General features: G+C 66.0%; 52 protein-coding genes, 1 tRNA gene and 2 pseudogenes (2 of these 55 running past the window's edge). 22 read left to right on the top strand and 33 right to left on the bottom strand.

The window, feature by feature from the left end; translation table 11 throughout:
- Positions 1-772: the 5' portion of a ribulokinase gene (gene araB / locus FDW81_RS02550; RefSeq protein WP_138132547.1), read on the bottom strand. It extends 977 nt beyond the left edge of the window; the window shows 772 of its 1,749 coding nt (coding positions 1-772); its start codon is at positions 770-772; the stop codon falls past the left edge of the window.
- Positions 773-1,012: 240 nt separating this feature from the next.
- On the opposite strand from araB, the gene FDW81_RS02545 reads away from it, so the two are divergent.
- On the top strand, positions 1,013-1,501 hold the full coding sequence (locus FDW81_RS02545; protein ID WP_138132546.1) for a hypothetical protein: 489 nt from the start codon (positions 1,013-1,015) through the stop codon (positions 1,499-1,501).
- A 50-nt stretch (positions 1,502-1,551) separates the two neighbouring features.
- Here the strand turns inward: FDW81_RS02545 and FDW81_RS02540 are convergent.
- The 3 genes and pseudogenes from FDW81_RS02540 to FDW81_RS02530 form a co-directional block, all read right to left on the bottom strand.
- Positions 1,552-1,704, bottom strand: a pseudogene (locus tag FDW81_RS02540) (anti-sigma factor); the annotation flags it as partial.
- A 155-nt stretch (positions 1,705-1,859) separates the two neighbouring features.
- Complete coding sequence (locus tag FDW81_RS02535; protein ID WP_138132545.1) at positions 1,860-2,885, bottom strand: LacI family DNA-binding transcriptional regulator; 1,026 nt, start codon at positions 2,883-2,885, stop codon at positions 1,860-1,862.
- A gap of 87 nt (positions 2,886-2,972) precedes the next feature.
- Positions 2,973-3,045 (bottom strand) — tRNA-Lys (locus FDW81_RS02530).
- 191 nt (positions 3,046-3,236) lie between these two features.
- On the opposite strand from FDW81_RS02530, the gene FDW81_RS02525 reads away from it, so the two are divergent.
- From FDW81_RS02525 to FDW81_RS02510, 4 genes are all read left to right on the top strand, one after another.
- Positions 3,237-3,896 carry a hypothetical protein gene (locus FDW81_RS02525; RefSeq protein ID WP_138132544.1) on the top strand — a complete coding sequence of 220 codons (660 nt, stop codon included), beginning with the start codon at positions 3,237-3,239 and terminating at the stop codon, positions 3,894-3,896.
- Between the two features lie 313 nt (positions 3,897-4,209).
- On the top strand, positions 4,210-4,827 hold the full coding sequence (locus tag FDW81_RS02520; RefSeq protein WP_138132637.1) for a DUF47 domain-containing protein: 618 nt from the start codon (positions 4,210-4,212) through the stop codon (positions 4,825-4,827).
- A gap of 1 nt (position 4,828) precedes the next feature.
- Positions 4,829-5,842: an inorganic phosphate transporter gene (locus FDW81_RS02515; RefSeq protein ID WP_138132543.1), complete on the top strand. Its 1,014-nt coding sequence runs from the start codon at positions 4,829-4,831 to the stop codon at positions 5,840-5,842.
- Positions 5,843-6,025: 183 nt separating this feature from the next.
- A complete protein-coding gene (locus FDW81_RS02510) occupies positions 6,026-6,430 on the top strand; it encodes a hypothetical protein (RefSeq protein ID WP_138132542.1) in 405 nt (134 codons plus the stop codon).
- 233 nt (positions 6,431-6,663) lie between these two features.
- Here FDW81_RS02510 and pstB read toward each other — a convergent pair whose 3' ends face one another.
- The 4 genes from pstB to pstS all read right to left on the bottom strand — a co-directional run bounded on the left by pstB (position 6,664) and on the right by pstS (position 10,803).
- Positions 6,664-7,443, bottom strand: coding sequence for a phosphate ABC transporter ATP-binding protein PstB (gene pstB, locus FDW81_RS02505; RefSeq protein WP_138132541.1), 780 nt, complete (start codon positions 7,441-7,443; stop codon positions 6,664-6,666).
- Positions 7,444-7,526: 83 nt separating this feature from the next.
- Complete coding sequence (gene pstA, locus FDW81_RS02500) at positions 7,527-8,639, bottom strand: phosphate ABC transporter permease PstA (protein WP_138132540.1); 1,113 nt, start codon at positions 8,637-8,639, stop codon at positions 7,527-7,529.
- Positions 8,640-9,572, bottom strand: a complete 933-nt coding sequence (pstC, locus tag FDW81_RS02495) for a phosphate ABC transporter permease subunit PstC (protein ID WP_138132539.1) — start codon at positions 9,570-9,572, stop codon at positions 8,640-8,642.
- Between the two features lie 109 nt (positions 9,573-9,681).
- The gene (pstS, locus tag FDW81_RS02490; RefSeq protein ID WP_138132538.1) at positions 9,682-10,803 is read right to left on the bottom strand and encodes a phosphate ABC transporter substrate-binding protein PstS; all 1,122 of its coding nucleotides are present in this window, start codon (positions 10,801-10,803) and stop codon (positions 9,682-9,684) included.
- A 254-nt stretch (positions 10,804-11,057) separates the two neighbouring features.
- Here pstS and FDW81_RS02485 point away from each other — a divergent pair, with 254 nt between their 5' ends.
- Positions 11,058-12,185, top strand: a complete 1,128-nt coding sequence (locus FDW81_RS02485; RefSeq protein WP_138132537.1) for an aromatic acid exporter family protein — start codon at positions 11,058-11,060, stop codon at positions 12,183-12,185.
- Positions 12,186-12,211: 26 nt separating this feature from the next.
- Here the strand turns inward: FDW81_RS02485 and FDW81_RS02480 are convergent, their stop codons facing one another.
- Positions 12,212-13,273 (bottom strand): Gfo/Idh/MocA family protein, encoded by a 1,062-nt coding sequence (locus FDW81_RS02480; protein WP_240719854.1) that lies wholly within the window; start codon positions 13,271-13,273, stop codon positions 12,212-12,214.
- Between the two features lie 120 nt (positions 13,274-13,393).
- Here FDW81_RS02480 and radA point away from each other — a divergent pair, with 120 nt between their 5' ends.
- Positions 13,394-14,767 carry a DNA repair protein RadA gene (gene radA, locus FDW81_RS02475; RefSeq protein WP_138132535.1) on the top strand — a complete coding sequence of 458 codons (1,374 nt, stop codon included), beginning with the start codon at positions 13,394-13,396 and terminating at the stop codon, positions 14,765-14,767.
- Positions 14,768-14,859: 92 nt separating this feature from the next.
- Here the strand turns inward: radA and FDW81_RS02470 are convergent, their stop codons facing one another.
- A complete protein-coding gene (locus tag FDW81_RS02470) occupies positions 14,860-15,129 on the bottom strand; it encodes a hypothetical protein (protein WP_138132534.1) in 270 nt (89 codons plus the stop codon).
- Between the two features lie 117 nt (positions 15,130-15,246).
- Between FDW81_RS02470 and FDW81_RS02465 the strand changes: the two genes are divergently transcribed.
- On the top strand, positions 15,247-15,723 hold the full coding sequence (locus FDW81_RS02465) for an NUDIX domain-containing protein (RefSeq protein WP_138132533.1): 477 nt from the start codon (positions 15,247-15,249) through the stop codon (positions 15,721-15,723).
- 60 nt (positions 15,724-15,783) lie between these two features.
- Here FDW81_RS02465 and FDW81_RS18585 read toward each other — a convergent pair whose 3' ends face one another.
- The 5 genes from FDW81_RS18585 to FDW81_RS02445 are packed head-to-tail and all read right to left on the bottom strand — an operon-like array spanning position 15,784 to position 19,457.
- Entirely contained in the window at positions 15,784-15,906 is a 123-nt protein-coding gene (locus tag FDW81_RS18585) for a hypothetical protein (protein WP_255467071.1), read from the bottom strand.
- 19 nt (positions 15,907-15,925) lie between these two features.
- On the bottom strand, positions 15,926-16,330 hold the full coding sequence (locus tag FDW81_RS02460) for a universal stress protein (protein WP_138132532.1): 405 nt from the start codon (positions 16,328-16,330) through the stop codon (positions 15,926-15,928).
- Positions 16,327-17,859, bottom strand: a complete 1,533-nt coding sequence (locus tag FDW81_RS02455; protein WP_138132531.1) for a tripartite tricarboxylate transporter permease — start codon at positions 17,857-17,859, stop codon at positions 16,327-16,329. The genes FDW81_RS02460 and FDW81_RS02455 overlap by 4 nt, the downstream gene beginning before the upstream one ends.
- 9 nt (positions 17,860-17,868) lie before the next feature.
- A complete protein-coding gene (locus tag FDW81_RS02450; RefSeq protein ID WP_138132530.1) occupies positions 17,869-18,444 on the bottom strand; it encodes a tripartite tricarboxylate transporter TctB family protein in 576 nt (191 codons plus the stop codon).
- 5 nt (positions 18,445-18,449) lie between these two features.
- Positions 18,450-19,457, bottom strand: coding sequence for a tripartite tricarboxylate transporter substrate binding protein (locus FDW81_RS02445; protein WP_138132529.1), 1,008 nt, complete (start codon positions 19,455-19,457; stop codon positions 18,450-18,452).
- Between the two features lie 139 nt (positions 19,458-19,596).
- On the opposite strand from FDW81_RS02445, the gene FDW81_RS02440 reads away from it, so the two are divergent.
- The 5 genes from FDW81_RS02440 (at position 19,597) to FDW81_RS02420 (ending at position 25,963) form a co-directional block, all read left to right on the top strand.
- Positions 19,597-20,481 carry a LysR family transcriptional regulator gene (locus tag FDW81_RS02440; RefSeq protein ID WP_138132528.1) on the top strand — a complete coding sequence of 295 codons (885 nt, stop codon included), beginning with the start codon at positions 19,597-19,599 and terminating at the stop codon, positions 20,479-20,481.
- 135 nt (positions 20,482-20,616) lie between these two features.
- Positions 20,617-21,531, top strand: a complete 915-nt coding sequence (gene kdgD / locus FDW81_RS02435) for a 5-dehydro-4-deoxyglucarate dehydratase (RefSeq protein WP_138132527.1) — start codon at positions 20,617-20,619, stop codon at positions 21,529-21,531.
- A gap of 38 nt (positions 21,532-21,569) precedes the next feature.
- Positions 21,570-23,183 (top strand): aldehyde dehydrogenase (NADP(+)), encoded by a 1,614-nt coding sequence (locus FDW81_RS02430; RefSeq protein WP_138132526.1) that lies wholly within the window; start codon positions 21,570-21,572, stop codon positions 23,181-23,183.
- The gene (locus tag FDW81_RS02425; protein WP_138132525.1) at positions 23,180-24,508 is read left to right on the top strand and encodes an enolase C-terminal domain-like protein; all 1,329 of its coding nucleotides are present in this window, start codon (positions 23,180-23,182) and stop codon (positions 24,506-24,508) included. The genes FDW81_RS02430 and FDW81_RS02425 overlap by 4 nt, the downstream gene beginning before the upstream one ends.
- Positions 24,509-24,610: 102 nt before the next feature.
- Complete coding sequence (locus FDW81_RS02420) at positions 24,611-25,963, top strand: MFS transporter (RefSeq protein WP_138132524.1); 1,353 nt, start codon at positions 24,611-24,613, stop codon at positions 25,961-25,963.
- 85 nt (positions 25,964-26,048) lie between these two features.
- Here FDW81_RS02420 and FDW81_RS02415 read toward each other — a convergent pair whose 3' ends face one another.
- Together FDW81_RS02415 and FDW81_RS02410 are read right to left on the bottom strand one after the other, a co-directional pair.
- Complete coding sequence (locus FDW81_RS02415; RefSeq protein WP_138132523.1) at positions 26,049-27,278, bottom strand: beta-ketoacyl synthase; 1,230 nt, start codon at positions 27,276-27,278, stop codon at positions 26,049-26,051.
- Positions 27,279-27,284: 6 nt separating this feature from the next.
- Complete coding sequence (locus FDW81_RS02410; protein ID WP_138132522.1) at positions 27,285-28,898, bottom strand: peptide chain release factor 3; 1,614 nt, start codon at positions 28,896-28,898, stop codon at positions 27,285-27,287.
- Positions 28,899-29,157: 259 nt separating this feature from the next.
- Between FDW81_RS02410 and FDW81_RS02405 the strand changes: the two genes are divergently transcribed.
- The 3 genes from FDW81_RS02405 (at position 29,158) to disA (ending at position 31,246) form a co-directional block, all read left to right on the top strand.
- On the top strand, positions 29,158-29,367 hold the full coding sequence (locus FDW81_RS02405; protein ID WP_138132521.1) for a hypothetical protein: 210 nt from the start codon (positions 29,158-29,160) through the stop codon (positions 29,365-29,367).
- A 50-nt stretch (positions 29,368-29,417) separates the two neighbouring features.
- Entirely contained in the window at positions 29,418-29,924 is a 507-nt protein-coding gene (locus tag FDW81_RS02400; RefSeq protein ID WP_138132520.1) for a 2'-5' RNA ligase family protein, read from the top strand.
- A 245-nt stretch (positions 29,925-30,169) separates the two neighbouring features.
- Positions 30,170-31,246 (top strand): DNA integrity scanning diadenylate cyclase DisA, encoded by a 1,077-nt coding sequence (gene disA, locus FDW81_RS02395; RefSeq protein WP_138132519.1) that lies wholly within the window; start codon positions 30,170-30,172, stop codon positions 31,244-31,246.
- A gap of 44 nt (positions 31,247-31,290) precedes the next feature.
- Here disA and FDW81_RS02390 read toward each other — a convergent pair whose 3' ends face one another.
- Positions 31,291-31,998 carry a hypothetical protein gene (locus FDW81_RS02390; protein WP_138132518.1) on the bottom strand — a complete coding sequence of 236 codons (708 nt, stop codon included), beginning with the start codon at positions 31,996-31,998 and terminating at the stop codon, positions 31,291-31,293.
- Between the two features lie 283 nt (positions 31,999-32,281).
- Between FDW81_RS02390 and FDW81_RS02385 the strand changes: the two genes are divergently transcribed.
- Together FDW81_RS02385 and FDW81_RS02380 are read left to right on the top strand one after the other, a co-directional pair.
- Positions 32,282-33,100, top strand: coding sequence for an A/G-specific adenine glycosylase (locus FDW81_RS02385; RefSeq protein ID WP_370278691.1), 819 nt, complete (start codon positions 32,282-32,284; stop codon positions 33,098-33,100).
- A gap of 125 nt (positions 33,101-33,225) precedes the next feature.
- Entirely contained in the window at positions 33,226-33,714 is a 489-nt protein-coding gene (locus FDW81_RS02380; protein WP_138132517.1) for a hypothetical protein, read from the top strand.
- Between the two features lie 14 nt (positions 33,715-33,728).
- On the opposite strand, the gene FDW81_RS18060 is transcribed toward FDW81_RS02380, so the two are convergent.
- The 5 genes from FDW81_RS18060 to FDW81_RS02360 form a co-directional block, all read right to left on the bottom strand.
- Complete coding sequence (locus tag FDW81_RS18060; RefSeq protein WP_171027075.1) at positions 33,729-33,905, bottom strand: hypothetical protein; 177 nt, start codon at positions 33,903-33,905, stop codon at positions 33,729-33,731.
- 81 nt (positions 33,906-33,986) lie between these two features.
- Positions 33,987-34,667, bottom strand: a complete 681-nt coding sequence (gene dhaM / locus FDW81_RS02375) for a dihydroxyacetone kinase phosphoryl donor subunit DhaM (protein WP_138132516.1) — start codon at positions 34,665-34,667, stop codon at positions 33,987-33,989.
- Complete coding sequence (dhaL, locus tag FDW81_RS02370; RefSeq protein ID WP_138132515.1) at positions 34,664-35,293, bottom strand: dihydroxyacetone kinase subunit DhaL; 630 nt, start codon at positions 35,291-35,293, stop codon at positions 34,664-34,666. The genes dhaM and dhaL overlap by 4 nt, the downstream gene beginning before the upstream one ends.
- Complete coding sequence (gene dhaK, locus FDW81_RS02365) at positions 35,293-36,294, bottom strand: dihydroxyacetone kinase subunit DhaK (protein WP_138132514.1); 1,002 nt, start codon at positions 36,292-36,294, stop codon at positions 35,293-35,295. The genes dhaL and dhaK overlap by 1 nt, the downstream gene beginning before the upstream one ends.
- 129 nt (positions 36,295-36,423) lie before the next feature.
- Positions 36,424-36,933 carry an amino-acid N-acetyltransferase gene (locus tag FDW81_RS02360; protein ID WP_138132513.1) on the bottom strand — a complete coding sequence of 170 codons (510 nt, stop codon included), beginning with the start codon at positions 36,931-36,933 and terminating at the stop codon, positions 36,424-36,426.
- 79 nt (positions 36,934-37,012) lie between these two features.
- Between FDW81_RS02360 and FDW81_RS02355 the strand changes: the two are divergent.
- Positions 37,013-38,093: pseudogene (locus tag FDW81_RS02355) on the top strand (amino acid permease); the annotation flags it as partial.
- A 230-nt stretch (positions 38,094-38,323) separates the two neighbouring features.
- On the opposite strand, the gene FDW81_RS02350 reads toward FDW81_RS02355, so the two are convergent.
- The 5 genes from FDW81_RS02350 to lysS form a co-directional block, all read right to left on the bottom strand.
- Positions 38,324-40,468 (bottom strand): prolyl oligopeptidase family serine peptidase, encoded by a 2,145-nt coding sequence (locus FDW81_RS02350; protein ID WP_138132512.1) that lies wholly within the window; start codon positions 40,466-40,468, stop codon positions 38,324-38,326.
- Positions 40,469-40,608: 140 nt separating this feature from the next.
- Positions 40,609-43,101 carry an ATP-dependent Clp protease ATP-binding subunit gene (locus FDW81_RS02345; RefSeq protein ID WP_138132511.1) on the bottom strand — a complete coding sequence of 831 codons (2,493 nt, stop codon included), beginning with the start codon at positions 43,099-43,101 and terminating at the stop codon, positions 40,609-40,611.
- A gap of 367 nt (positions 43,102-43,468) precedes the next feature.
- Positions 43,469-43,801, bottom strand: coding sequence for an Lsr2 family protein (locus FDW81_RS02340; protein ID WP_138132510.1), 333 nt, complete (start codon positions 43,799-43,801; stop codon positions 43,469-43,471).
- Between the two features lie 130 nt (positions 43,802-43,931).
- A complete protein-coding gene (locus FDW81_RS02335; RefSeq protein ID WP_138132509.1) occupies positions 43,932-44,111 on the bottom strand; it encodes a hypothetical protein in 180 nt (59 codons plus the stop codon).
- Between the two features lie 2 nt (positions 44,112-44,113).
- On the bottom strand, positions 44,114-45,646 hold the full coding sequence (gene lysS, locus FDW81_RS02330; RefSeq protein WP_138132508.1) for a lysine--tRNA ligase: 1,533 nt from the start codon (positions 45,644-45,646) through the stop codon (positions 44,114-44,116).
- Between the two features lie 235 nt (positions 45,647-45,881).
- Here lysS and FDW81_RS02325 point away from each other — a divergent pair, with 235 nt between their 5' ends.
- Positions 45,882-46,070 (top strand): hypothetical protein, encoded by a 189-nt coding sequence (locus tag FDW81_RS02325; protein ID WP_240719852.1) that lies wholly within the window; start codon positions 45,882-45,884, stop codon positions 46,068-46,070.
- Between the two features lie 78 nt (positions 46,071-46,148).
- Here the strand turns inward: FDW81_RS02325 and atzF are convergent, their stop codons facing one another.
- The 5 genes from atzF to FDW81_RS02300 all read right to left on the bottom strand — a co-directional run bounded on the left by atzF (position 46,149) and on the right by FDW81_RS02300 (position 54,867).
- Positions 46,149-47,996 carry an allophanate hydrolase gene (gene atzF, locus FDW81_RS02320; RefSeq protein WP_138132507.1) on the bottom strand — a complete coding sequence of 616 codons (1,848 nt, stop codon included), beginning with the start codon at positions 47,994-47,996 and terminating at the stop codon, positions 46,149-46,151.
- Complete coding sequence (uca, locus tag FDW81_RS02315; protein ID WP_138132506.1) at positions 47,993-51,733, bottom strand: urea carboxylase; 3,741 nt, start codon at positions 51,731-51,733, stop codon at positions 47,993-47,995. The genes atzF and uca overlap by 4 nt, the downstream gene beginning before the upstream one ends.
- Positions 51,730-52,407, bottom strand: a complete 678-nt coding sequence (locus FDW81_RS02310) for an urea amidolyase associated protein UAAP2 (protein ID WP_138132505.1) — start codon at positions 52,405-52,407, stop codon at positions 51,730-51,732. The genes uca and FDW81_RS02310 overlap by 4 nt, the downstream gene beginning before the upstream one ends.
- Positions 52,404-53,288 carry an urea amidolyase associated protein UAAP1 gene (locus FDW81_RS02305; RefSeq protein WP_138132504.1) on the bottom strand — a complete coding sequence of 295 codons (885 nt, stop codon included), beginning with the start codon at positions 53,286-53,288 and terminating at the stop codon, positions 52,404-52,406. Before FDW81_RS02305 ends, FDW81_RS02310 begins: the two co-directional genes overlap by 4 nt.
- Before the next feature lie 76 nt (positions 53,289-53,364).
- Positions 53,365-54,867, bottom strand: coding sequence for an amino acid permease (locus FDW81_RS02300; protein WP_138132503.1), 1,503 nt, complete (start codon positions 54,865-54,867; stop codon positions 53,365-53,367).
- Positions 54,868-55,093: 226 nt separating this feature from the next.
- On the opposite strand from FDW81_RS02300, the gene FDW81_RS02295 reads away from it, so the two are divergent.
- Complete coding sequence (locus FDW81_RS02295) at positions 55,094-55,777, top strand: TetR family transcriptional regulator (RefSeq protein ID WP_138132502.1); 684 nt, start codon at positions 55,094-55,096, stop codon at positions 55,775-55,777.
- Positions 55,778-55,855: 78 nt separating this feature from the next.
- Positions 55,856-56,509, top strand: partial view of an alpha/beta fold hydrolase gene (locus FDW81_RS02290; protein ID WP_138132501.1) — the 5' portion only. Its footprint extends 183 nt past the window's final position; 654 of the gene's 837 nt are visible here — the first part of the coding sequence; its start codon is at positions 55,856-55,858; its stop codon lies off the right edge, out of view.

Below are 56,509 nucleotides of genomic sequence, written 5' to 3'. Positions count from 1 at the left end.
CCAGCCGGCCGATGGTGTGGTCCAGCTTGCTGCTGACAAAGTCCTTGAAATCAGGGTTCAGCTCAGCCAGGAAGTCCTCCGACGGGTAGCTCCCGTCCTGGTAAATGCCCTTGTACCCTGCGGTGCAGGCATTCCGGACATACAGGCCGCAGAGCTGCCAGACGATCCAGTCCGCAGCCTCCACCCAGTGGTCCATCTCCGCGTAAGCTTCCGGGTCCTCTTCAAGGAGCTGCAGTCCCTTGGCGAACTCCCATTCGGAGGAGATGAGCCCGCCATACCGGGGAAGCCATTCTTCGCCGCGCTCGGCGGCCAGCTTGTTAATCCGGTCCGCCTGCGGTTGCGCCGCGTGGTGGCGCCACAGCTTCACATACGCGTGAGGGCGGTTCCGGAAGCGGTCCAGCTCGTTCAGCGGCGTGCCGTCGGCCGCGACCGGCACCATGGTGCAGGCGGTGAAGTCAGTGGCAATTCCGACGACGGCAGCCAGGTCGATACCGGCGTCGGCGACGGCGGCGGGCACTGCGTTGCGGAGAACGTCGCGGTAGTCGTTGGGCACCTGAAGGGCCCACTCCCCGGGAAGCCGGAGGATTTTTCCATCAGCCCCACGGCCAGCCACATCCTCAGGCAGGGCATCGGTCACCACCGCGTGGGGATAGTCATAAACTCCGCTGCCGAGTTCCTTGCCGTCGCGTACCCGCACCACCACTGCCCGGCCCGAGAGCGTTCCATAGTCAACACCGATGACAAAGGCATCCGGGGCGTCCACTGCGTCCATAAAACTTCCTCCGTAGCTACCGCGACTGTGCGGTTTGCATATCAGTGTGAGCGCTAACAACAAGGAAGTCAACAGCAGAATTGCGGCACGGGCTGGGAGATCTTGGGGAAGGCTGTGCGGAAAGTCGCTGGCGGAGAAGACGGCGGCCGGAAAGCCGAAGTGGGTGAGCTCGCGGCGTAAGCCTTCGCTAAACGGGTAAGGGCAGGAGAGACTGGGGAAACAGTGACGGAAGGGGGATGCATGGAAGCTGCACGCGAGGCCTTCGCTGACCGTAAAAATACACGGGGCATCCGGAGCCTGTCCCCCGTCTGGCTCGCGGGTCCGGTGTCCGCTGGGCTTGGCCTGGTTGCCCATCTTGCGGCCGGGGGCCGGGCACCGGCGGTCCTTATCGTGGTGGCCCTGGCCGCCCTGCTGGGCATGGGCGCATCGATGCTGGGCAAGCGGCGGCTCCCCGCGTGGGGCGTACTCCTCACCGCAGCGCTGGCACAGCAGTTGCTGCACCTGGCCTTCGCCGCTTTTTCCACCGCCAGCGGTTTCTCCCTGCCCGGGCACGGCCACGGCGAAACGGCACTTCAGGAAGCGTCCACTCAGGCAGGACCGGGTCCGGATGCCCGTTCCCACGACCTGCACCTGATGTTGCACCTTCACGCAGGGGCGGCCCTGGTGGTCATGGTCCTGGTGGCCCAGTGGACGAAGATGGGTTCCCTGCTGAACCGCCCCCGGCACTGACACTGACCGCTCGTCCCGCATGAAACGCCGTGGCCGGGCCGACAGTTGAGCTACGTGTTGAGGGTGCCCCTGGCGATGCTGACGCTTAGGTGGGCAGGATTGCCGTCAATGGGCTCGTCGGAGACGTCAACGATCGGGTACTGCGAAAGCTCCAAACCGGCAGGCAGCTCAAACGTTCCGGCCTCTGAGCTCATGACGCCCATGAGCGATGATCACGCCAGGCATCCGAGATGACGTTCCTGGTGATGCCAACAATCCGGGCGGGCAGCCACGCCACCTCGACTACCGGTGCAGCATCAGAGTTGGATGCAGTTGCGTGGGAATTTCTTCAGGGATTTCTTACGGCCGGACCGCCTGGTTACCCGGGGCCGGCTGCAGGCGGCGCCGTGCTTGCCCGGAGTACCAGTTCCGGCGTGACCACGGTGGAGCTCACGCCGGCGCCGGCCTCGATCTCCTTGAGCATGGTGTCCATACACCGCCGGCCAAGCTCCTCGAAGTCCTGGCGGACGGTGGTCAGCGGCGGGGTGAAGTAGGCCGATTCAGGCTGGTCGTCGAACCCCACGACGGAGACGTCGTCCGGCACCCTGACGCCAGCCTCAGTGAACGCACGCAGCAGGCCGAGGGCCATCTGGTCGTTGCCGACGAAGAGGGCTGTGGCGTGGCGGTCAGCCGCGAGTTTCCGCCCAATGCCGTATCCACTGCCGGCGCTCCAATCGCCTTCGAGCAGGAGGTCGTCAGCCAGGCCTGCACCCCTCAGGGCCTCGCGCCAACCTTCGGCGCGTTCGGATCCGTCAGTCCAGTCCCGCGGGCCCGCCACGTGGCCAATCCGGCGGTGCCCCTGGCTGATGAGGTGTTCGACGGCGAGCCGGGCGCCGCGGCGCTGGTCCACCATGGCCCCGCTGACGTTGCTGTTGCCCAGGGATCCGACCGCCACCACGGGCACTGACAGCTCCATTTCATCGAGGGCGGTCAGGGTGTCCGCATGCGGCACCAGGACGGCGATCCCGTCCACGGCCTGGTCCATGAAGTGGTTGACGGCGTCGGAAATGGCCTCCCGGCTGACCTCGCGGAGGGCCGCGATGCTGACGAAGTAGCCCGCGTCCCGGGCCGCCTGCTCCACGCCCAGGAGGGTGTTCGCGGGGCCGTACTGGGACAGCTCGCTGGCCAGGACGCCGATGGTCTGCGAGCGGCGGGTCACCAGGCTGCGTGCCGCGGTGTTCCGGCGGTACCCCAGCTCGGCGATGGCGGCCTCCACCTTGGCCCGCGTTGCCTTGCTGACATTGGGATGGTTGTTGATCACCCGGGAGACGGTCTGGTGGGAAACCCCTGCCCTGTCCGCCACGTCTTCCAGTCGCGGCATCCGCCCCTTGCTGCTTTTAGCCATGTGCCTATTGTGCCTGCCGGGAAAAAGAAAACGTCCCCGGCACCTGCTGCCAGGATGCCGGGGACGTACCACTCTTCACTTAAAGAGTGGGCCCTGTGGGGCTCGAACCCACGACCCACGGATTAAAAGTCCGATGCTCTACCAACTGAGCTAAAGGCCCCTGCCGCGATGGTTCAGCACCCTGGGGGCTGGCCAACCGCGGCCCATTCCATTTCTGGACATTAATACTCTAACCCATGCTTTCCGGCACGTTCGCACGCAAGCCGTGATCCGCCGTCGGCCGCGGAATCACGCGGACTGTAAGGGAGCGGACGCTCGATTTCCACCTCGGCACAGGAGTAGCGTGGGGGCATGAGTGAGCAAGCAGGATCCAGTCCTTACGGCGGCGCGAACCGGCACCACAAGCCGAAGCCCTTCGCTCCCGTCGACTTCGAGCCGTTTGCCGGCGGCGCTGACCCCGCCCGGGTCTCGGAAGCCGCGCACCTTGCTGCCCAGGCACTGGTCCGCCACGGCCGGGACAGCGACGACCCCGTGGTCACTGAACGCCTGGTGAAGCTCGCCGACGAACAGGGCCTGGAAGCCATCGCCGAGATGTGGGCGGAAAGCCCCGCCCGTTCGCTTCCCGGCGCGTTGTGGCGGCTTTATGCCCTGCGTGCAGCCACCGTCCAGGACCCGGAGCGCATTTCCGTCTACTTCCGCGCGGGCAGGGACACGGCCCAGGTGTCCAACGTCGTTGCAGGTGCGGCGGAGCCCCCGGGCGCCGACGAAATGCGCGCCATGGCCGATGCCATCCTTTCCGGGGCGTTCGACGGCGAGTTCGACGTCGCGCTGGAACGTTCCGCAGCCTTCTGCCGCGTGGTGGCGCTCGGTCAGGCCACCCTCGCCGACGGCGCCGAACACGGCAACGAAGCGCACGCCAGCAAGCTGACCCGGAACTCCCACCAGCTGGTGAAGACTGCAGAGGACCTGGAGCACGCCGCGAACGCGTGGCGCCTGGGCGAACTCGATTGAAGCGGCAACGCTGCCCCGGCACCGCCCCGTCTGTCAAGATTGACTTGGGCCAGCCAAAGTAGAAAACTGAAATCGGTGCCGAGCTGCGAAACCCCCGGGCTTCAACAATCAGCCGCCTAGAGCGGCCTACCGCCGAGAGGCGTATCCGGTTCGGCACCATTTTCATGCCCTTTTTCCGCGGTTTTCCACCACGCAGCGGTGCTGTTTCCAGGCCCGCAGCGCGGGGCCGGTAGAGTTGGGCTCGGTTGTGCGCCAGGTCAACTCGCAGGGCCGCAACCACCGCCCTGTACTTTCCCCGGAGACCGGTAAACACGTGAAGCTGCGCCTTTTTCCCCAGGAGCCCGCCGGGCTGATCCTCCTTTCGCAGCTGGCCCAGCAGATCGTGCTGGCCAGCGCCACCATGGCGGAGATCCTCGGCGTCTCGGCCGAAGACCACGGCAAGCTGGTCGAGGATATGCACAACCACGAGGCGAAGTCCGCGGAACTGCACTTTGCGCTCCTGACGCACATGCGCACCAGCTTCGTTAACCCGCTCCCCCGCGAGGACATGTACGCCCTCTCCCGCTACCTGAACGAGGCGATGGAGAAAATGGACGCCGCGGCGGAACTCGTAGGCCTCTACAAGCTGGAGCGGCTGTCCAAACGCGCAGCCGACCAGCTTGAGATCATCAGCCGGCAGGCGGAGCTGACTGTGGACGCGATGGGCCGGCTCAACAACCTGGACGATCTCGAGGATTACTGGATCGAAATCCTGCGCCTTGCCAAGCGGGCTGAACGGACGCACCGCGTGTGGGTGGCGGACATGATCGCGGACATGAAATGGGCGCAGTATTCCCGCCACCGCGACATCGCCAACCAGCTGGTGGAAGTCACCAAGGACATGCGGCGGATCGCTACCCAGGTGGGCAGCATCATCGTCAAGGAATCCTGAGGTGACGCCTGTCTTCTTCGGCGTAGTGGTCCTGCTGACCGCGGTGTTCGCGTTCGTCAATGGCTTTCGCGACGTCTCCACCTCCGTGGCACTCGCAGTCCGCACCAGGGCACTCACGCCCAGCGTCGCGGTGCTGCTGGCTGCTTTCTTCAACTTTGTTGGTGCTTTGTTGAGCGCGGGCCTTGCCGTGGCCGTCAGCCGGGCATGGATCAGCCTGCCCGCCGGGACGGACGGCCTGAGCATCCTGGTGGCCGGCCTGGCGAGTGCCTGCGCCTGGGGCCTTTTGTTGTGGTGGCGCGGCATTCCTGCCTCCTCCACCCATGCCCTGGTGGGCGGCTTGGCAGGCGCCGGACTTGCCAGCCTCGCGGTGGGCGGCGCCGGCGTCGGAGGCGTGGACCAGTCCCTGCTCTTCCAGGTGGTGCTGCCGCTGGTGCTCTCCCCACTCGTGGCCTACAGCGGTGCCTTCATGCTGGTGTATCCGGCCACGTGGGCGGCCCGCTATACCCAGGCCAACGTGGTCAACCAGCGCTTCCGCCGAAGCCAGGCGGTTGCGGCAGGGGCAGTGGCTTTTGGACACGGGCTGCAGGACGGGCAACGGGTGAGCGCCGTGCTGCTGCTGGCCCTGCTGGCAGCAGGCTATCCCGGCGACGGCGGCATACCCCTCTGGGTGGCCCTGCTGTCGGCCGGGATGATGACAGCGGGAACCATGTTCGGCGGCTGGCGGATTTCGCACACTATTGGCTACAAGATCACCACGGTTGACCCGTTGCGGGGTTCGGTGGCGCAGATCTTCAGCGCAGTCATGCTGTTCGTGGGCGCCATCGGACTTCACTGGCCGCTGTCCACCACTCACACTGTCACCGCAGCGGTGATTGGAGCCGGCGAAAACCAGCACTTCTCGGTAACCAACCGGAAGTTGGTGATCAGGATTGTGGGACTCTGGGCGCTGACGCCGGCAGCCACAGCCGGGCTCGCCTTCGTCCTGGCGCTGGCACTCACCCCGCTCGGCGGCTGACCTTGCTTGCTGACCCTGTACAGGCGACGGCGGGTGCCGTAAATTCGAAGTAGGTCCCGCAGATTCGCGGACTACCAGCGCAGCCGTCGGGACCTGACATCCGCCGCCGGGTGCAGGGCCGCGGATTGCGCCGCTGCAGCATACCGGCGGCATGGATGCACATCGCGGAAAAGAGCAGGCATTATGTCTTCCTCGAATCCCCGGCACTCCCTGCCCCAGCCACGCCAGCTCCGCTGCGAAACCTGCGGCACGGAACACCAGCTGACCCTCCACGCCGTCAGGGCCATGGGCGCCAATGGCGACGTCGTTACTGTCGCCTACACCTGCAACGACTGCGGCCGGTTCCAGGAACACCTGGCCTACGCCGGTGACGTGGCTGCCGCTCTGCACCAGGTGCGCTGGATGGCCCAGGTGATTATGTTCGGGGACGACTACATCCACTGCGGCTACCCGATGGAGGAAGCGGAGTTCGAAATTGAACGGCTGTGCTACCGGAGCAGCAACAGCGGCGGCGGCCTGAATGTGGTCTCGCTGCCCACCAGGGTCCTGCGCTGCCGGTGCGGCTTCCAACTGGAAGTTCCGGAGTAGCTGCGGGCGGAGCCCGCAGCCCGGAAGCTAAACCAGAGCAGGGGCTGGAAGGCTGGAAGACTCCAGGTAAGGCGGGCGCCTCCAGTAGGGCCGTTTCCAATTCCTGGGGCGTCAGGTTCGCGGCCTGGAGCTGTGCTGAACCGTCGTCGCGATCCCATGTCGGGAAACCGTAAGCTGATGGCCCCTGCGGCCGCTTGCTATCTGCGTCAAGGAAAACTCCTTTGGGCTGCTTTTTATCCAAACCGGCCGGAAACGTAATCCTCGGTGGCTTTCTGGGTGGGGTTGCTGAAGATGGTGTGGGTATCGTCCACCTCGATCAGCTTGCCCGGCTTTCCGGTTCCCGCGATGTTGAAGAAAGCGGTCCGGTCCGAGACACGGGCTGCCTGCTGCATGTTGTGGGTCACGATCACCACCGTGTATTGGTCCTTGAGCTCATTGATGAGGTCCTCGATGGCCAGGGTGGAAATGGGGTCCAGCGCGGAGCAGGGCTCGTCCATCAGGATGACCTGCGGCTCCACAGCGATGGCACGGGCGATGCAGAGGCGCTGCTGCTGCCCGCCCGAAAGGCCTGAGCCCGGCTTCTCCAGCCGGTCCTTGACCTCATTCCACAGGTTGGCGCCCTTGAGGGAGCGTTCCACCAGCACGTCCGCTTCGCCCTTGGATATCTTCTTGTTGTTCAGCTTCACGCCGGCCAGCACGTTGTCCCGGATGGACATGGTGGGGAACGGGTTGGGCCGCTGGAACACCATGCCGATCTGCGAGCGGACGGTGACGGGGTCCACGCCGGGTCCGTAGAGGTTGTCGCCGTCGAGCATGACATCGCCCTCCACACGGGCACCGGGGATCACTTCGTGCATGCGGTTCAGGGTGCGCAGGAAAGTCGACTTTCCGCAGCCCGAGGGGCCAATGAACGCTGTGACGGACTTGGCCTCGATGTTGATGGTCACGTCCTCCACGGCGAGGAAATCGCCGTAGTAGACGTTCAGGTCCTTGACGTCGATGCGCTTAGACATGGTGTTCCTTCACTAACTGGGTATCAATTGAAGTCTGGCATCCGGTTCAGGTAACCGGAAGGGGTGTGTGGCCGGGACGGGTGTCAGCGGCCGGTCTTGGGCGCGAAGATCCTGGCAATCAGCCGGGCTCCCAGATTGAGGAGCATCACCAGGATGATCAGCACCAGGGCCGCTCCCCAGGCGCGCTGGGAGGACGGGTCCGGATTCGCCGGCGAGGTGGGGTTAAGGATCTGGGTGTAAATGAACGTCGGGAGCGATGCCATCCAGCCGCTGAAGACGTTCGAGTTGATGCTGGTGGCAAAGCCGGCGGTGACCAGGATGGGGGCCGTCTCGCCGATAACACGGGCGATCGCCAGGGTGACGCCGGACGCGATGCCGGAAATCGCGGTCGGAATGACCACCTTGACGATGGTTCGCCACTTGCGGACGCCCAGAGCGTATGCTGCTTCCCGCAGTTCGTTCGGCACGATCTTCAGCATTTCCTCGCTGGAGCGCACCACCACCGGGATCATCAGGACGGAGAGAGCGACGGCGGCCACGGCGCCGGTCTTGGTGCCGGGGCCAACTACGGCGAAGAAAAAGGCCGCGGCGAAGAGGCCGGCCACGATGGACGGGATGCCGGTCATGACGTCCACAAAGAACGTAATGGCGCGCGCAAGGCGGCCGTCATTACCGTACTCCACCAGGTAAATGGCGGTCAGCAGTCCAACCGGCACGGAAATGACGGTGGCCAGCAGCGTGATCTGGATGGTGCCCAACAGGGCATGATAGATCCCGCCGATGACCGGCGCCCCTTCTTCGGCTGCCCGGTTGTCGTAGACGCCGGTGACGCCGTTCATGGAGGTGCTCAGGAACCCGGGGGCGATCAGGCCCGGGATTCCGTTGACCAGGACCGTCCAGATCACGGAAATGAGCGGCAGCAGCGCGATGAGGAAGGACCCCACCACCAGGCAGGTGGCGAGCTTGTCCTTGGCCTTGCGGGAACCTTCGACGGCGGCGCTCCAGCTCACCAGGCCAATGGCGAAGAGCAGGGCGGAGACAAGGCCCCAACCGAAGGCGTTGAAACCGACGAGCGCCAGGATGGCGGCGCCCACGACCAGTGCTGCGGCGAGGACTGCGTACGGAGCGTACTTGGGCAGCTGGCCCTTGGTCAGGGCAGAGCGCTTGCTGCGCACGGGGGTAAGCGTGGAGGTCATTTAGTTGGCTCCCGAGAATTCTTTGTGCCGGCTGATGATCCAGCGCGCGACCATGTTCACGGCCAGGGTGATGATGAACAGGACCAGGCCGGCCGCAACCAGCGTGCTGACCTTGAGGCCGCTTGCCTCAGGGAAGTTGAGGGCGATCTCCGCCGCGATGGTCTGGTTGCCGGACTGGATCAAACTTGCGGTCAGCGCACCCGAGGACAGCACCAGGGCCACCGCCATCGTCTCGCCGAGGGCGCGGCCCAGGCCCAGCATGACTGCACTGATGATTCCCGGGCGGGCGAACGGCAGGACGGACATCTTGATCATTTCCCAGCGTGTTGCGCCCAGCGCCAGCGCTGCTTCCTCGTGCAGTTTGGGGGTTTGCAGGAAGATTTCGCGCGACAGGGACGTGATGATGGGCAGCACCATGACGGAGAGGACGATGCCTGCCGTGAGGATGGTCTTGCCGGTGGCCGAGGCCGGCCCCTGGAAAATCGGCAGCCAGCCCATGTTAGCCGCAAGCCAGTTGTAGGCCGGGGAAATTTCCTTGGCCAGGAACGCTGCGCCCCAGGCGCCGTAGATCACGGACGGGATGGCGGCGAGCAGGTCGACCACGTAGCCGAGTCCCGCGGCCAGCCGGCGCGGGGCGAAGTGCGAGATGAAGAGGGCAACGCCGATAGCGATTGGCGTTGCGATCACCAGTGCAATGACCGCGGCGATGAGAGTGCCGATCACGATGGGCCAGATGTAGGCGAAGAAGCCTTCTCCGCCCTGGATCTCTGCGGACGGTGCGGTGAGCGCAGGAATGGCCTGGACCACCAGGAAGAGTGCGACGCCGAAGAGGACGGCGAGGATGAGGCAGCCGGCGGCAAGTGCGGCACCGGAGAATATTTTGTCCCCGGCGCGGCCGGCGCCCTGGGTGCTGGTCAGCGTGGTGGCGGTCATTCGACGGCCCTTCGATCGTGGTGGTACTGAGGCTGGAAAGTGCTGCATCCAAAGCCAAGTTCCCCGCACTGCCTTTCGGCAGGCGGGGAACCCGGCTTTGGTGCGGATATTAGGACTTGACCTTGATGGACTCGATGGCTGCCGTGGCCTTCTCGGTCAGGGAGGAGGACAACGGTGCCGACTTCGCGGAATCAGCGGCGGCCTGCTGGCCTTCCTCGGAAACTACGTAGTTCTCGAAGGCCTTGACCAGGTCAACGGTCTCCTGGCTGTCGTAGGCGCTGCACACAACGTGGTAGGAAACGAGCACGATGGGGTAGGCGCCCGAAGCGGCGGTCTTGCGGTCCAGCTTGATGGCGACGTCGTTCTCGGAGCGGCCCTCAACCGGGGAACCCGCTTCCACGGCCTTGGCTGCGGCTTCAGCGGAGATCTTGACGAACTCTTCGCCCACCTTGATGGAGGCGGTGCCCAGCGAACCACCCACGGCGGAGTCGTCAGCGTAGGTGATGGCGCCGGGGGTATCGGTGACGGTCTTGACCACGCCGGAGGTGCCCTTGGCGTTCTCGCCCTGCAGGGCTGCAGGCCACACGCCGGAAGCCTTGTCCGTCCAGACCTCGGGAGCGGCGGCAGCGAGGTATTCAGTGAAGTTGGTGGTGGTGCCGGAATCATCCGAGCGGTTCACGGGGGTGACCTTGAGGTCGGGGAGGCTGACGCCCTCGTTCAGGGCGGCAATCGCGGGATCGTTCCAGTTGGCGATCTCGCCGCGGAAGATCTTGGCGACAGTCGGTGCGTCGAGCTTCAGCTCGGTGACACCGGGCAGGTTGAACGCAACCGCGATCGGGGAGATGTAGACGGGAATGTTGATGGCGCCGTCGGGACCGCAGACAGCCTTGGAGCTCTCGAGCTCTTCGTCCTTGAGGTAGGCGTCGGAACCGGCGAATTGGGCCGAACCGTCAATGATGGCCTTGCGGCCTGCACCGGAACCGTCCGGGGAGTACTGCACGGTGGCGCCCTGGTTGGCGGAGGCGAAGCCTGCCTTCCAGGCGTCCATGGCCGCACCGGTGGAGGAAGCGCCGATGCCGGTGAGGGTGCCGGTGACCTTGGGCCCGGAACCACCCTGGGTGCCTGCGGGAGCGGTGCCCGTGGCGTTGTCTGAACCGCAGGAGGTAAGCGCGAGTGCGCCGGCTGCGATAACAGCGATAGCCGCGTGGCGGCCGAAGCGGAGTGCCTTCACTAGATGTACCCCTTCCAGGGTTATTCAGTTGCGGGTCAGGGACGGAGAACCCTGCTGCGCGATGCGTACGTTTTGTACTTTCATCGAAGGTAGGGGCCCTAGGTAACGGGATGGCCTGCCCAAAGTGAACGGAGGATTAACGACGGCGGGATTTTCGCTGACAAATTCCCGGTCACCATTGCGCAGATCACATGTTCCGCCGTAGTGCACCGGCAAGAAAATAATCGCACGGGGCAGCAAATAGACTGGACGGCATGGCCCCAGCAGCAGGACTCTCAGCAGGCAGGCGGTTCCTCCGCGGCCGCCTCCGCACCGGCCTGATCCGGTCCCGCAACTCCCTGGTTCCCGCCATCCAGATGACCGTCTGCGCCGTGGGCGCCTATGCCTTTGCGGAGTATGTGCTGGGCCATTCCGGTCCCCTGTTCGCTGCCACGTCGTCCTTGATCGCCCTTGGCTTCTCCCGGGAGCCCCGGCTGCGGCGGGTCCTGGAGGTGGGCCTGGGCTGCACCATTGGCATCGCCGTAGGCGACCTCCTCCTGCACTGGCTGGGCGCCGGAATCTGGCAGGCCGCCGTCGTCCTTTTGTTTTCCATCCTGCTGGCCCGCTTCCTGGACAGCGGAAACATCTTCACCACCCAGCTGGCCCTGCAGTCGCTGCTGGTGGTGCTGCTGCCGGCGCCGTCCGGCGGACCGTTCACCCGCAGCATCGACGCCGTCGTGGGCGGCCTGTTTGCCTTGCTGGTGACCATCCTCGCCCCCAAGGACCCGCGCCGCGAGCCCCGCAAGGACGTCCAGAAGCTCCTCCACGAACTGGCTGAAGTGCTGCGTGAATGCGCGGAGGCCCTGGTGGACAGTGATTCGACCAGGGCCTGGCACGCGCTGGTCCGCGGGCGGAACTGCCAGTCCCTGGTGGACGCCATGCGGCACTCACTGCGGGCATCTGGCGAGGTTGCCCGGCTTGCGCCTGCCTACCGCCGCCACCGGGACGAGCTGGACCAGCTGGCACAGTCGCTTGATTTCATCGACCTGGCATTGCGGAACAGCCGCGTCTTTGCGCGGCGCCTCACCAGCGCCATCAACCATGCGGCTTTGTCCGACGAGGCAACGGACAACATTGCGGAGGTGCTGCAGGAGACCGCTGCCGCGATCGACGAGCTGTCCCTCGGCCTGGCGGAAACGCACGACGGCGTCCGCCGCGCCCACCTGCGCACGGCGCGCAACGACCTCAGCGAGATCGCGCTGCGGCTGCATCCCAAGCTGCTGGAGGTGCAGCGGCTCGAGGGCGAGACGGTGGTGATGCTGTTCCGCCCGCTGATGGTGGACCTGCTGGAGGCAACCGGGATGGACGCCAGCGAGGCGCGGGACGTGCTGCCGGCGCTTTAGCCTGGCCTTCCTGCCCGTTGGGGAAGTCAGCCGGCCGGAACCTGGCGGCCGTTCCCGTAGTCGTTCGCGTAGCGCAGCCCCATCTGCTCCCTGGCCTGGTCCAGCAATTGCATCACGCGGACGGTTTCCGCCCAGGGCATCAGCGGGCTCTCCTGCAGGCCTGACCGGATGCAGCGGGCCGTTTCGCGCAGTTCATGGATGAACCCCTCCGTTTCCTCCGGGAATTCCTCGACCCTGACGTTGCCGTCCAAGCCGCAGATTTCGAGCCTGCGCGGGTTGTACAGCGGGGACCCGGTCCTGATCCAGCCTGCGGTGCCGCCGATGGTGGCCATGCCTGGACCGGAAGCTTGCAGCGACGACGTGAGCTGGGCTGCAGCCCCCTCCGGGTATTCAAGGGTGAGCGTGTTCTGAACATCAACGCCGTCCTGGTTGAGATGTCCTTTCGCAGTAAGGCCGGTGGGGAAGCCGAGCGCCGCCACGGCCCAGGTGAGCGGGTAGACCGCCAGGTCCAGGAGGGCGCCGCCACCGGCGGCAGGGTCCCAAAGCCTGTCTGTGGGGTCATATGCGGCCGGAAATCCGAGGTCCGCATGGACCCAGCGGACCGTGCCGATCTCCCCGTTGCCAATCAGTTCGAGGGCACGGCGCGTGGCCGGGAGGAAGCGCGTCCATACCGCTTCCATCAGGAAAAGGCCGCGCGCCTTGGCCAGGTGGACCAGTTCCGTGGCTTCCCTGGCGTTGATGGTGAAGGGCTTTTCACACAGGACGTGCTTTCCGCCTTCAAGTGCCGCCCGGACAACCCCGAAGTGCTGGGCATGGGGAGTGGCGACATAGACCACATCCACGCGCGGATCGGCAAAGAGCTGCCGGTAACCGTCTCCGGCAGGACCATCATGGTAGCTGAGGGCAAAGCCATGCTCCCTGGCGAACTTTTCTGCGGAGGCCCGGCCACGTGAGCTCACCGCATAAAGCTCGGCGCCCTCCAGTTGGGCGAGGTCCCGGGTAACCTTGTGCGCGATCCGGCCTGTTGCCACAACTCCCCAGCGGAGGGTCCGGGCGTCGGCGGCGGGACCGCTCGTTTCTTGCTTCACAGTTGTCGCTCCGTAGTGGGCTGGCGCCGGCAGGGAGTTTCAGTCTAAGGGTGGTGTGGGCAACCGGCCGCGATGGTCGGGGCACGGAGAATGTCGATGCCCGCCACTAGGGTTGAACCCATGGCTACAAAGACTTCACGGGCTTCCAAAGCGCCCGCCTACAAGTGCGCCGAATGCGGCTGGACCACTGTCAAGTGGGTGGGGCGCTGCAGTGAGTGCCAGGCGTGGGGCACCGTTGAGGAAACGGGCACCGCGGTGGCGCGTACGACGGCGGCCACAACGGTGGTGGAGCCGGCCCGCCGGATTGCCGAGGTGGATGCCACCACGGCGGCTTTCCTGCCAACCGGCGTTGACGAGCTGGACAGGGTGCTGGGCGGCGGCCTGGTGCCCGGCGCCGTCATCCTGCTGGCCGGCGAACCGGGCGTGGGGAAGTCCACGCTGCTGCTGGATGTAGCTGCCAAGTTTGCCCGGACGGCCCAGGATGTTTTGTACGTGACAGGCGAGGAGTCTGCGGCGCAGGTGAAGCTGCGCGCCGAGCGGATCGACGCCGTCGCCGAGTCCCTGTACCTTTCCGCGGAGACCGACCTGGGCCAGGCGCTGGGGCAGGTAGAGAAGATCGAGCCCCGGCTCCTGATTGTGGACTCGGTGCAGACCCTCAGCAGCGCCGACGTCGACGGCAGCGCGGGCGGCGTCTCCCAGGTCCGCGAAGTGGCAGCCTCCATCATCGCCGCCGCGAAACGCCGCAATATGACCACGCTGCTGGTCGGCCACGTGACCAAGGACGGGTCCATAGCCGGTCCCCGGCTGCTGGAGCACCTGGTGGATGTGGTGTGCCAGTTTGAGGGAGAGCGGCACTCCCGCCTGCGACTGCTCCGTGCAGTCAAAAACCGCTACGGGCCCACCGACGATGTCGGCTGCTTCGACCTGAACGAGAACGGCATCGAAGGACTCGCTGATCCCAGCGGCTTGTTTGTCAGCCGGACCAAGGATCCCGTCTCCGGCACGTGCATCACTGTCACCATGGAAGGCAGGCGCCCGCTGTTGGCCGAGGTGCAGTCGCTGCTCGCCGAAAGCCCCAACTCCCAGCCGCGCCGGGCCACCAGCGGCCTGGACAGTTCCAGGGTCTCCATGCTGCTGGCGGTGCTGCAGCAGCGCGCCGGGACGCTTCTGCACAAGGACGATTCCTACGTGGCAACGGTGGGCGGGGTGAAGCTCAGCGAACCGGCCACAGACCTTGCCGTGGCGCTGGCGGTCGCCTCGGCCAAGGCCCGCAAACCACTGCCCATCCGTTTGATTGCCTTCGGTGAGGTGGGCCTTGCGGGCGAGGTCCGCCCGGTTCCGGGCATCAACCAGCGCATTCAGGAAGCACACCGCTTGGGGTTCACGCATGCTGTGGTTCCGGCAAGCCATACCGGCCCGGGCCCGGTGCCGGCGGGCTTCTCGGTCCGCGAGGTGGAGCACCTGACTGAGGCGCTTAGTTTGCTGATCGGATAGCGTTGCTGTCTGTTACCTCAAGTTATTGGGCAGACATGAAGACTTCCTGGGGCTGGAGGCCCTGGGTATCTGTCCGAAAACTCCAAAGGGGGTCAGGGGCGCTGGGGAAGCTGGTCCGGATCGTCCCGGTGGGCGTTGAAAAGCCACCCGGAAACGTCGCTGCGCAACACCAGCAGCGGGCCTCCCGTGGCGCTGACGTTCCCGGTGGGAACGTAGTACCCCCGGCCGGAACCGGGCCCGCCCGCGGCACGGTCCAGCGCGTCGGTCAGGTGCCGCGGCAGGTGGCCCTGCGGGCCAAGGCTGTGGAGTTCTTCAAGTTCTTCCGGCGTCAGCCGTCCCATAACTTCGGCAATGTTTGCCATGACGGGTCCCTTCGAGCAAGTGCCTGAAGGAATAACCTAAAGCAGCACCGTGAACTGCAGGTTAACACTGCACGGCGGTTTTGAATCAGATAAAGCCAAGCCAGGACGGAGGAGAGGATGCCGGTCCTCAGCGCGGGAATACTCCTGTACAGGAGGCCAGCCGCGGACGAACTGGAGGTCTGGATCGCGCACATGGGCGGCCCGTTCTGGGCCCGCAAGGACGCCCACGCCTGGTCCCTCCCCAAGGGTGAATACTCAGCGGACGAGGATCCGCTGGCCGCAGCCCTGCGGGAATTTGCCGAGGAGATGGGGACTCCCGCCCCGGACGCCGACTATCAACTGCTTGGCGGATTCCGGCAGCCGTCCGGCAAGATCATCACTGTCTATGCCACGGAGCACGAATTCTGTCCGGAACGCATCATCAGCAACACCTTTCCTCTGAAATGGCCCAAGGGATCTGGCCGGATCCGGCACTATCCGGAAATTGATGACGCCCGCTGGTTCCCTGAGCAGGAAGCCCGGCTCAAGCTGGTGAAGGGCCAACTGCCGGTCCTTGACGCCCTCATGGAACACCTCCGCCAGCGGAACGGGTAAGGCCGGCAACCCCTGAGGGGTCACCGGCCGTACGGTATCTCCGGCATGGACACCAGGTCCCTAGGCTGCTGCACGCGCCTGGGCGAAGCGCACCTCCACATGGTCGTTCTTGGCCAGCTTTGACCAGTTCGGCAGAGGCGCAGGCCCGGGAGCAGTGCGCCGCCGCGGATTGTGTTTGTACATCAGGTCCTTCCTCCCTGGGCTAGAAGTGCGCGCCGTTGGCCTTGACGGCCAGTACCGGGCGGTCCGCCTGCATCAGGATCTGCTGAGCGTGGCTGCCAAGAATGAACTTGCCCACCTGCGTTCGGTGCCGCAGGCCGATGACGATCAGTGATGCGTCCTCCTGCCTGGCAACGTCGAGGAACTCGTCAGCAAGGTCGTGCTGGTAGGGCGGTTGAATCACCCGTGCCGTCACGCCGGCATCAGCCGCCCGCTTTGCGGCTCCCGCCAGGACGTCCTCCGCGGCAACCGATTTGTCCACGAGGGCGCCTTGGCGCGCAGAGTTCACGATGACGAGTTCCTGGTTGCGGAGCTTCGCTTCAGAAATCCCTGCTGCGAGGGCTGCCTCGCCTGCCGGGGTGGGAACGAACCCAACGATGATGCTCATACCTTCTCCTCGATTTTGTTGGTGGCGCCGGCCGGCGCTGCGGTGCCCTTGCGCTTGGCGATCAGGCTGCGGATGCCCGGCAGCACGGCCACCAGGACGAAAACCAGCAGCAGGGTGGCTGAGATGGGACGGGTAAGGAATCCGGTGGGGTCGCCGCCGAACACCAGCAGCGAGCGCCGCAGCGAGTTTTCCAGCAGTTCGCCGAGGACAAAGGCCAGCACAAGCGGCCCGGGCTCGAAGCCGAACTTCTTCATCAGGTAGCCAACCACTCCGAAGACCACCACCAGGGTGACGTCGAACATGCTGTTGTTGATCGTGTAGGCGCCCAGCAAGGTGATCAATGCGGTGATCGGAGCCAGGATCGCAGCCCTGACCCGGAGGATCCGCACGAAGATCCCCACCAGCGGCAGGCTCATTATCAGGAGCAGGATGTTGCCGATGTACATCGAGTTCACCACACCCCAGAAAAGCTCCGGGTTCTGCTCCACGAGCTGTGGTCCGGGCGTGACGCCCTGGATCAGGAGGGCACCGAACATCAAAGCCATGGTGGCGTTGGCGGGGATGCCGAGGGTCAGGAGCGGAATGAACGACGACGTCGCTGCCGCGTTGTTCGCGGTTTCCGGCCCGGCAACGCCCTCTGGCGCGCCCTTGCCGAACCGCTCCGGCTGCTTGGCGCGCTTCTTTTCCATGGCGTAAGAGGCCATGGAGGCAATGGTTGCGCCGCCGCCGGGCAGGATGCCCAGGAAGAACCCAAGGACAGAGCCGCGGCCGACTGCTCCGGAGGCCTGCTTCAGGTCGCCCTTTGAGGGCCAAACATTGGAGACCTTCGACGGCGCTTTGGCGGCGCGGTGGCGTTCCTCCAGGTTGTAGAGGATCTCACCCAGACCAAAGATGCCCATGGCGATCGGAACGAAGTCGATGCCGTCTGCGAGCTGCAGGCTCCCGAAGGTGAAGCGGCTTTCGCCGGTGAACATGTCCCGGCCCACCGTGGCCAGCAGGAGGCCGATGGCCGCGGCGATCAGGGCCTTGGCCTTGGCGCCGCTGCTGATGGTGGCTACGAGCAGGATGCCCAGCAGGGCCAGCGCCGAGTACTCGGGCGGCCCGAAGTCCAGCGCGAAGCTGGCCACGAGGGGTGCAAGGAAGGTCAGCCCGATGATCGCCGCCGTACCGCCCACAAATGAGCCGATGGCGGCCAGGCCCAGGGCTGTTCCTGCCCGGCCTTGCCTGGCCATCTGGTAGCCGTCGAAGACGGTGACAACGGAGGACGCCTCACCGGGAAGACGCAGCAGGACCGAGGTTATGGTGCCGCCGTACTGGGCCCCGTAGAAGATGCCGGCCAGCATGATGATGGCAGTGACAGGCTCCACGCCGTACGTCAGCGGAAGCAGGATGGCGATGGTTGCCGCCGGCCCCAATCCGGGCAGCACACCGATCAGCATGCCGATAACGACGCCGACCAGGCAGTAGAGGAGGTTCGTCGGCTCCAGGACGACTGAAAATCCGTTGATCACAGGATTCAGGAAATCCATGGTGGTCTCCTAGAAGAGGCGGGGGATGGAGGTGCCAAGCGCCAGGACGAAGATCCCGTAGAACGAGGCCACGACGAGCGCGCTGACCAGGAGGGTGGACCGCCAGGTCTCGCCGCCTAGGAACCGCATCCAGATGATGCAGAGGACAAGCGCCGGGATTTCGAATCCGATCATGGGCATCAGCGCCACCATGGCCGCGAGTGTCGCCAGGCCGGTGAGCGGGGCGAACGACATCCGGGTGAACTTTTCCCCATCCCTGTTGCGCCGGCCCAGGATCAGCTGGAAAAGCCCCAGGGCCACCACGGCGCAGCTGATCATGAACGGCCACAGGCCGGGTTGCGGGGCCCCAGGGGTACCGAGACCCATGGCGACCGAAAGTATGAGCGCGCCGGCACCGGCGCCGAGCACCACCAAGGATGAACCCACGTTGGCGAGGGCGCCTGCCGCGGGAGGTTTCTCCGCCTCCCATTGGGCGGCCAACTGCTCCGGGGTCAGGGCTTCGGGCAGGTCATTGCGGGCGTCCCCGCCGGACGGAAAGGCGGAGCTGCCGTCCCGTCCGGCGGACACTGCTGGAGTGGTCTCCATTGCTGCTACTTGTTTCCGCTCAGGCTGATGTTGTACTTCTCCACCAGCTCCTTGTACTTCGCTGCATAGCCCTTCCACTCCGTGACAACTTCCTCGCCCGAGAGTTCCTTGGGGGTCAGCATGTTTTTTTCGTTGAATTCCTTGTAGGCGTCCGTCTTGAACGTCTCCTTGAATGCGGCGAGCAGTTTGTCCTTGACGTCCTGCGGCGTTCCCTTGGGAGCCGCGACCGCACGGTACTGGGCCACCGGAACGTCGTAGCCGGCCTCCTTGGCGGAGGGAACATCGGGCAGGAAGCTGTTGCGCTCTTCCGAGAAGACGAGCAGTGGAGCCACCTTGCCGGCTTCGATCTGGGGCATTGCCTCGCCGAGCTGGATGGTGGCCAGTTCCACCTGGTTGCCCATGACAGCGGTCAGGGCGGGCTTGCCGCTGTCGAACGGGACGTCGGTGCCCTGGACGTTGGCCTGCTTGAAGAGGACAGTCTGCGCCAGCTGGCTGCCGGTGCCGACGCCGGTGGTGCCGAACGTGACGTTGCGGCCGGCGTCTGTGACGTCCTTGAAGCTCTTGAATCCGGAATCCGTGCTGGCAACGAGCACGTAGTCATCCTGCGAGAGTCCTGCGATGACGTCCAGGTCGTCGATGTTGACGGCTTCTTCCGCGCTGACGGCAAGGGGAGTGATGGTGATCAGCGACGCCGTGAGGAGCACGAGCTCCTGGCCGTCCGCGGGCTTGCCGGCCAGTTCCTTGGTGGCGAGGGCGCCGTTGGCACCCGGCTTGTTCACTACCGGGATCGGCGCGCCGAGGGTCTTAGTGGCACCTTCGGCGAGGGCACGTGCGATCAGGTCGGTGCTGCCGCCGGCAGCCTGGCCGACCGTAAGGGTGACCGGACCGGTGGGGTACTTGGACGTGTTGGCGGCGGTGCCGCCGGCAACATTGCCGCCGCAGGCGGTGAGCGCCAGCAGGGTGAAGGCCGACGCCGTTCCGAGGACGGCGCGGCGGGTGGGGAAGTGCTTCATTGGAACTCCTCGTTAATTCTCCGGGCGGGGTCCGGACGTTCTGTGAACCGGGTCACCCCGTTCGCTCTGTCGAGTGTAGGGAGCAGTTATGATGCCTGTCTAAGCCCGAAACTGCATCAAGTGATACCTGGAAGGCATCATGTTCACATTCGACCAATTGGCTGGCTTCATTGCAGTTGCCGAGGAACTGCATTTCGGCCGCGCGGCCGAGCGCCTTAACATGACACAGCCCCCGCTAAGCCGGCAGATCCAGAAGCTGGAAAAAATCATCGGCGCCGAACTCCTGGAGCGGGACAACCGAAAAGTCGAACTCACCAACGCAGGCAAAACCTTCCTTGAGGAGGCCCGCCGGCTCATGGCACTGGCCGAACGCGCCCCGGTCTCCGCCCGCCGGATCGCGTCGGGGCGCTCGGGCGTCCTGCGCATCGGATTCACCGCGGCCAGCGGCTTCAGCATCTTGGGGCCCCTCCTTGAGGAAATCGCCGCCATCATTCCGGACGTGGACGTGGACCTGCAGGAACTGGTCACGGGCGACCAGATCAGCCGGTTGATGACGGGCGAACTGGATCTCGGCCTCGCGCGGCCGCCGTTCGCCCGCGAGACCTTCGACTCCCACCTGCTGTACCAGGAGGCACTGGTCCTCGCCGTCCCGGCCGGGCACCCCCTGACGCATCTGGCACGTGACATCGGACCGGACGATTTTAAGGACGAGCCGCTCATCATGCATTCCCCCATCCAGGCCCGCTACTTCTACGACCTGGTGGTGAGGACCCTGCCCATCCAGCACGCCAACGTGATCCACACGGTGAGCCAGGTGCTGACCATGGTGTCGCTGGTTGCCGCCAAACGCGGGGTTGCCTTCGTGCCGCACTCCGCCACCCTGCTGGGCATCAAAGGGGTGGAGTTCCTGCCCCTCCTGGAGGGAGGCGGCGAGCAGGTGGAACTGCACGCCATCTGGAACCGCAGGATCACCAACCCCGCCCTGGCACGCCTCCTGCGGGACTTCGAGTTCGCGATGGAGTGATCATCTACGTCGTCATGCCGGAAAGGTATCAATGCATTCAAAAGTGCACTTAGACAGGCATAACGTCCTCTGCCTAACCTGAACAGGAACCCACACCAGCCGCCGGCAAAGGCGCTCGAAACAGAGGACAACATCGTGGCAAAGTACACCCCCCAGGAACTGGCAAACACCCTAAAAGACGGCCTGCTGTCGTTCCCGGTGACCTCCTTTGACGCGCAGTTGCAGTTCGATGAAGAGAACTACCGCAAGCACCTCGCATGGCAGGCAAGCTTTCCCGTGGCCGGCCTCTTCGCAGCGGGCGGGACCGGTGAGGGCTTCTCCCTGACCCCGGCCGAGTCCGAGCGCGTCGTCCGGACCGCCGTCGATGAAGTGGGAAGCCAGGTGCCCGTCCTTGCCTCCGCCGGCGGATCCACCGCTCAGGCCATCGAAAACGCCAGGGCCGCCGAGGCTGCAGGGGCCGAGGGCCTCCTCCTGCTGCCGCCCTACCTGACCGAAGCCGACCAGGAGGGGTTGATCGAACATGTCAGCGCCGTTTGCAGCGCCACCTCCCTGGGCGTCATCATCTACAACCGTGCCAACGCCATTTACAGGGACACCACTGTTGCAGCCCTGGCCGAACGCCACGGGAACCTGATCGGATTCAAGGACGGCGTGGGCGACCTCGAGCACGACGCCCGTGTCTACGCCAAGCTGGGCGACCGCCTGTTCTACCTGGGCGGACTGCCCACCGCCGAGACCTTCGCCCTCCCGCTGCTGCAGCTGGGGATGAGCACCTACTCCAGCGCCATGTACAACTTTGTCCCGCAGTTCGCCCTGGACTTCTACCGGGACGTGCGCAACAACGACCGTGCCGCCGTGAACAAGAAGCTCAATGACTTCGTCATCCCCTACCTGGACATCCGTGACCGTGTAAAAGGCTACTCTGTCTCCATCGTCAAGGCCGGCCTGGACGCCGTCGGCCGCTCCGCCGGCCTTGTGCGTCCCCCGCTGCAGAACCTGGCCGAACAGGACTTCGCAGACCTTAAGGCCCTCATCGCCCGCGTTTCCTGACCGTGTCAAGATCCACCCCCACCCAGGAGGAACCCACCGTGACCCTCACCGGACACTCCCTGATCGCCGGACAGACCGTCATCGGCGACGGCAAGACAGCCTTCGGCTACAACCCGGCCACCAATGAACAGCTCGACCCCGCCTACTCACTGATTACCGAGGACCAGCTGAAGACCGCCACCGAAGCAGCAGCGGGCGCCTACCCGTCGTTTTCCACACTCGATCCCGAAACCCACGCCGGCTTCCTCGAAGCCATCGCCGACAACATCGAGGCCATCGGCGAGGAACTGATCGCCCGCGCGGGCCAGGAAACCGGCCTGCCGGCAGCGCGGCTGCAGGGCGAACGCGCCCGCACCACCGGCCAGCTCCGGCTCTTCGCCGGCGTCGTCCGGCAGGGCGACTTCCGCGGCGTCCGCATCGACCCGGCCATCCCGGACCGCACTCCCCTGCCCCGTGCAGACATCCGGCAGCGCCAGATTCCGCTCGGTCCCGTGGCCGTGTTCGGCGCCAGCAACTTCCCGCTGGCCTTCTCGACAGCGGGCGGGGACACAGCATCGGCCCTCGCCGCCGGCTGCCCCGTGGTCTTCAAGGCCCACAACGCCCACCCCGGCACCAGCGAACTGGTCGGCCAGGCCGTCACCAAGGCCGCCAGGGACTTCGGACTGCACCCCGGCGTGTTTTCGCTGATCTACGGGCCGGGTGCCAGCATCGGCCAGGCCCTGGTGGCGGACCCGCACATCAAGGCCGTTGGCTTCACCGGCTCCCAGGCCGCCGGCGTCGCCCTGATGCGCACCGCCGCCGCGCGCCGTGAACCCATTCCGGTCTACGCCGAAATGTCCTCCCTGAACCCCGTCATCGTCTTCGAGGGTGCGCTAAAGGGCTCCGACGAACAGATCGATGCCTTGGCCCAGCAGTACATCACCGCCGTCACCGGAAGCTCCGGGCAGCTCTGCACCTCCCCCGGCCTGCTCTTCGCCCCGGCAGGTGAGGCAGGGGACAAACTCGCTGCCGCCGTCGCAAGCGCTGTTTCGGCCTGCGCCGGGCAGACCATGCTCACCGAAGGGATCGCAGGCTCCTGGAGCCAGGGCGCTCAGAACCTGGGCGCCGCCGCCGGCGTTCACCTGATCGGCCAGGGTACCGAAGGCCCCACAAAGAACGCCCCGGCCCCCACCATCTTCGGCACCCAGGTCCGTGACTTCGTCACCAACCATGTCCTCCATGAAGAGATCTTCGGCGCCGCCTCCCTGGTGATCCGCTACGGCTCAGTGGAAGAACTCCTCGAAGCAGCCACCCGGATCGAAGGCCAGCTCACCGCTTCGCTGCAGCTCACCGAAGAGGACTACCCGACGGCGGCGCCACTGATCCCCGTCCTCGAACAGAAAGTGGGCCGCATCATTGTCAACGGCTGGCCCACCGGCGTCGAAGTAGGCCACGCCATGGTCCACGGCGGACCCTTCCCGGCCACCTCCGACTCCCGCACCACCTCCGTGGGCGCCCTGGCGATCGACCGCTTCCTTCGGCCGGTCGCATACCAGAACATCCCCCAGGAGCTCCTCCCCCAGCCGCTCCAGGACACCAACCCCTGGCACCTCAACCGCCGGATCAACGGTGACGTAGTTCCCGCCGCAGAGAAAGCAGAGGTCAGCGCATGAGCACCCAGCCCACCATCACCGGCATCGAAGTTGTTCCGGTTGCCGGTTACGACAGCATGCTGATGAACCTCAGCGGCGCACACGGCCCGTTCTTCACCCGCAACGTGGTGATCATTACGGACTCCGACGGCCGCACGGGCCTGGGCGAGGTTCCCGGCGGCGAGAAGATCCGCACCACCATCGAGGAGGCCGGCACCCTGATCAGCGGCAAGCCGGTGGCCCGGTACCGCTCTCTCCTGCGTGAGGTTGCGGCCGAGTTCGCGGACCGCGACGCCGGGGGCCGGGGCCTGCAGACCTTCGACCTGCGCACCACCGTGCATGCAGTCACCGCCGTCGAATCCGCCCTGCTGGACCTGCACGGCCAGTACCTCGGTGTCCCTGTGGCCGAACTCCTGGGCGACGGACAGCAGCGGACTTCGGTGCCGATGCTCAGCTACCTCTTCTTCGTTGGCGACCATTCCCGCACGGAACTGCCCTACCTGGTGGAGGACTCCCCCGCTGACCGCTGGGAGAAGCTCCGCCGCGAGGAGGCAATGACTCCGGAGGCCGTCGTCGCGCTGGCCGAGGCGGCGCAGGAGCGGTACGGCTTCAGCGACTTCAAGCTCAAGGGCGGCGTGCTTTCCGGCGACGACGAGGTGGACGTTGTCACGGCCCTCGCCAAGCGCTTCCCGGAGGCCAGGGTCACGCTTGATCCCAACGGCGGCTGGCTCCTGGACGAAGCGATCCGGCTGGGGAAGCGGATGCAGGGCGTGGTGGCCTACGCCGAGGATCCGTGCGGAGCCGAAGGCCGGTTCTCCGGCCGCGAGGTGATGGCCGAGTTCCGCCGGGCCACCGGGCTGAAGACGGCCACCAACATGATCGCCACGGACTGGCGGGAGATGTCGCACGCCATCCGCAGCAACGCCGTCGATATTCCCCTGGCCGATCCGCACTTCTGGACCATGCACGGCTCGGTGCGGGTTGCCCAGATGTGCCACGAGTTCGGCCTCACCTGGGGCTCGCACTCCAACAACCACTTCGACATCTCCCTGGCCATGTTCACCCACACCGGTGCTGCCGCCCCGGGTGAGATCACGGCGCTGGATACGCACTGGATCTGGCAGGACGGCCAGGGCCTGACCAAGGAACCGCTGCAGATCAGGGACGGCGCCATCGAGGTCCCCGCTGCCCCCGGGCTGGGCATTGAACTGGATAGGGATGCTCTGGAGAAGGCGCACCAACTGTACCTGGAGCGCGGCCTGGACGCGCGCGACGACAGCATCGGCATGCAGTACTACATCGAGGGCTGGTCCTTCGATCCGAAGCGGCCCTGCCTGGTCCGCTAGCAAGGCCGCCGTTGGGTAAAGTAGTGGGGTCGCTGTGACCGGCCCCACTACTTTGCCGCGCCCGCAGCCGGCCTGCACTACCTATCCCAAAGGAAACATCCAATGACGTCTGTGGACAACGCTGTCTCGGACGTGGCCTCGGCCACGAAAAAATTCTTCAAGCGCGTGCTGCCCATCATGCTGGTGATGCTGGTCTGCAACCAGCTGAACCGGTCCAACATCGGCTACGCCCAGGATCACCTTCAGGCCGACGTCGGCATCGGCGCCGCTGCCTACGGCTTCGGCGCCGGACTGTTCTTCATCGCCTACGCCATCTTCGAGCTTCCCAGCAACGTGATGATGGAGAAGTACGGCGCCGAAGTGTGGCTGACCAGGATCATGATCAGCTGGGGCACCGTTTCATTCCTGATGGCCTTCGTGCAGAACGAAGCCATGTTCTACGTCCTGCGGTTCCTGCTGGGCGCCGCCGAGGCCGGCTTCTTCCCCGCCGTCATCTTCTACTTCGCCCGCTGGGTTCCGGCGGGCCAGCGTGGCAAGGCCACTGCAATCTTCATCGCCGGCTCTTCCATCGCCGCCGCAGTTTCCGGCCCCATCGCCGGCATGCTCCTCAGCCTCCACGGCGCACTGGGCCTGCGTGGCTGGCAATGGCTTTTCGGGTTCGAAGGCGCACTGTCCGTGGTGGTCGGCTTCGCGGTGTTCTTCGTCCTGGACGCGAAAATCAAGGACGCCAAGTGGCTGTCCCCGGGCGAAAAGAACGCCCTGTCCGGGGCCATCGCCGCTGAGGACGCACAACACATCAAAGCCGACGGCAGCAAGTTCAACCGCTGGAAGATGCTGCTGAACCCACAGATCCTGCTGCTGTGCGGCATCTATTTCTCCGTGCAGCTGTCCATCTACGCCAACACCTTCTGGCTCCCCAGCATCATCAGGCAGATCCCCGGCACCACGGACCTCACCGTCGGTTTTCTCTCCTCCATCCCGTGGATCTGCGCCGTGTTCGCCATGTACTTCGCGGCGAAGCTGCAGGACAAGGCCAGGTCAAAGAAGCCGCTGCTGGTGGTTGCCCTCCTGGTCGCTGCCGTCGGAACCTTTGCGGCAGCCGTAGCAACCCCGGTCATGGCCCTGGTGTTCCTGGCCATCGCCGCCATGGGCTTCAAGAGCGCGTCGCCGCTGTTCTGGACCATTCCGCAGTCCGGGCTGCACCCCATGGTCCTTGCACCTGCCATCGCCATCATCAATTCGCTGGGAAACCTGGGCGGCTTTGTGGCGCCGTTCGGCTTCGGCATCATCAAGGAGCAGACCGGCAGCGTCATCCCGGGCCTGTTCGCACTGGCAGTGGCCTCCACCATCGCCGCGGGCCTGGTGTACTTCCTCAAGGAGCGCCGCAGCGGCAAGGATGCCGAGCCGAACATGGCGGAACTGGCGGCTGCGGAACCTGTTCCCGCCCGCGCCTGACAGCACCCCTGCCGGAATCGCCGGAACGGTGCGGGGACGCCGGAGCCTTCAGGCGTCCCGCACCGTTCCGGCGTCCGGGCGGAACCTATGCGCCTGTAATCACCAGGGCAACGCTGTGCCCGCCGAAACCGAAGGCATTCACCAGCCCGGCCGGGGGCGTTTCCGGCTGTAGCGGGCGGACGTCTTCGGTGACGACGTTAAGCTCAACTTCCGGGTCCTGCTCCTGCACATTGAGGGTGCCGGGGAGCATCCCGGTCCGGAGGGCTTCCACCACCACGACGGCGGCCAGCGCCCCGGCGCCGCCCAACAGGTGGCCCGTGTGCCCCTTGGTGGATGTCACGGGAACGCCTGCACCAAAGATGGCGTTGATTGCCTGGCCCTCCAGCCGGTCCCCCACAGGCGTGGAGGTGGCGTGGGCATGGACAAATCCAATGTCGTCAGCAGCCATCCCGGCCGAGTCGAGCGCCTTCTGCATTACCCTGCGCTGCATGGCGGGGTCTGCCGCCACGATGTCGTTCGCGTCGGAGGTCACCGCTCCGCCCGCAACAGCGCCCAGGACCTCAGCCCCGCGGGCACGGGCGTGCCCTTCGCTCTCCAGCACCACGATGGCGGCGCCCTCTGCGAGCACAAAGCCGTCGCGGCCGCCGTCGAAGGGGCGCGATGCGCGCTGCGGATCATCGTTGCGGGTGGACAGCGCGCGGATCTGGGAGAAACCGGTGACCACCAGGTCGTTGACCGAGGCATCAACGCCGCCGGCAATGACGACGTCGGCAGCACCTGAGCGGATCATCTCGGCTGCCTGGACAATCGCCTCAGCCCCGGAGGCGCAGGCGCTCACCGGCGTGCGGGCGCCGCCGCGGGCGCCCAGGTCGATGGACACCCATGCCGCAGGCCCGTTCACCATGAGCCGGGTCAGAGTATGCGGCGAAACCTTGCGCGGACCGGATTCAGCAAGCGTGCGGTCCTGCTCCAGGGTGGAGCCGAGCCCGCCGTAGGCAGAGCCGATCACCACCGCGAAACGCTCAGGATCCACCTCCGGCGCACCAGCCTGTTTCCATGCTTGCCGGGCGGCGATAAGGGCCAACTGCCCGCAGCGGTCCATGCGCTTCATCTCACGGGTATTCAGGTGTTCCGAAAGGTCTGCCCGCACCTGCCCTGCAATCTTCACCGGCAGCTGGTCCGCCCAGGCATCTTGAAGCGGGGCAATGCCGGACCTGCCGGCCACCAGGCCGGCCCAGGTCTCGGGGACGGAGGAACCGAGCGGATTGATGGTGCCGACGCCGGTGACCAGTGCACGGGATTGGGTTGCAGCCATGTTGACCTACTTTGCGGGGTTGTGGGTGCCGATGGGCACGAGGGTGAGGTCGGGATGGTTCTTTTCGATCCGGCGCAAGGCCCACACGTCATTAAACAAGGCGAGGTACTCGCCGTCGGACCGCAGCAGCACCTCCGCGCCAGGAACGTTGGCGAGCGCGGGCATGGCGTCCGCCGTCGAAATCCTGGCCAGGGAGTAGGGCAGGCGCTCCAGCCGCATGGGGGCGCTGAAGTCGTGCGCCATCCTGTCCTCCACCACTTCGAACTGCATGGGGCCGACGGCGGCAAGCACCGGCGCCTGGTCACCGCGGACGTCGGAGCGGAGCACCTGTATGACGCCCTCGTGTTCGAGCTGCTCGATCCCGCGCCGGAACTGCTTGAACTTGCTGGGGTCCTTGGAACGGGCCACCTGGAAGTGCTCGGGCGCGAACAGCGGGATGGCGGGGTACTCCACCGGCTCTTCCAGGAAGAGGCTGTCCCCCACGCGCAGCGACGACGCGTTGACCAGGCCGACGACGTCGCCCGGGTAAGCCTCGTCAATCACTTCGCGTTCCCGGCCGAACACCTGCTGGGCATACTTGGTGGCGAAGGACTTGCCGGTGCGGGTCTGGGTGACCACCATGCCGCGCTCAAAGACGCCGGAGCATACGCGGATGAAGGCCACGTGGTCCCGGTGGGCTTTGTTCATGCCGGCTTGGACCTTGAAGACGAAGCCGGAGAACGGGGACTCCACAGGCCGGGGTTTGCCCTCCATGTCCGCCCGCGGGGATGCCGGCGGGGCGAAGTCCACCAGCGCGTCCAGCAGTTCCTTGACGCCGAAGTTAAGCGCGGCGGAGCTGAACAGGATGGGGGTTGCCTTGCCCGCGTGGAAGGCGTCGACGTCGAACTCGAGGTTCGATTCGATCACCAGACCCGCCTCGTCCACAGCGTCGGACCAGTTACTGCCCTGGCTTTCCGCAGCCTCTTCCGGGGTGAAGTATTCGGTGATGGCAATCTGGGCGCCGGCGTTGTTGCGTTGGAACCGGGCGAACCGGTCATTGCGGAGGTCCCACACGCCGCGGAAGTCGCCGGAGATCCCCACCGCCCATGTCAAGGGCATGGGCTGCAGGCCGGTGCGCTCGGTGATCTCATCCATCAGGGCAAGGGCGTCCAGGCCGGGACGGTCCCACTTATTGATGACGGTGATGATCGGCAGGTTGCGCTGCTTGCAGACCTCGAACAGCTTCATGGTCTGCGTTTCCAGGCCCTTGGCTGCATCCACCAGCATCACGGCGCAGTCCACAGCGGCCAGCACCCGGTAGGTGTCCTCAGAGAAGTCAGCGTGGCCGGGGGTGTCCAGCAGGTTGATGACCGTGTCCCGGTACGAGAACTGCAGCGCAGCCGAGCTGATGGAGATGCCGCGGTCCTTTTCCATCTGCATCCAGTCCGAGACGGTTTCCTTGCGGTTGGCCTTGCCGCTGGAGGCGCCGGCGGTGCCGATCACCTTGGCGTGCAGGGCCAGCGCCTCTGTCAGTGTGGACTTGCCGGCGTCGGGGTGGGAGATGACAGCAAAGGTCCTGCGGCGGCTGGCCTCTTTGTGAATACCGGAGATCCGGGCGGGGGTCAGGACATCTTGGGACACGGTGCTACTTTCGCTGCGGTTCGGGGTACCCGGGCGCCGCCTCATAGGGCACTGCGGACTTTGCCGGGGAACGGGCTGGGCGGACAGCCAAGTTTCCAGTTTATCGCAGCGCGCCAAACTGGACGGGCCCCGCTTAACGCCGCTGAAACCCGAAGTTCAAGACCGCGAAATCCTGCCGGGCTAGCGTGGCCGCATGATGACCAATGACAGACCCACGCAGGCTTCCTTCCCGGGCCGGCCGGAAAGCATGTGACCGGCAATGCAGGGAGTTTCCTTTTCCGGCAACCTGTTCTTCGATCCCCTTGTTTCGGGGCTGTCCGGAGCCGCAGAACGTGACCCCGGCCGGGTCGCTGCTGACACCCGGCGGCGTCCCACTCAGACTGCCGCGGAACAAAATGCCCTTCGGGCGGCATCACTTGCAAAGGTCAGCAAGGACCTGGAGCGCATGATCAGGGACCGCGCACGCTAAAGCCCGCCCTCGAACCACGAACGGGAAGAAGGAAACGGCATGATGGGGAGATGCACAGCATCGAGCTGACCTTCGAGGACTCAACCGACAAGGCCATCAGGTCTGACTGGGCGCGGCTCGCGGCAGCGGGCGTCCCCAGCCTTGCTATACACACGTCACCCAGCAACAGCCCCCACATCACGCTCGCCGCGGGCCCGGAACTGCGTCTTCCCACTACATTGAAGGACCTCTGGCAGCGGCTGCCCGTTGACATCGATTTTTCTGGCGTCCAGGTTTTTGGTGCCCGGACTGGTACCTATGTCCTGGCCAGGTCCATCGTGGTGACCCGCCCGCTGCTCGAGCTGCACCGGCTCCTCCACGAAGAGATATCCGGAGCGTTGCCCCTCACCCGGCCCGGCGCCTGGACGCCGCACGTAACCCTTGCCCGCCGCATTTACGGGCACCAGCTGGGAACAGCACTTGATCTGCTGGACCTGCGCATGGAGGGGGTTTGTACCCGGGCCCGGTTGTGGGACAGCGGCACCAGGACACTCACACCGCTCGCGGATCCTGCCTGAAACAGTCGCCGGCAGCGGCAGTCCGCAGGCCAAAATGCATGCCAGGCCACCCGCCGTCGAACGCGTTTCTGCAACCCTCCGCGCCCGCCCCTAATGGGGCACTTTAGGGCTTGCCCGTGCGGAAGCAGGCGCCTCTTACCCCTATCATTGAGCTTGCGGGAAACAGAGCACTTTCTGGTCCTGCCGGCAACCTGTGCAAGCCGGCATTCTTGCGGGCGGCGGTCCGCACCTTCGAAGGGAAAACTATGGCGCGGAGCCCCGAAGAATCGCTTAGGGCAACTCTGGCCAGGGTGGCACCCGGAACTCCCCTTCGGGACGGCCTCGAACGCATTTTGCGGGGACGCACCGGCGCGCTGATCGTCCTGGGCTCGGACCGTACCATCGATTCCATCTGCTCCGGCGGCTTTGATATCGGCATTGAGTTCTCGCCCACCCGCCTGCGGGAGCTGGCGAAGATGGACGGCGCCATCATCTGTGACAGGGACGCGGGCAACATTCTGCGGGCGGCGGTGCAGCTGGTTCCGGACTCGAGCATCGAAACCCAGGAATCCGGCACCCGCCACCGCACTGCAGAACGCGTGGCCAAGCAGACCGGAGTTCCGGTCATCTCCGTGAGCCAGTCCATGCAGATCATCGCCCTCTACGTCAACGGGCTGCGGCATGTCCTGGAGGGATCCGAAAACGTTCTGGCGCGCGCCAACCAGGCCCTTGCCACCCTGGAGCGCTACCGCGCACGGCTGGACCAGGTGACCAGTTCTCTGTCCGCCCTGGAAATCGAGGCGATGGTGACGGTCCGGGACGTCGCCGTCACCCTCCAGCGGCAGGAGATGGTCCGCCGCATCTCGGAGGAGATCTCCCAGTACGTCCTGGAGCTCGGTGAGGACGGCCGCCTCCTCTCGCTCCAGCTCGATGAACTCACCGTGGGCCGTGGTCCCGGCAGCGACGTCATCATTCGGGACTATGCGAGCCCGGATGCCTCCGCCGAGGACATTGAAAAGGCCGTCAGCGCACTGGTCAATCTCGGTCCCACCGAACTGATCGACCTCGGAAAGATCTCGGGAATCGTCGGGTTCGCCGGCGGCGAGGCCAACCTCGACGCCGTGGTCCAGCCCCGCGGCTACCGGCTGCTGTCCGGCCTGAAGGCTGTGCCGAAGGCCGTTGCCGACCGCCTGGTGGACCACTTCGGCGGGCTCCAGTTCCTCATGGCCGCCACCATTGACGACCTGATGACTGTGGACGGCATCGGCGACCAGCGTGCCCGCACTGTACGTGAAGGCCTTAGCCGGATGGCCGAGGCAAGCCTGCTGGACCGCTTCCTCTAGGTTGCAACCGCAACAGCACGAACGCAACCGGCAGCCGGCAGCTGTCAGTTCAGCTGGAAGACGGCCTTGGGGCTGGCCTTGGATCCGAGCTTTGCCGTGAAAATGTAGTAGGCCCCGCCGCCGCCCGGCTTGGCTTCAACCGGCTGGCAACCCTCCACGCTGCGGTTACGGGACCAGGGAAAATTCGCGGTTTCGCTGGCTCCGGCCGGTATGACCTTCACCAGGTCTTCGCTCTTTGCCTGGCAGTCGCGCGACGAGAAGATGCGGTCGGCTCCGCTGGTCACCAGGAACTCCATCTGGGAGGTTCCGATGTTGACTTCGCATGGCGCGGTGCCGCCGTTGGTCACCTTGAGTGTGAGCATCGGTTTTTCCTCCGGCCCGTAGGCAGGCTTGTCTGTGGAGGCGGTAACGGTGATCAGGTTCTGGTTGCAGCTGGGCGTTGCTGTCGGTGTGGGCGTCACGGCAGCAGTTGCACTGGGGGAAGCCGAAGGCGACGGCCCGCCGGAAGGACCGGCAGACGCCGTCGCGATTGAAGCGCCGGCAGTGGGCTCCGTTGACGAAGCCTGCTCGGATCTGCCGTTGAAGGCGCCGGCGATGGCGAAGCCGCTGAGGATCAGCGCGATGACCAGCAGGAGCGCACCGCCCGCAAAGAGCCGGCGGCGGCGGTACACCGCCGCGCTTGGCTTCCGGACGGCGGTGGAACCGGATGCCGGTGTCCTGCCACGTGCTGATGAATCGCCTTGCCTGCCCATCCTTCTAGGCTAGAGAACGGCCCTGCTTCTGCTGGCCCACCACGCCGCCGCAGCACTAAGGCTCTCATCACATCCCTGTTTCAGCCCGCACTTGCGCATCTATTACAGTGTTGGCATCGATACTGAAGCCTCCTCCGCCGCTGTTGTGCCCGGCCATGCCGCGGTTACAGCCCAACTGGATACGCTGCACGGACGCATCAACGGGTGGTTCGACGAAACTGCCCGCAAGCTCCCCTGGCGTGAGCCCACCTGTTCCCCCTGGGGCATTCTGGTCAGCGAAATCATGCTGCAGCAGACGCCCGTGGTCCGGGTACTCCCTGTCTGGCACGAGTGGCTGGAACGCTGGCCCACCCCTGCGGCACTGGCAGGAGAACCAGCCGGCGAAGCGGTCCGGCGGTGGGGCCGGCTGGGGTACCCGCGCCGGGCCCTGCGGCTGCACGGCGCCGCGGTGGCCATCACGGAAGACCACGGCGGCAGGGTACCCAACACCTATGCGGAGCTGCTGGCCCTCCCGGGCGTAGGGAGCTACACGGCCGCCGCCGTGGCCGCTTTCGCCTACGGCCGCCGTGAGACTGTGGTGGACACGAACATTCGGCGCGTGCACGCCCGGCTGGTCTCCGGCACCGCCCTTCCGGCTCCGGCCCTCACGGCAGCTGAGATGCGGCTGGCCGCAGCACTCCTGCCTGCCGACCACAGCCCTTCGGTCCAGTGGAACGCCGCGGTCATGGAACTGGGTGCGCTCCTGTGCACTGCGCGGGTGCCCAAGTGCGGCGCCTGCCCGGTCAACGACCTCTGTGCGTGGCGGGCGGCAGGTGAGCCGCCGCCGTCGTACGTCCCGAAAGGCCAGGCGTGGCACGGCACCGACCGCCAGGTCCGCGGTGCCGTGATGGCTGTGCTTCGGCTCGCCGAAACGGCGGTGCCGGCCGAGATGTTCCACCGGGAGCCTGCCGACCTGGGCTTCGCGCCGGCAGGCATCGGCGTACCACTGGCCGCGCTGCACCGGCTCAACTCGGCACCGGAGCAGCTTGAGCGTGCCCTGGCAGGTCTGCTGGCCGACGGCTTGGCAGAGATGCACCACGACGGGTACCGGCTTCCGGCCTGACGCCACCTCGGTGGCTCTTCTCCCGCGTCTCTTTTTGGCGCCCATCGGCTTCGGGGCAATAACAATGCGGGCATCAGTTCACGCCAGGCAGGTCCGTCCCTGTCCCCGGCGCCCTACGCTGAAGCATGCGCAGGCTGCAGCTGCTCTTGGCAGCAATTACGACGGCGGGGCTCGCCTCCGCCTGTGGGCCCGGTCCGGGCGCGGCCCCCTGCCCTGCCATCGCGCAGGCTACTGCCGTTTCGGTGACAGTTGCAGCCAGCTATGCGCAGGAGGTCCACGTCCTGCATCTCAAGGCGTGCCAGGACGGCTCCTGCAGCGAGGATGACGTCGAGCTCCGGCCGGGGAGCGACTCGATTGACCAGGGCTGCGCTGAGGGCGTCTGCTCCGCTACGGCGTCCCCGAACGGCACAAAGGTGGGAATCCTGATGCTCCAAGCACTGACCGAATCGCCCATGTCGGTTACGGCGTCGGGAACCGCCCCGGACGGAGCCGCGTTACCGCTACGCGACGTCGATTTCCGCCCCAAGGCCGAGTATCCGTTCGGGCAACAGTGCGGGCGGTTCCTCAGCGCGGGAGTCCTCCTGGACGGCGAAGGTCTGCATGTACGGACCTGAGGCTTATGTGACCCCTAGAACAGCGCCGGCTGGCCGAAAGATTCATCCTTAGCCGCTGCGACTGCAGCGTCCTGCGTTCCTGAAGCGTGCCGCCATTCCAGACCGAGGTCGGCGAGCAGCTCCTCCACGGACGTCTGGCCGTCCAATACTTCAATATCCGTGGAGCTGTCTTCGAGCTGGGGCCGTTCCATGGCATTGAGCATATTCGCAGGAGCGGGCCAGGCACCCTGGAACACACCGCCGGCGGGCGATTTGCCTGCCGGCCACACCTGCTATGGCTCCCCGAACCCAGCCTGCACCAGGTTGCCCACATAATCCACGGCCCGTTCCGCGTCGGCGCCCCAGGCCTCCACATGCAGCACCGACCCCTTCCCGGCAGCGAGCGTCATGAGACCTGTCATGGAGGCGCCGTCCACTCCGTTGACCCTCACCTCCGCATCCAGTGACGACAGGCCGCCCGCAATCTTCGCCGCCGGCCGCGCGTGCATTCCCGCCTGGTTGACGAGCTCGAAATCCCCGGTGGCATCCGGACCGGCTCCTTCCCCTGCTGTCTGCACGGGTGAGCCTTCCGGTCCCTGGGGCGAACCACCAACAGCCTCGGCAGCCAGCTTGACGGCCTGCATGTCGGCACCGCCCTGCGCCGCGACGGCTGCTGCCACAAGCCCCTCCACCAGCGGCGCATCCGCAAGCAGCACACCGCCGGGGTTCTCTGCGAACTCAAGCGCCGACTCGGCCGTCATCACAGCAGACCCCAGGTCAGCAATGATTACGGTGCCCGCGCCGCCCGCCTTATCCAGCGCGGCCATGACCTTCTCCAGGCTTGTGCCGATCCTCCCGTCGGTGGTGCCGCCCGCGGTCAGCACCTCCACGTCCGGCGCCATCTGGGCGGCAAGCTCAGCAGCGCCGTCGGCAATCTTTTCACTGTGGGAGACCACTACGATGCTGACGGTCACGCAGCGGCCCCCACAGCTGCGCGGAGGATCAGTGCGGAAGAGGCAGCACCGGGGTCACGGTGTCCGGCGCTTCGCTCCCCCAGGTAACTGGCGCGGCCTTTTCGCGCCACCAGGGGATCAGTGGCCACCGCGCCGGCTTCGGCGGCCTCGGCTGCGGCCACCAGGACCGCAAGGACATCACCGTCCACCGCCGCTTTTTGGGCCGCTTCTGCCGCCGGCGTCCATGCGTCCACCATTGTCTTGTCGCCGGGTTCAGCCTTTCCGCGCGCCACAATCCCGTCGCGGGCGGCGGCCAGGGCGTTGGCCAAGGCTGCAGGATCGATCTCCGCGGATTCACCCAGCGAGGTGGCCGCACGCAGGAAGGCCGTGCCGTAGAGCGGCCCGGCAGCCCCACCGACCTTGGACATCAGGGTCATCGCGGTCAGCTTCAGCGCCGCCCCGGGCGTCCCGGGCGGGGACTCGGACAGCTTGTCCAGGACAGCCTGGAACCCGCGGTCCATGTTTTCCCCGTGGTCAGAATCCCCGATGGCGCGGTCCAGTTCGATCAGGTAGGACCGGTGCTCTGCCATTGCCTGAGCGGAGAGCGTCAGCCACTTCACCGCCCAGGTCACGTCCAGCGCTGCCATCACACGCCCCAGCGGAGGGCAGCGGTGTGGACCGGGGCGTCCCACAGCTCCCTCAGTTCATCATCCAGCCGCAGTACAGAGATGGAGCAGCCCTGCATTTCCAGTGACGTGATGTAGTTGCCCACCAGGGAACGTTCCACGCTGGCTCCACGCTCCGACAGGACCTGGGCCGCGCGCCGGTAAATGATGTACAGCTCGCTCAACGGTGTTCCACCCATGCCGTTGACGAACAGCAGCACCCGGTCCCCCGATGCAATTGCCAAATCAGACAGAACCGGCTCCAGCAGCCGGTCAGTGATGCCGTCGGCGTTCTCCATGGGGATGCGGTGCCTGCCAGGCTCCCCGTGGATGCCGATGCCGATTTCGATTTCGTCCTCGGCCAGGTCGAAGCTCGGTGTGCCCGCGTGGGGGACAGTGCAGGCGGACAGTGCCACGCCCATGGTGCGCACGTTCGCGTTGACCCGCTCGCCGACGGCGGCCACCGCTTCCAGGTCATCGCCCCTCTCTGCGGCCGCACCTGCAATCTTTTCCACCAGCACGGTGCCGCCCACGCCGCGGCGCCCCGCGGTATACAGCGAATCCTCCACGGCAACGTCGTCGTTCACCAGCACGGTGCGGACGCTGACGCCCTCGGCTTCCGCAAGTTCGGCCGCCGTCTCGAAGTTCAGGACGTCACCCGTGTAGTTCTTCACAATGTGTACGACGCCGGCGCCGGCGTTAACGGCGAGTGTTGCCGGAAGGATCTGGTCCGGCGTCGGCGAGGTGAACACCGCCCCCGGCACGGCGGCGTCAAGCATGCCCCGCCCCACGAAGCCGGCGTGCAGCGGTTCATGACCGCTGCCCCCTCCGGAGACCAGCCCGACCTTGCCGCTCACCGGCGCGTCCTTGCGGGTGATGAACGTGGGGTCCGTGCTGATGGTTACCAAGTTGGCGTGGGCGAGGCCGAAGCCCTGGACAGATTCTTCGACAACGGCCCGGGGATCGTTAATCAGTTTTTTCATCGCGGTGCTCCTGGCTCTGGTTCCTGGAGAATGTCACTCTGACCCTACTACCGGCAGGCTGGACAGCGGTAGGTTCCCGGGGCCGCAATGCCTCTCCCACCAGCGGCGGTGCTTCCGGGCAGTGGGCCGCTACAGCACCTTGATCATGCGGGTGTTGCCCAGGGTGTTGGGCTTGACCCTTGCCAGGTCCAGGAACTCGGCAACGCCCTCATCATGGGAACGGAGCAACTCGGAGTAGACCACGGGATCTACTGCAGACTGGTCGGGCATGACCTCGAAGCCGTGGCGCTTGAAAAAGTCCACCTCGAACGTCAGGCAAAAGACACGGGCCACGCCCAGCGCGCGGGCTTCTTCGAGCAGGCTCTCCACCAGGACGTGTCCCACGCCTTTGCCCCGCCAGTCCTCGGAGGCAGCCAGGGTACGTACTTCCGCGAGGTCTTCCCACATGACGTGCAGTGCGCCGCAACCAATAACGTCTCCCTCGCTGGACTCTGCAATCCGGAACTCCTGAAGGCTCTCGTAGTAGGCCACGGTCTCCTTTGCCATCAGGATCCGTTGCTCCGCCAGCGGCGCCACGAGCTTCTTGATGGCGGAAACATCGCTGGTGCGGGCAGGACGGATATGGAAGGAATCAGTCACAGGCCAATCCTAGTTCGGCCTTGCCCTGGCTTCGCCCAGGAGACGCCGCGGCGTGATGCTCCTTCACCATATCCGGTCCTCCGGCGCTTTCCACATCTACGCAGCAAGGTCGATCGGCCGGCTACCGGTTTCGCCACCGCCTGGCTCTTTTGGCTCTGCTGGGCCGTCGCGATGGGTCCCGGGTTCACGGCAGCCGGGCTTTTGATGGAGAGGTGGTTTCCGGACGTCGACGTGTGGATTTGGTGCCTGCTTTTGCTGCGGTCCTGTTTACCCTGAATGCGATTTCCTCCCGCGTCTTTGGGGAATCGGAATTCTGGTTCGCGCTGATCAAAGTCAGCGCAGTGGTTGGCTTGATAGTTCTCGGCGGCGCAGCGCTGATGGGTTTTCACCCCCTTGCCCACGATGGTTATCCGGGCCTGGGAGAGAACCTCGTGACATCACAGGGGCTCTTCCGCAACGGCATTACCGGAGTCCTTATCACTACGCTTGCCGTCTTATATGCCTTTTCCGGTTCAGAGCTCATTGGCGTAGCGGCAGGGGAAACCGCAAGTCCTGCCGTAAATATCCCCAAGGCAATGCGCACCACCGTTATTCGGCTCCTGATTTTCTTTGTGGGTGCGATTGCGGTCATCGCGAGTACCGCGCCCTACGGGGACGCTTCCCTGCAGGAAAGCCCCTTCGTCACCGTCTTCTCCCAACTAGGCATTCCCTACGCTGCTGACGTCATGAATTTTGTGATCATCACGGCTCTTTTGTCAGCCGGTAACTGTGGTCTTTTCTCCTGTACCAGGGTGCTTTTCTCCCTCGCGGATGAAGGGCACGCGCCTAAAGCTCTCGGAAAGCTGACGAAGCGGGGTATTCCGATACTTGCCCTGTGCGTCAGCATGCTGGGTAGCCTGGCTTCCCTTATCCCAGCGTGGTTGCTCCCACCACGGTCTATTTGGTGCTCGTCTCCATCGCGGGTTTCGCCACGGTGGGCGTCTGGATGTCCATCACGGCAGCACATTTTTCACCGCCGGAACTTCATTCGGGCAGGCGGCAACACAGCATCACCGTTCGTGGGCGCGTGCTACCCCTACTTCCACTACAAATACGGCCGCGGGCAAAAAGGCCGGCCGAACGACCAGAACGCCCGAGCGCAAACAGTAGACGCTCCCTAGCCCTACCCCCAAGCCGCAACCCACGAGGCGCGCTGGCGAGACAAAAGGGCTGGGACATTATGCTGCCCACGCCTTGGCGACAGCGGGCAAGAGGCGAAGGAGGCTGGGACATTTTTGTAGCGTGCTTAGGGCCCACGCTGGCAGGGTTCCCTGGCCGCGCTTGCGCGGCGAGGATGCCAGTGGGGATGAAGGAGCAGCACGCGGTAAATGGCCCAGCCTCCAAGCCGGAGTCAGCCGGACCAAGCCGAGGGTGCCTGGAGTCCGAGTTCAACAGGGAGAGGCATATCCTGCTCCAGGACGTTCCGTGCCAGGAAGGACTCCACGACGCCGTACCAGACCTTGGCATGCTGCGGCTGGAGGATCCAGTGGTTCTCGTCCGGGAAGTAGAGGAACCGGTGCTGGGTGCGGCCGTCCTGGTCAGCAGCAAGCTGCGACTTGGACAGGAGCTCGTACCAGAGACGCAGGCCTTCACCGATGGGTACCCGGTAGTCCTTGTCGCCGTGGATGACCAACATGGGGGTGCTGATCTTTTCGACATGGAGGTGCGGGGAATTCTCCAGCGCCATCTTGTCGGTCATTTCTTTCAGCCAGTACTGGGAAGCGTCAGTGGTGGGACCGAACTGGTCGAGGGCCCAGAGGCCCGCGTGGGTCACAATGGCTTTGAAGCGGTCCGTCTGCCCGGCCACCCAGTTGGCCATGTAGCCGCCGAAGGAGCCGCCCATGGCGGCGGTGCGCTCCGCGTCGATGTCCGGACGTTCAGCGGCCGCGTCGGTCACGGCCATGAGGTCCGAGAAGGGTGCATTGCCCCAGGCGCCCCAGCCCCGCTGGATGTAGTTCTGGCCATAGCCGGTGGAGAGCGCCGGGTCAGGCAGGAGTACGGCGTAGCCCTTCGCTGTGAGCAGCCACGGGTTCCAGCGCCAGGTCCAGGCGTTCCATGAGCCGAGCGGGCCGCCGTGGATCCAGAGCAGCATCGGCGCCGGAGCCTCCGCAGAGGCGCCGTCCGGAAGCGCAAGGTAGGCGGGGACGCGGGATCCGTCTGCAGCCGTGGCCGCGATCCGCTCCAGCGTGCCGCTGAGGGAGGGCCGTTCTGCCGGAGCAAGGAGGCGCGTCACCTCACCTGTCAGCAGGTCGATGCGGACAGGTTCGGGCGGGAACTCATACGAGCTGCGGAGGGCATAGGCGTGGCGTCCATCGGGAGAAACCACGACGTCGGTGTAAGCCGCGGCGTCGCGCGTCACCCGGGTGACGCTTACTTCAGCCGCACCGGCCGGAACGCTGATCCGGAAAACCGGCACCGCGCCGTCGTCGTCCGCTGTTACCAGGAGGCCGGAACCATTCGGCAGCCAGGCTGCCGGCTTGGCCCAGCGGTCCCAGTCATGCACCAACGGCTGCAGCTGGTCAGCGGCCGCGGATTCCTGGGAGACATCAAGGAGATGCAGCCTCACCTGGGGCGCCTGGTGCGGGGTGGTGTCGCTCTCGCTGAGCACCACCAGGTTGGTGCCGTCCGGGCTGACGGGGCCGGGGAAGTAGCTCATGCCCTCACTGTCCAGGAGCACCCTGGTGTTCCCCGAAGCTACGTCCACGGCCACCAAGACGGAGCGGCTGTCCGCTTTGGCCAGCGGCCTGGTGTAGCTCGTGTAGATGGTTTTGCCGTCGGGGCTGACCACCGTTTCCGCCTCCCTTAGCCTTGGCCCGGCGTCCGGAGTGAGGTTTCGGAGAACCAGGGGCACTGTGGCATCCACCGTGGTCGGCTTGCCCGGTTCCCTCTCCTTCCCGGGCTCCAGGGCGAAGATCCGGGGCTGGCCCGGCCCCAGGTCCGCGTCCCAGTACCGCACCGGGTACTCGCTGTGCAGGATGGCGGTGACTTTCTTGTCCTTACGCGACTTCCGGCGCTGGGCGTCGTCCTCCTCGTCGACGGAACCGGCCAGGACCTCTGCCGTGACGAAGGTTGCCTCCGCGTTCCTGGCGGTCAATACTGCCCCCACACCGCCGGGCCGGTTCAACACCACGCGGGCCTCGCCGCCGCCGGCTGGCAGGAGCCACAGGGCGCTGACCGGCTCTTCCTCGGGACTGTCGGGGTCGGGCCGGGCGGATGTGAAGTAGACGTCCCCGTTGGCAGCAAACGCCGCCCCGGCCTCACCCTTGGCACTGCGGGTGATCCGCCGTGCCTGCTTTTCCCCCGCGGGATCCAGTTCCCACAGCGCAGTGCCGAATTCCGTGCCCTTGCCGTTCAGGGTGGCAACGGTTGTGACCAGGCGGCTGCCGTCCGGGCTCAGGGCCAGTCCGCTGACGCGCGGGATGGAGAGGTAGTGGTCCAGGTCATGGAAAGGGGTCAAAGGTTGCCCATCCGGGATCGCCGGGTCCAAGTTAGCCATGCACCGATTCAACCCGACTGTGCCCCGCGTCACAAAACGATCCACAATGACGAAGCGGTCAGGGGTGCCGCTTTTGAGGGGCGGAGGCAAGACGAAAGCCCCGCCTGCTCCGGGAGCTGGCGGGGCCTTCGTGCTGTTGCTTACACGCTCGGGGCGATTTCCGGGATGCGCGGCTTGGCGTTGCCCGCGAACGTGAACTTGGCGTCGTCGCCGTCGCCCTCCACGTCCACTACAACGATGTCGCCGGCATGAATCTCGCCGAACAGGATCTTCTCGGAGAGCTGATCCTCGATTTCGCGCTGGATGGTGCGGCGCAGCGGCCGGGCTCCCATGGCGGGATCGTAGCCGCGGGTTGCAAGGAGCACCTTGGCTGCGGGCGTGAGCTCGATGCCCATGTCCTTGTCCTTGAGGCGCTTCTCCAGGCGGGTGACGAACAGGTCCACGATCTCGATGATCTCGTCCTGGGTGAGCTGCGGGAACACCACAACGTCATCCACACGGTTCAGGAACTCGGGGCGGAAGTGCTGCTTGAGCTCTTCAGTGACACGGGCACGCATGCGGTTGTAGCCGGTCTGCGTGTCGGTGCCGGACTGGAAGCCGGTGGCAACGCTCTTGGAGATGTCCCGGGTACCGAGGTTGGTGGTCATGATGATCACGGTGTTCTTGAAGTCCACCACGCGCCCCTGGGAGTCGGTCAGGCGGCCGTCTTCCAGGATCTGCAGCAGCGAGTTGAAGAGGTCCGCGTGGGCCTTTTCAACCTCGTCGAACAGCACCACGGAGAACGGACGGCGCCGGACCTTCTCGGTCAGCTGGCCGCCTTCCTCGTAGCCGACGTAGCCCGGAGGGGCACCGAAGAGCCGCGAGACGGTGTGCTTCTCGGAGTATTCGGACATGTCCAGCGTGATGAGGGCGTCCTCTTCACCGAACAGGAACTCCGCGAGTGCCTTGGCCAGCTCGGTCTTGCCGACGCCGGTGGGGCCGGCGAAGATGAACGAGCCGCCGGGGCGCTTGGGGTCCTTAAGTCCTGCACGGGTGCGGCGGATGGCCTGGGACAGGGCCTTGATGGCCTCGTTCTGGCCAACGACGCGCTTGTGCAGTTCGTCTTCCATCTTCAGCAGGCGCGAGGACTCTTCCTCGGTCAGCTTGAACACGGGGATGCCGGTGGAGTTGGCCAGCACCTCGGCGATGAGATCCTCATCCACCTCGGAGATGTCGTCCATGCCGCCGGACTTCCAGTGACGCTCCTTCTCCGAACGCTCGGAGATCATCTTCTGCTCCTTGTCGCGGAGCGCTGCGGCGCCTTCGAAGTCCTGCGCGTCAATCGCGGATTCCTTCTCCATCTTCAGCTTGGCAATGCGCTCGTCCATGGCCTTGAGCTCCGGCGGAGCGGTCATGCGGCGGATGCGGAGCCGTGCGCCTGCCTCGTCGATCAGGTCGATCGCCTTGTCCGGCAGGAAGCGGTCCGAGATGTACCGTTCGGCGAGGCTGGCAGCAGAGGCCAGGGCGCCGTCGGTGATGGTGACGCGGTGGTGCGCCTCGTAGCGGTCACGCAGGCCCTTGAGGATCTCGATGGCGTGTGCCACGGAGGGTTCCTTGACCTGGATCGGCTGGAAGCGGCGCTCCAGCGCGGCGTCCTTCTCGATGTGCTTGCGGTACTCATCCAGCGTGGTGGCGCCGATGGTCTGCAGTTCCCCGCGGGCCAGCATGGGCTTCAGGATTGATGCAGCATCAATGGCGCCTTCGGCGGCACCGGCACCCACCAGTGTGTGGATCTCATCAATGAAGAGGATGATGTCGCCGCGGGTGCGGATCTCCTTGAGGACCTTTTTCAGGCGCTCTTCGAAGTCACCGCGGTAACGGGAGCCCGCCACCAGCGAACCAAGGTCCAGGGTGTAGAGCTGCTTGTCACGGATGGTCTCCGGGACGTCGCCACGGACGATCGCCTGGGCAAGGCCTTCGACGACGGCGGTCTTGCCGACGCCGGGCTCGCCGATCAGGACCGGGTTGTTCTTGGTGCGGCGGGAGAGGACCTGCATGACGCGTTCCATCTCCTGCTCGCGTCCGATGACCGGGTCGAGCTTGTTTTCGCGGGCAGCCTGGGTCAGGTTGCGGCCGAACTGGTCCAGGACCACCGAACCGGCGGGCGCACCCTCGGGCTGGCTGGAACCGGAGCCGGCACCCGTGGTTTCCTTGCCCTGGTAACCGGAGAGGAGCTGGATGACCTGCTGGCGGACCCGGTTGAGGTCGGCGCCGAGCTTGACCAGCACCTGGGCGGCAACACCCTCACCCTCGCGGATGAGGCCCAGCAGGATGTGCTCCGTGCCGATGTAGTTGTGGCCCAGCTGGAGGGCTTCGCGGAGCGAGAGCTCCAGCACCTTCTTGGCACGGGGCGTGAAGGGGATGTGCCCGGACGGCGCCTGCTGGCCCTGTCCGATAATCTCCTGCACCTGCTCGCGAACGCCGTCGAGCGAAATGCTCAAGGACTCAAGAGCTTTGGCGGCAACGCCCTCACCCTCATGGATCAGACCCAAGAGGATGTGTTCGGTACCAATGTAATTGTGGTTCAGCATGCGTGCCTCTTCTTGGGCAAGCACAACTACGCGACGGGCACGGTCCGTAAATCGCTCAAACATTTCGCCACACTCCTAGCTACGACGTACTTTGATGCTACGTGGCGGGCCCGGACTTGTGGAGCGTGTTCGCCACAGGGGAAACCTGCCCGGTTTGGAAATACGACGGCGGCAGGTTCCGGAGGCCCGTCGCCGGGTTTTCCGGGACTGCTGCAGGCGGCTCCTCAGCAGCCAGCGGGGGCCGCCCGTGCCCGGGGCACGGGCCGTGCGGCCGGCAAGCGCAGCTGAAGCGGATTAGCCGTGCTGGAAGAGTGAAAATAGCCAAGCACTTTTGCCGGGCAGGGCCCGTGCCGCCATTTTAGGTCCATGCACGAAAAAGCCCTGCTTCCCGGCGTCCGAGAGCAGGGCCTAAACGGGGCCTAGGGCAGTACTAGGAATTTGCCTTTTGGTAGGCTTCCTGGATTTCCGCCTGAATTCGGCCGCGGCTGTTAACCGTGTAGCCGTTTTCGCGGGCCCATTGCCTAATCTGTGCAGAGTCGTGGCTGCGGCCACCCGGTGCTGTCTTAGTACGGGTGGCGGTGCGGCCGCCGGAAGTTTTCCGAGCTGCTGCAACAAAACGCTCCAGTGAAGAGCGGAGCTCAGCAGCGTTTGCTGCTGACAGATCAATCTCATAGTTGACCCCATCGAGGCCAAACTTAACATTCTCGTCTGCGGATCCCCCATCCAGATCATCAACGAGGATGATGTTTACTTTCTGTGCCATTAAAGGCCTTCCTCTTGGAAAGGGTTCGGTTTTCAGAAAAGCAGGATGTTTCCCTAAAAAGTATGACTCCCTTTATGGCAACGCGTCAAAGCGCGAAATGGTTCCTGTGGATTTGGGGGAAGTTGTGGGTTTATCTATTTGATTCCGAATCCGGGCGCTCTGCTGTTGACGGAGGGCGGGATTCGGCCTCCGCCTGCGCCTGGGCTTCCGCCTGGCGCTCGGCTTTGTCGGCGTTAAAGATCGATTTCATGGCAAACCAGAACAGCAAACCCACCACGATCGAAGGCAGGAGGACAGCTACGTATTCCATTGTCAGTGGCCCTCGGGCTTAAGCAGCGGGAAGAGGATGGTTTCGCGGATTCCGGCACCGGTAAAGAGCATCACCAGCCTGTCGATCCCCAGGCCGATTCCGCCCATGGGAGGAGCGCCGTATTCGAGGGCGCGCAGGAAGTCTTCATCCAGCTGCATCGCTTCGTCGTCGCCGGCAGCGGCGTGGCGTGACTGCTCGGTGAGCCGCTCGCGCTGGATGACGGGGTCGATCAGTTCGGAGAATGCAGTCCCGCGCTCCATGCCGCCGATAATCAGGTCCCAGGCCTCGATGAGCCGGCCGTCCTCGCGGTGCGGGCGGGCCAGCGGCTGCGCGGACGGCGGGTAATCGTAGACAAACGTGGGGTTCAGCAGCGTTGGTTCCACAATCTCGCCGAACAGCTCGACAGCCAGCTTCTCTGCGTCCCACTTCGGATCCACCTTGACTCTGTGCTTTTCGGCAATTCCGCGAAGCACTTCAAGCGGGGTGTCCGGGGTGACTTCCTGGCCAACGGCGTCGGAAAGCCCCGGATACACGGCCAGCCAGGCCCAGTCGCCATCGAGGTTGATCTCCCCTGCCTCGGTCTGAAGGACACGCCCCGCACCCACTGCGTCAGCGGCGTCGAGTATGATCTCCTTGATCCGCTCGGCCATGACGAACTGGTCCGCCCACGCCTCGTAGCACTCAAGGGTGGTGAACTCGGGGCTGTGGGTGGAGTCCACGCCCTCGTTGCGGAACACCCGGCCCATGTCGTAGACGCGGTCGATGCCGCCAACCACGGCGCGCTTGAGGTACAACTCGGTGGCGATGCGCAAGGTCATCTTCTGGTCGAAGGCGTTCATGTGGGTCTCGAACGGGCGGGCCAGGGCGCCGCCATGAACCAGCTGCAGGATAGGGGTCTCCACCTCAACATAGTTGTGGCGGAAGAGCGTCTCGCGGATGGAGCGCGTGATGGCCGCCCGGGTGTAAACCATTTCCCGGGCTTCGTCCCGGACCATCAGGTCCACGTACCGCTGCCGGACGCGGGTCTCCTCATTCAGCTCCGCATGCAGCACCGGCAGCGGGCGCAGCGACTTGGAAGCCATGGACCAGGAGTCGGCCATGATGGACAGTTCGCCGCGGCGGGAGGAGATGACCTCACCCTTGATGAACACGTGGTCACCAAGGTCCACCAGGGCCTTCCAGTCGGCGAGCGCCTCCTCGCCGATGTTGGCGAGGCTAAGCATGGCCTGCAGGCGGGTTCCCTTGCCATCCGTGCCGCCCTCCTGGAGCGTGGCGAAGCACAGCTTTCCGGTGTTGCGGATGAATACCACTCGGCCGGTGACGCCCACGATGTCGCCCGTGGTGTCGTCTGCCTGCAGGTGGGCGTACTTCTCGCGGATCTCCGCGAGCGAGTGCGTCCGGGCCACGCCCACCGGGTACGCCTCTACGCCGCGCTCGATGAGTTTGGCGCGCTTCTCCATGCGGATCCGCATCTGCTCGCTGGCATCCAGCGGCTCCGGGGCGTTCTTGGGCGAGGGGGTGTTTTGGGAAGTCACAATCCACAAGTTTACCGGGCGGGGAGGCCGCACCGCTCCTGCCTAGGATGGTGGTGAAAGAACAGGCACTTCCAACGCACGACGGCGGCCGGCTGGCACCGGCCGTTTTCGATGCCGCTGGCCGAGGGCCTGGGCGATGGCTGGGCCTGGACGTCTACGACCGCCGCGGGCGCGGAAGCTCCTCTGAGCAGCCCGCGGACAAAAGGGCAAGGCCGACCAGGCCAGGGACTTCAGCGTGCTGCCGGTCAACACCCACTTCATTGCCCGCGGCAAGAGCCCCGGCTACTACAAGGTGACGGCAGAACGGCTGCACGCCGCGGTCCCCGGCAGCACCTACGAGCTCTCCCCCAAGGGTTTCCACGGCTCCATCCCGGCGGCCATTGACGAACTGGTCACCGACATCTCCGAGTACTTCAAGGGCTGACTTCCAGTATGAGTTTTTGTCCATATATGCCGACTTAAGCCATCTGCAAGTATGCATATCCGGCCAAAAACTCGGGGGTCAGGTGCGCTCGCCCCTGCTGAACCCGGCCAGGGCCACGTCTCCGAGGTTCTGCCACAGGCTTTTGGGCTGGGGCAGGTGGTCCTTGGCTGCCAGCCAGTCGCCGTAGCTGGTGATGTCCTGCCCGCCTGATGCTGCGACGGCATCGCAGGCGAAGCCCACAGCCTGGGAACCGTCGGCCAGTTCGACCGTCCCCAGCAGCATGGGTTCGGGCAGGGCGGCCAGGAACCTGCCCAGCCCTGCTTCGGACACGAGCCACCGCTCCCCCACCAGCTCCGCGCCGTCGTCGGAACGGTACACGCCCGGCTTGGGCGGCACCGTGTCCAGGGAAACCATCCGGTAGCGCGCGGAGGTCCGCACGTGGCCGTCCCAGGCGGCGCCCAGTTCCTCGAGCTGGCGGGCCAGCGGCTGCCCCTTGCGGTGCGCACCCACCACCACGAGTGGAACAGCGGCGGCGCCTGCGGCAACCGGCCAGGGAGCGGACGACGACGGGCCGGCGCCGGCGCGCGCCGCTGCCGGTGCCGCGCCCCCGGCAAAGAGTGCCGGGGCTTCCGGAGTTGCCTCCAGGCGGCGGGCAATGTCGGTGGCAACAGCGTCGTCAAACGTCCGGCCCACCACGGTCAGCCCGAACTGGGCCCCGTCCACCTCTCCGGCCGGTACTGCAACCGCGCACAGGTCGAACAGGTTGCAGAAGTTCGTGTAGGTGCCCATGAGGGAGTTCACGCCCACCGGATCCGCGGCCACCTCGGCAAGGGTGGGATGGAACGGCGCCGTCGGGATCAGCAGGGCGTCAAAACCTGCAAGGCCCTCCATAGCCTCCTGCTTCAGCGCTTCGAGCCGGCCGGTATCAGCGACGTAACGGTGGGCGGGCACAGTGCCTGCCGCGCGGATGATGCGCTCCACGGTAGGGTCCAGGCCCGCCTGGCTCTCCACACCGCCGTCGGCATTTTCCAGGAACTCTCCGACGGCGGCGTAACGCTCCGCTACCAGCGCGCCGTCGTACAGCAGCCGGGCCGCTTCGAGGAAGGCGTTGAAGTCAATGGGTTCCGCCTTCACGCCGGCGTCCTTGAGCCTGTCAATGTTGCGCTGGAATTCAGCAGCCCAGGCCTCCGGCAGTGCCGGCAGGGTTGCGGGGTAGGCGACGCGCGGCTTCTCCGGCGCTGCCAGCCGGATGTCTGCAGGCCAGGCCCGGGCTCCTCCAGCCATCGCGCCCATGGCGAGCTCCGCTGTGGAGAGATGGCGGGCGAAGATGGTGACCGCGTCCCAGGACCTGCACGCCGGCACCACGCCGGCGGTGGACACAACATTGAGGGTGGGCTTGATGCCCACGATGCCCTGCAGCCCGGCCGGCACCCGGCCCGACCCGGCGGTATCCGTCCCAATGGCGATGTCCACGAGCCCCAGTGCCACTGCCACGGCAGAGCCGGAACTGGAACCGCCGGAAATGAAGTCCGGACGGCGGGAGTCCCGGACCGCCCCGTACGGGCTGCGGGTTCCGACCAGGCCGGTGGCAAACTGGTCCAGGTTGGTGGCGCCCAGGACCAGGGCGCCGGCAGCACGTAACCGGGCCACCGCTGCGGCGTCCTTCTCGGGGACATAGGCGAAGCCGGGACACGCCGCCGTGGTCGGGACGCCTGCCACGTCGACGTTGTTCTTGACGGCGAGCAGGAGCCCGGCCAGCGGCAGCCCGGCGCCGCCGGCAACTGCCGTGTCAATGGCCGCGGCCTCGGCCAGCAGCTCGTCAGCATCGCGGAGGGTAATCCAGATTTCCGGGCGGTCTATGGCCTCCAGGGCGGCGAGCGCGGCCTGGATCCGCTTGGTGGCGGCACCTTGGGTTTCCGTGTTCATACTGCTGCCTCCTCGAGTTCCGCTGCTTCCAGCCCATCCCCCGCTCCTCTATTTTCCAGCTCTGCGCCCGCGCCGAGGACCACCACCGCCTCGCCGGAAACAACCTGCGAGCCGGCGGCCGGCAGGACCCGCAGCACCACGCCGTTGCAGGGCGCCTCCAACACGGTTTCCATCTTCATAGCCTCCAGCGACACCAGCGGCTGGCCCTTGACCACCCGGTCCCCTTCCGCCACGTCCACCTTCCAGACGCTCGCGGCGAAAGGCGCCGAGACGAGGGACCCGCCGTCGGGAACCGCTACCTCGTCTGCCGGGGGCGCCGCGACGGCGGCCAGCGCGTCGGCACGGTCGAACTCGCCCGCGTCGGCCCATGCCTGCCGCTCCATGGCGAATGCAGTCCCCTGTTTTTCCCGGAAGGCCGCAATGGACTCGCGGTTTTCCTCGAGGAACACCTCGTGCTCGGCAAGCGAGAACGTGCCGTCCTCGATCTCCACTCCGCGGCCACGTCCGGCGGCCATGTCCGCCCGGAGGTCCAGGAGTTCCTCAGGGCTGACGGGGTACCAGGAGATCCGGTCGAAGAAACGGAGCAGCCACGGTGAACCGGGCTCGAACGGGGCGGAGTCAGCGTAGCGGGACCAGACCTGGGTGGTGCGGCCCACGAACTGGTAGCCCCCGGGTCCTTCCATGCCGTAAATGCACATGTATGCGCCGCCGATGCCCACGGCGTTCTCGGGCGTCCAGGTGCGGGCCGGGTTGTACTTGGTGGTGACCAGCCGGTGGCGCGGATCCAGCGGGGTTGCCACCGGGGCGCCAAGGTAAACATCGCCAAGTCCCAGTACCAGGTATTCGGCGTTAAAGACGGTGTCGAACACGTCATTGACCGAGTCCAGGCCGTTGATGCGCCGGATGAATTCGATGTTCCAGGGGCACCAGGGAGCGTCGTCACGGACACCTGTCATGTAGCGTTCGATGGCCTCGCGGGTGGCGGGATCGTCCCAGGACAGCGGCAGCCGCACGGTGCGGCTGGGAACCACCAGCTCGGAACTGGCCGGCAGGGCTGCCTCGACTTCCTGGACCAAATCCAGGAGGCGCGACGTGGACAGCACCGAGGGGTCCACTTTGATCTGCAGGGACCGGATGCCCGGGGTGAGGTCCACGATGCCGGGCACCCGGAGCTGCTCGATGTGCTGGTGCAGGGCGTGTACCCGCGCGCGGAGCCCGAGGTCCAGGACCATTTCGCCGTACTCCACCAGCAGGTTGTCGTCGCCGGAGCGGCGGTAGGTGACCGCGGGCCGTCCGGAACCTTCCGGCACCCGGCCCAGAACGCCGTCGTCGCCATCCCCGCGGCGGGCAGTGCGCAGCCAAGGTGCCGAGGCGGTGACGGCGGCAAGATCCCCGGACCAGCCGGCGTCGCCGGGCAGGACCAGCTGCCGGCCCGGTCCCAGATCCTTGGCCGACGGCGCCCGGCGGGCTTTGATGGGCACGAACCGCACCTTGTCCCCCGGCCGGAGCTGGCCCAGCTTCCAGCGGTCGGCGGTCACCACGGTGACGGGGCAGACGAAGCCGCCCAGGCTGGGGCCGTCCGGGCCAAGCAGGATGGGAGTGTCGCCGGTAAAGTCCAGGGCTCCCACTGAGTAGGCGGTGTCGTGGATGTTGGAGGGGTGCAGGCCGGCCTCGCCGCCGTCGGTCCGGGCCCAGCGCGGCTTGGGACCGATAAGCCGGACACCGGTGCGGGCTGAGTTGAAGTGGACCTCGTACTCGGCGCCGTACAGCTCTTCGATGTCCTCCCGCTGGAAGAACTCCGGGGCGCCGTGCGGCCCTTCCACCACGGCCAACTCCCAGGTCGAGGTCAGGGCGGGCCGGCTGTCCAGCGGCACTGCTGCCGTGGGTGCCTTTCCAGCTGGGATGACTGCACGGAGCACGTCGCCGGCGCGCAGGCCCCGCCCGGCGTGGCCGCCGAACTGGCCCAAGGTGAAGGTGGAGGCGCTGCCAAGGTACTCCGGAATGTCCAGGCCGCCCTGGAACAGGATGTAGCCGCGCAGGCCCTTGCTGCGGGCTGTGCCGACGTCGAGCGTTCCGCCCGCGGGGATCGTGACGGGCGCCCACGCCGGCACCTCAGTCCCATCCACCGTCACGCTTACCTCGGCACCGGTGACGCAGACGGTGGTGGGGTGGGTGAACGTAAGGCTGGGGCCGGTCATTGTGAATTCCAGGCCCGGGGCACCTTCCGGGTTGCCAAGGGCGGTGTTGCCGAGCCGGAAGGACAGATCGTCCATGGGGCCGCTCGGCGGGACACCGATCTGCCACAGTCCCGTGCGGCCGGGCCAGTCCTGCACGCTGGTCTGCAGGCCGGGGCGGCCCACGGTGATGCGCGGCTCTGGATCCCCCACATTGTCCAGGGTGCCGGTGGAGTGCCGGACGCCGCGGACCTCAGCCAGCGTGGCGGCTGTGCGGAGCATGCCGAGGTTGGTCTCGATCCCGTCGATCCGGGTGCCGGCGAGCGCTGCGGACAGCCGGTCAAATGCTTCTGTGCGGTTGGCGCCGGAGGTGATGATTTTGCCCAGGAGGGGATCGTAGTTGGTGGACACCTCGGTGCCGGTTTCGGCCCAGGCGTCCACGCGGACGTCCGCCCTTGCCGGGTAGGCGGCGTTGGTCACGGTACCGGCGCTGGGCTGGAAGGTCCGGGCGGGGTCCTCAGCGTAGACGCGTGCTTCCACGGCATGGCCGGAAACCGGCAGGCTGTCCGGCGCGCCTTCAAGGACGCTCGCGGCGTCGCTCCCGCCCTGGGCCAGCCGGAGCATCCACTCCACCAGGTCCACGCCGGTGACAGCTTCGGTGACCGGGTGCTCCACCTGGAGACGCGCGTTGACTTCCAGGAAGGATGCTTCGCGGCGGGCCGGATCATAGACAAACTCGACCGTACCGGCCGAGCGGTAGTTAAGGGAGGCGCAGAGGGCACGGGAGCTGCGGTGCAGCTCTTCGCGCAGTTCATCCGGCAGGTCCGGGGCGGGCGCCTCTTCGAGGACCTTCTGGTGGCGGCGCTGCAGCGAGCAGTCCCGGTCACCGAGGCTGACCACCCGCCCCCCGCCATCGCCGAAAACCTGGACCTCCACGTGCCGGGCGTTCTCGACATAGCGCTCCGCGAAGACCCCGGCGGTGCCGAAGCTGGCACCCGCCAGGCGGGCAACGCGGGGGAAGCTTTCAACGAGTTCGGCCTCGTTGCGGCAGACCGTCATGCCGATGCCGCCGCCACCGCCGGTGGCCTTGAGCATCAGCGGAAAGCCGACGGCTTTGCCGGCCGCGACGGCAGCCTCCACGTCCTCAAGCAGCCCTGATCCGGCGATCATCGGCACCCCGGCCGACCGTGCGGCGTCGCGCGCTGTGTGCTTCGTGCCAAAGATGCGCAGCTGTTCGGGGGTGGGGCCCACAAAGACCAGCCCTGCTGCTTCAACGGCTTCGGCGAAGTCCGCGTCCTCGGACAGGAAGCCGTAGCCGGGGTGGATCGCACCGGCGCCCGTCGATCTGGCGGCTTCGAGCAGCGCCTCCACGCGGAGGTAGGACTCCTTCGCCGGAGCCGGCCCCAGGAGCACCGCTTCGTCCGCGAGCCGGACGTGCTTGGCGCCCCGGTCCGCTTCGGAGAAGACGGCCACCGTGCGGAGTCCCAGCTTCCGGGCGGATTCGATGATGCGGCAGGCGATCTCGCCGCGGTTCGCGATCAGGAGGGTGTCAAAGGTGTTCACAGCGCAGCCTCCGGCCGGGTGACGATCATGCGGACGGGGGTGGGGTTGAAGCCGTTGCACGGGTTGTTGATCTGCGGGCAGTTGGACACCAGCACCAGGGTGTCCACCTCGGCGCGCAGCGCCACCCGCTTGCCGGGAGCGGACAGGCCGTCAACGATCCCCAGAGCGCCGTCCGGGTCGACCGGCACGTTCATGAACCAGTTGATGTTGGACACCAGGTCCCGCTTCCCGAGGCCCCAGCGCGAACCCTCAATCAGGAAGTTCTCCACGCAGGCGTGCTGTTCCCGGGTGTGCTGGCCGTAGCGGAGGGTGTTGGACTCCTGCGAGCAGGCGCCGCCGATGGTGTCGTGCACGCCCACCTCATCGGCCACGACTGTCATCAGCGCCGCTCCCGTTTCCGCCCGCAGGACCGAGCCCGTTGTCAGGACGATTGACTGCTGGCTGGCGATGGTGACGGCTGCTGAGTAGCGGACGGAGGTGTCGCCCGCGGCGTACAGCAGGCAATCCACGGCCTGGTTGCCCTCGAGGTCAACGATGGTCAGCACTTCGCCGGCGGAGACGACGGCGGACCAGGGGCCGCGTGCCTCGACGAACTCGTCCAAAACCACCTCGCCTGGGGTGAGTGCAATGGCGCGGGCGTCTGCGGCAGGGTTGGTGTAAACGGCGGTGTTCATCGGGCGTTCCTTGCGGTCAGGTCGTGTTCGGTGTTATGCAGTGCCTGCAGATGTTCGGGACTCAGGGGGCCCGCCAGGCTGCCGGCTTCCAGCGCTGCCAGGTCCTGCGGCACATGCCAGGCGAGGATGTCCACGGCGGTGCCGGTGAAGTCCGGGCGCGGGTCCAACGGGTGCGCTGTGTTGGCAAGGACCAGCACCGCGTCCATCTGGAGGAGAAGGTCGACGGCGGCACCCGGGCCTGCGCTTCCTGTGAAGGTAATGGTGCCGGCAGGGTCAACGCTGATGCCCTTGAAAAAGGACAACGACGGCGCGACGTCGGACGGGCCGAGCCCGCTCTTGAGGGCACCGAGGGTGAGCAATTCACGTGCGGCAGGAGATGCGCTGTGGACGGATCCTGCGCCGTAGCGTGCCGTGTTGCCAGCGAGCGTGGTGGCACCCGTGAGTGCATCGTGGCGGGACGAGGTGTCGGCCGCGATGGTGGCCATCAAACGGCCGGCGTCGGAAAGCAGCGGGTGACCGGCCGCGGGGTAGGCCTGCCAGGGCACCTTGACGGTATCGGCGATGTTGAGCCGCTCGTGCAGGGCTCCGGCGCGGTAAAGCAGCGTGTGGACGCAGGCGTCACCGGAGGTGTCTGTGAGCCTGACCCTGGTGCCGCGGGCCAGGTTCATGACGGTGTAGCGGCCGAAGGCCAGCGATTCCGCCCAGCTAAGGGAAGCTGCGGCGCCGTCGGGAAGTCCTGCCAGAAGGCGCCCCGGGGCTAGCGCGGCCGGAACGTGCCGCATGGTGTCCACGGTCCTGCCGTGCTGTTCCCTTGCGTGGGCACGGGCACCGGCGGTGGTGGCGGTCCCGGCTGCTGCTGGAGTTTCGGTTACTTGTGTCATGTCGATCCTGTACTGGTCTTGAAGCGTGTGTTGGTTCGGGAGCGAGTGTTGTAAAGAACTGATTGGGAAGGTGTGCTCAGGCCTTGGCGGCCAGGTTCCGGCGGCGTACCCAGAGGCCGAGGAGCAGGACAACGGCCACCATGAGCGGCGCGGAGTAGAGGAGGATGCCGTTCCCGCCGGAGGGGTCGTAGACCTCCGGCCGCGGCCAGGCCAGGTTGACCACCATCAGGGCTCCGTAGAGGACAGCCAGGACGTTGACGGGCAGTCCCCAGCGCCCCAGCGAGAAGAGCCCTTCGGGCATTGTCTGTCCTACCCGGTCCCAGTCCCCCCGAAGGCGGTTGATCAGCTGCGGCCCGGTGACCAGGAGGTAGGCAAGGTAGACCATGACGATGCAGACGCTGCAGAGAGTAGTGAACAGGGCCGCGTTGCCGACGTTGATGGCCAGCACGCCCACTGCGAGGGCGCCGATGACGATGGACGGCCACATCGGAGTGCCGCGGGTGGGGTGGACTGAGGAGAGCAGTGCCGAGGCAGGGAGCTTGCCGTCCCGGGCCATGGAGAACACCAGCCGTGAACCGGCGGTCTGGATGGCAAGCGTGCAGACGAAGATGGCGATGGCGACGTCCACCAGCAGAACCTTGCCCCAGAAGGTGCCCAGTACTGCGGTGAGGACGTAGGGCAGGCCCTCGGTGGCGAGCCGGCCGTCGTCGAGGCTGGGCGCGGCCATCAGGGCGGTGATGATCATGAGTGCTCCGCCAACGCCGGAGATGAGCAGGGCGGAAAGGATGGTGCGGGGAGCTGTGCGGCGCGGGTCCTTGGTCTCCTCCGAGAGCTCGCCGGCCGAGTTGAAGCCCACCATGACGTAGGCGGCCATGAGCCCGGAGACCAGGAACGCCCCCACGGCGCCGAGTTCGGAAGTCTGGAGGACGGCCGTGTCCGCTACTACGTCCGGGCCGCGCTGGGCGGCGCTGATGAGCGCCAGGATGACGGCCACGACGCCCACGATCTCGCAGGTCACGCCGACGGAGTTGACGTGCGCCATGAACTTGACGCCGAGTGAGTTGATGATGGTGGTGGCCACCAGGAGCACCGCTCCGAGGATCACCGCGTTGGCAGCACCCGTGACCGTGTTCAGGGCGGCCTCGCCGCCCACCAGCTGGAAACCGTCCCACAGCTGGGGCAGCACCACCTGCAGGGCGATGGCGGCAGCCGCGGCGGTGACCACCTGTGCGATCGCCATGAACCAGCCGGCAAACCAGCCCACGCCTTCTCCGCCCACCCGCCGCGCCCACTGGTACACGGCGCCGGACAGCGGGTAGCGGGCGGCGAGCTCGGCGAAGTTCAGCGCCACGAGCAACTGGCCCACCAGCACCACCGGCCAAGTCCAGAAGAAGGCTGGCCCCGCGAAGGAGTAGCCGAACGCGAACAGCTGGAAGATGGTGGTGAGGATGGAGACGAAGGAAAAGCCTGCGGCAAAGGAAGCGTAGCGGCCAAGCTTGCGATGCAGGGTGGGCTCGTAGCCAAGGGACGTCAGGTCCGCATCGTCCGCATGGACGGTGGGAAGAACGGTTGAAGTCATCGGATTCTCCGGGGGCTGGAACGGCGTGAGGGGTGGAGCCATCCGGTATGCAGCACTCGGCCGAAAGCTGTGGAATACCGGTCACTTGATAGTTTTCCAGCGCGATGTCCCCGGGGAGTTTCGCTTCTGTAAAAGGCGTATGGACATCCTGTTTCCGGATTATTTCCGTCCCCTCACCTTTAAAAAGGGGCCGGGGAGGTGGGGGCAGGAATGCAAGAATGATGCGGTGACTTCAGCCGGACCGGGACGACCCCGCACTCACCAGCCCTCCAGGCCCGGGGCCACCGCCCGTGATGAAATCCTGGATGCGGCGGCCGAGCTATTCACCACCCAGGGCTTCGCCAACACCTCAACCCGGTCCATCGCCGACGCTGTGGGAATTCGGCAGTCATCCCTCTACCACCACTTCAAGACCAAAGACGATATCCTTGAGGACCTCCTTGAAGGCACCGTGGCCGGCGGGCTTGAATTTGCCCGTACCGTGGCGGCCCTCCCGCCAGCCGCGGGGCCAGCGGAAGAACCGTCTGGAAGCCGGCTCCACGCCGTCGCGCTTTACGACGGTACGCAACTGTGCAGCGCCCGTTGGAACCTCGGAATCCTCTACCACCTGCCGGAGGTCCGCAGTGCCCGGTTCGCGGGATTCCTGGCCAGCCGGCAGGAACTGCGCGGCCTCTACGGGAAACTGGGGGCCGGACTGCCTCCGGCCGGCGTGGGATCCGCTGCTGAAGACAACGGTGGTGACTTCACGTTCCGCCTGGTCGAATCCCTGATTAATCTTCGCGCAGACGGCCTGGTGACACCCGAATCGCCGCTGCAGGCCGCGGACGCCGGACTCATCCTGTGCGGGCTTGCCGATAAACTGCCCGCCATCCGCGAGCACAGCGCCGCGCTCATTGCACGCCTCAGCTGACAGACTGCGTGGACGCGGCCGGCGGCCACCGCGGTGTCCATGGAGACTGTGGTCAGGTTGCTCGGATAGGCTCGGAGCATGACGCGTGAGAACATCAGGACCCCCGACGGCGGCACGCTGGAGCTCTTCTCCACCGGCACGGAGCTCGCTTCCGCCGGTTCGGGCGTAGTCATTGTCCCGCCCTCCATGGTGACCGCCGCCGACTACACCAAGTTCGCGCACAAGCTCAGCGCGGCACTGGGCGGTCCGGTGCACACGTTCAACCGCCGCGGCCGGGGTTCCTCATCCCGGCAGCCGGAGGATTACACGCTGGACATGGACATCCGCGACCTGGATACCGTAATGAAGCACACCGCCAGCACGGACGTGTTCGGCCACAGCTTCGGCGGCGCCGTGGCACTCCATGCGGCGCGCACCCTGCCGGTGGAGCGGCTGGCCGTGTACGACCCCGCCGTCTCTGTGAACCACAGCGTGAAAGCTGACTGGATCGCCGAGTACGAGCACGCCGCCGCAGCCGGGGACGACGACCGCGCCCTCGCCGTCCTGCAGCGCGGGCTGGAGGCCGGTGGCTCCTTCTCGTCCCGGATGCCGCTGTCCATGCTGACCCTGGCCAACAAGCTCACGGCAGGCACCCATGAGGGCAAGCAGCAGCGCGAGATGATGCGGACCGGCGTGCGCGAAATCAAGGCGATCATCGCGGCCGACATGCCGGCCGAACCGTTCCTGGAACTG

Source organism: Pseudarthrobacter sp. NamB4 (genome assembly GCF_005796185.1).
GTDB lineage: Bacteria > Actinomycetota > Actinomycetes > Actinomycetales > Micrococcaceae > Arthrobacter.
Note: the sequence above shows the minus strand (reverse complement) of the source record. Positions and strands in the feature narration are given on the sequence as shown.

Bases quoted from the DNA above. Each gene is read 5' to 3' on its own strand.
- FDW81_RS02545 (WP_138132546.1), top strand. From the start codon at position 1,013: ATGGAAGCTGCACGCGAGGCCTTCGCTGACCGTAAAAATACACGGGGC.
- FDW81_RS02535 (WP_138132545.1), bottom strand. From the start codon at position 2,885: ATGGCTAAAAGCAGCAAGGGGCGGATGCCGCGACTGGAAGACGTGGCG.
- FDW81_RS02525 (WP_138132544.1), top strand. From the start codon at position 3,237: ATGAGTGAGCAAGCAGGATCCAGTCCTTACGGCGGCGCGAACCGGCAC.
- FDW81_RS02510 (WP_138132542.1), top strand. From the start codon at position 6,026: ATGTCTTCCTCGAATCCCCGGCACTCCCTGCCCCAGCCACGCCAGCTC.
- pstB (WP_138132541.1), bottom strand. From the start codon at position 7,443: ATGTCTAAGCGCATCGACGTCAAGGACCTGAACGTCTACTACGGCGAT.
- pstA (WP_138132540.1), bottom strand. From the start codon at position 8,639: ATGACCTCCACGCTTACCCCCGTGCGCAGCAAGCGCTCTGCCCTGACC.
- pstC (WP_138132539.1), bottom strand. From the start codon at position 9,572: ATGACCGCCACCACGCTGACCAGCACCCAGGGCGCCGGCCGCGCCGGG.
- FDW81_RS02485 (WP_138132537.1), top strand. From the start codon at position 11,058: ATGGCCCCAGCAGCAGGACTCTCAGCAGGCAGGCGGTTCCTCCGCGGC.
- radA (WP_138132535.1), top strand. From the start codon at position 13,394: ATGGCTACAAAGACTTCACGGGCTTCCAAAGCGCCCGCCTACAAGTGC.
- FDW81_RS02470 (WP_138132534.1), bottom strand. From the start codon at position 15,129: ATGGCAAACATTGCCGAAGTTATGGGACGGCTGACGCCGGAAGAACTT.
- FDW81_RS02465 (WP_138132533.1), top strand. From the start codon at position 15,247: ATGCCGGTCCTCAGCGCGGGAATACTCCTGTACAGGAGGCCAGCCGCG.
- FDW81_RS18585 (WP_255467071.1), bottom strand. From the start codon at position 15,906: ATGTACAAACACAATCCGCGGCGGCGCACTGCTCCCGGGCCTGCGCCT.
- FDW81_RS02460 (WP_138132532.1), bottom strand. From the start codon at position 16,330: ATGAGCATCATCGTTGGGTTCGTTCCCACCCCGGCAGGCGAGGCAGCC.
- FDW81_RS02455 (WP_138132531.1), bottom strand. From the start codon at position 17,859: ATGGATTTCCTGAATCCTGTGATCAACGGATTTTCAGTCGTCCTGGAG.
- FDW81_RS02450 (WP_138132530.1), bottom strand. From the start codon at position 18,444: ATGGAGACCACTCCAGCAGTGTCCGCCGGACGGGACGGCAGCTCCGCC.
- FDW81_RS02445 (WP_138132529.1), bottom strand. From the start codon at position 19,457: ATGAAGCACTTCCCCACCCGCCGCGCCGTCCTCGGAACGGCGTCGGCC.
- FDW81_RS02440 (WP_138132528.1), top strand. From the start codon at position 19,597: ATGTTCACATTCGACCAATTGGCTGGCTTCATTGCAGTTGCCGAGGAA.
- FDW81_RS02425 (WP_138132525.1), top strand. From the start codon at position 23,180: ATGAGCACCCAGCCCACCATCACCGGCATCGAAGTTGTTCCGGTTGCC.
- FDW81_RS02420 (WP_138132524.1), top strand. From the start codon at position 24,611: ATGACGTCTGTGGACAACGCTGTCTCGGACGTGGCCTCGGCCACGAAA.
- FDW81_RS02415 (WP_138132523.1), bottom strand. From the start codon at position 27,278: ATGGCTGCAACCCAATCCCGTGCACTGGTCACCGGCGTCGGCACCATC.
- FDW81_RS02405 (WP_138132521.1), top strand. From the start codon at position 29,158: ATGCAGGGAGTTTCCTTTTCCGGCAACCTGTTCTTCGATCCCCTTGTT.
- FDW81_RS02400 (WP_138132520.1), top strand. From the start codon at position 29,418: ATGCACAGCATCGAGCTGACCTTCGAGGACTCAACCGACAAGGCCATC.
- disA (WP_138132519.1), top strand. From the start codon at position 30,170: ATGGCGCGGAGCCCCGAAGAATCGCTTAGGGCAACTCTGGCCAGGGTG.
- FDW81_RS02390 (WP_138132518.1), bottom strand. From the start codon at position 31,998: ATGGGCAGGCAAGGCGATTCATCAGCACGTGGCAGGACACCGGCATCC.
- FDW81_RS02385 (WP_370278691.1), top strand. From the start codon at position 32,282: ATGCTGCAGCAGACGCCCGTGGTCCGGGTACTCCCTGTCTGGCACGAG.
- FDW81_RS02380 (WP_138132517.1), top strand. From the start codon at position 33,226: ATGCGCAGGCTGCAGCTGCTCTTGGCAGCAATTACGACGGCGGGGCTC.
- FDW81_RS18060 (WP_171027075.1), bottom strand. From the start codon at position 33,905: ATGGAACGGCCCCAGCTCGAAGACAGCTCCACGGATATTGAAGTATTG.
- dhaL (WP_138132515.1), bottom strand. From the start codon at position 35,293: ATGGCAGCGCTGGACGTGACCTGGGCGGTGAAGTGGCTGACGCTCTCC.
- dhaK (WP_138132514.1), bottom strand. From the start codon at position 36,294: ATGAAAAAACTGATTAACGATCCCCGGGCCGTTGTCGAAGAATCTGTC.
- FDW81_RS02350 (WP_138132512.1), bottom strand. From the start codon at position 40,468: ATGGCTAACTTGGACCCGGCGATCCCGGATGGGCAACCTTTGACCCCT.
- FDW81_RS02345 (WP_138132511.1), bottom strand. From the start codon at position 43,101: ATGTTTGAGCGATTTACGGACCGTGCCCGTCGCGTAGTTGTGCTTGCC.
- FDW81_RS02340 (WP_138132510.1), bottom strand. From the start codon at position 43,801: ATGGCACAGAAAGTAAACATCATCCTCGTTGATGATCTGGATGGGGGA.
- FDW81_RS02335 (WP_138132509.1), bottom strand. From the start codon at position 44,111: ATGGAATACGTAGCTGTCCTCCTGCCTTCGATCGTGGTGGGTTTGCTG.
- atzF (WP_138132507.1), bottom strand. From the start codon at position 47,996: ATGAACACGGAAACCCAAGGTGCCGCCACCAAGCGGATCCAGGCCGCG.
- FDW81_RS02310 (WP_138132505.1), bottom strand. From the start codon at position 52,407: ATGAACACCGCCGTTTACACCAACCCTGCCGCAGACGCCCGCGCCATT.
- FDW81_RS02305 (WP_138132504.1), bottom strand. From the start codon at position 53,288: ATGACACAAGTAACCGAAACTCCAGCAGCAGCCGGGACCGCCACCACC.
- FDW81_RS02300 (WP_138132503.1), bottom strand. From the start codon at position 54,867: ATGACTTCAACCGTTCTTCCCACCGTCCATGCGGACGATGCGGACCTG.